The 57,671-nt window shown below is 44.3% G+C and carries 54 protein-coding genes (1 of these 54 running past the window's edge); 29 read left to right on the plus strand and 25 right to left on the minus strand.

From position 1 onward, the window contains the following. Both ACTS60_RS02260 and ACTS60_RS02265 read left to right on the plus strand, forming a co-directional pair. On the plus strand, nt 1-442 hold a 442-nt coding region (locus tag ACTS60_RS02260; RefSeq protein WP_440886968.1), incomplete at its 5' end, for a flagellin. Between the two features lie 113 nt (nt 443-555). After that, on the plus strand, nt 556-1,680 hold the full coding sequence (locus ACTS60_RS02265) for a flagellin (RefSeq protein WP_440886969.1): 1,125 nt from the start codon (nt 556-558) through the stop codon (nt 1,678-1,680). 98 nt (nt 1,681-1,778) lie between these two features. Here ACTS60_RS02265 and crr read toward each other — a convergent pair whose 3' ends face one another. From crr to cysZ, 5 genes are all read right to left on the minus strand, one after another. Beyond that, nucleotides 1,779-2,288 (minus strand): PTS glucose transporter subunit IIA, encoded by a 510-nt coding sequence (gene crr, locus ACTS60_RS02270; protein WP_005425608.1) that lies wholly within the window; start codon nt 2,286-2,288, stop codon nt 1,779-1,781. 105 nt (nt 2,289-2,393) lie between these two features. Beyond that, entirely contained in the window at nt 2,394-4,118 is a 1,725-nt protein-coding gene (gene ptsI, locus ACTS60_RS02275) for a phosphoenolpyruvate-protein phosphotransferase PtsI (RefSeq protein WP_440886970.1), read from the minus strand. Nucleotides 4,119-4,257: 139 nt separating this feature from the next. Beyond that, nucleotides 4,258-4,515, minus strand: a complete 258-nt coding sequence (locus ACTS60_RS02280; RefSeq protein WP_005436894.1) for an HPr family phosphocarrier protein — start codon at nt 4,513-4,515, stop codon at nt 4,258-4,260. 298 nt (nt 4,516-4,813) lie between these two features. Beyond that, a complete protein-coding gene (gene cysK / locus ACTS60_RS02285; RefSeq protein WP_440886971.1) occupies nt 4,814-5,782 on the minus strand; it encodes a cysteine synthase A in 969 nt (322 codons plus the stop codon). 165 nt (nt 5,783-5,947) lie between these two features. Continuing rightward, nucleotides 5,948-6,685: a sulfate transporter CysZ gene (cysZ, locus tag ACTS60_RS02290; protein ID WP_440886972.1), complete on the minus strand. Its 738-nt coding sequence runs from the start codon at nt 6,683-6,685 to the stop codon at nt 5,948-5,950. Nucleotides 6,686-6,975: 290 nt separating this feature from the next. Here cysZ and zipA point away from each other — a divergent pair, with 290 nt between their 5' ends. The 4 genes from zipA to ACTS60_RS02310 all read left to right on the plus strand — a co-directional run bounded on the left by zipA (nt 6,976) and on the right by ACTS60_RS02310 (nt 12,332). After that, nucleotides 6,976-7,932: a cell division protein ZipA gene (zipA, locus tag ACTS60_RS02295; RefSeq protein ID WP_440886973.1), complete on the plus strand. Its 957-nt coding sequence runs from the start codon at nt 6,976-6,978 to the stop codon at nt 7,930-7,932. An 88-nt stretch (nt 7,933-8,020) separates the two neighbouring features. Then, a complete protein-coding gene (gene ligA, locus ACTS60_RS02300; protein WP_440886974.1) occupies nt 8,021-10,033 on the plus strand; it encodes an NAD-dependent DNA ligase LigA in 2,013 nt (670 codons plus the stop codon). 511 nt (nt 10,034-10,544) lie between these two features. Then, the gene (locus ACTS60_RS02305) at nt 10,545-11,897 is read left to right on the plus strand and encodes an OprD family outer membrane porin (RefSeq protein ID WP_282065951.1); all 1,353 of its coding nucleotides are present in this window, start codon (nt 10,545-10,547) and stop codon (nt 11,895-11,897) included. Between the two features lie 69 nt (nt 11,898-11,966). Further along, complete coding sequence (locus ACTS60_RS02310) at nt 11,967-12,332, plus strand: DUF2799 domain-containing protein (protein ID WP_440886975.1); 366 nt, start codon at nt 11,967-11,969, stop codon at nt 12,330-12,332. Nucleotides 12,333-12,891: 559 nt separating this feature from the next. Here the strand turns inward: ACTS60_RS02310 and ACTS60_RS02315 are convergent. From ACTS60_RS02315 to ACTS60_RS02335, 5 genes are all read right to left on the minus strand, one after another. Further along, complete coding sequence (locus tag ACTS60_RS02315) at nt 12,892-13,353, minus strand: NfeD family protein (RefSeq protein ID WP_440886976.1); 462 nt, start codon at nt 13,351-13,353, stop codon at nt 12,892-12,894. A gap of 9 nt (nt 13,354-13,362) precedes the next feature. Next, nucleotides 13,363-14,277: an SPFH domain-containing protein gene (locus tag ACTS60_RS02320; RefSeq protein WP_440886977.1), complete on the minus strand. Its 915-nt coding sequence runs from the start codon at nt 14,275-14,277 to the stop codon at nt 13,363-13,365. A gap of 156 nt (nt 14,278-14,433) precedes the next feature. Then, complete coding sequence (locus ACTS60_RS02325) at nt 14,434-15,288, minus strand: co-chaperone YbbN (protein WP_440886978.1); 855 nt, start codon at nt 15,286-15,288, stop codon at nt 14,434-14,436. 455 nt (nt 15,289-15,743) lie between these two features. Further along, complete coding sequence (locus ACTS60_RS02330) at nt 15,744-16,571, minus strand: SDR family oxidoreductase (RefSeq protein WP_440886979.1); 828 nt, start codon at nt 16,569-16,571, stop codon at nt 15,744-15,746. Between the two features lie 37 nt (nt 16,572-16,608). Further along, nucleotides 16,609-17,526: a TIGR01777 family oxidoreductase gene (locus ACTS60_RS02335; RefSeq protein ID WP_440887013.1), complete on the minus strand. Its 918-nt coding sequence runs from the start codon at nt 17,524-17,526 to the stop codon at nt 16,609-16,611. A gap of 241 nt (nt 17,527-17,767) precedes the next feature. On the opposite strand from ACTS60_RS02335, the gene ACTS60_RS02340 reads away from it, so the two are divergent. The 6 genes from ACTS60_RS02340 (at nt 17,768) to yfcE (ending at nt 20,996) form a co-directional block, all read left to right on the plus strand. Then, a complete protein-coding gene (locus tag ACTS60_RS02340) occupies nt 17,768-18,502 on the plus strand; it encodes a DUF1538 family protein (RefSeq protein WP_440886980.1) in 735 nt (244 codons plus the stop codon). Then, nucleotides 18,499-19,290 carry a DUF1538 domain-containing protein gene (locus tag ACTS60_RS02345; RefSeq protein ID WP_010446768.1) on the plus strand — a complete coding sequence of 264 codons (792 nt, stop codon included), beginning with the start codon at nt 18,499-18,501 and terminating at the stop codon, nt 19,288-19,290. Before ACTS60_RS02340 ends, ACTS60_RS02345 begins: the two co-directional genes overlap by 4 nt. Then, complete coding sequence (locus ACTS60_RS02350) at nt 19,280-19,630, plus strand: P-II family nitrogen regulator (RefSeq protein ID WP_440886981.1); 351 nt, start codon at nt 19,280-19,282, stop codon at nt 19,628-19,630. The genes ACTS60_RS02345 and ACTS60_RS02350 overlap by 11 nt, the downstream gene beginning before the upstream one ends. Then, complete coding sequence (locus tag ACTS60_RS02355) at nt 19,627-20,031, plus strand: CBS domain-containing protein (protein WP_010446771.1); 405 nt, start codon at nt 19,627-19,629, stop codon at nt 20,029-20,031. The genes ACTS60_RS02350 and ACTS60_RS02355 overlap by 4 nt, the downstream gene beginning before the upstream one ends. A 124-nt stretch (nt 20,032-20,155) precedes the next feature. Continuing rightward, entirely contained in the window at nt 20,156-20,365 is a 210-nt protein-coding gene (locus ACTS60_RS02360; protein WP_010446774.1) for a hypothetical protein, read from the plus strand. 85 nt (nt 20,366-20,450) lie between these two features. Further along, nucleotides 20,451-20,996 (plus strand): phosphodiesterase, encoded by a 546-nt coding sequence (gene yfcE / locus ACTS60_RS02365; protein ID WP_440886982.1) that lies wholly within the window; start codon nt 20,451-20,453, stop codon nt 20,994-20,996. Nucleotides 20,997-21,035: 39 nt separating this feature from the next. Here yfcE and ACTS60_RS02370 read toward each other — a convergent pair whose 3' ends face one another. From ACTS60_RS02370 to ACTS60_RS02385, 4 genes are all read right to left on the minus strand, one after another. After that, nucleotides 21,036-21,314: a SelT/SelW/SelH family protein gene (locus ACTS60_RS02370; protein ID WP_440886983.1), complete on the minus strand. Its 279-nt coding sequence runs from the start codon at nt 21,312-21,314 to the stop codon at nt 21,036-21,038. Between the two features lie 288 nt (nt 21,315-21,602). Next, on the minus strand, nt 21,603-22,358 hold the full coding sequence (locus ACTS60_RS02375; protein WP_440886984.1) for a sulfite exporter TauE/SafE family protein: 756 nt from the start codon (nt 22,356-22,358) through the stop codon (nt 21,603-21,605). Between the two features lie 46 nt (nt 22,359-22,404). Beyond that, nucleotides 22,405-22,920 carry a regulatory protein ToxS gene (locus ACTS60_RS02380; RefSeq protein WP_440886985.1) on the minus strand — a complete coding sequence of 172 codons (516 nt, stop codon included), beginning with the start codon at nt 22,918-22,920 and terminating at the stop codon, nt 22,405-22,407. Nucleotides 22,921-22,931: 11 nt separating this feature from the next. Beyond that, nucleotides 22,932-23,810 carry a winged helix-turn-helix domain-containing protein gene (locus tag ACTS60_RS02385; RefSeq protein ID WP_440886986.1) on the minus strand — a complete coding sequence of 293 codons (879 nt, stop codon included), beginning with the start codon at nt 23,808-23,810 and terminating at the stop codon, nt 22,932-22,934. A gap of 269 nt (nt 23,811-24,079) precedes the next feature. Between ACTS60_RS02385 and htpG the strand changes: the two genes are divergently transcribed. From htpG to hemH, 3 genes are all read left to right on the plus strand, one after another. Beyond that, complete coding sequence (gene htpG / locus ACTS60_RS02390; RefSeq protein ID WP_440886987.1) at nt 24,080-25,984, plus strand: molecular chaperone HtpG; 1,905 nt, start codon at nt 24,080-24,082, stop codon at nt 25,982-25,984. Between the two features lie 320 nt (nt 25,985-26,304). Next, nucleotides 26,305-26,949 (plus strand): adenylate kinase, encoded by a 645-nt coding sequence (gene adk / locus ACTS60_RS02395; protein WP_440886988.1) that lies wholly within the window; start codon nt 26,305-26,307, stop codon nt 26,947-26,949. A gap of 140 nt (nt 26,950-27,089) precedes the next feature. Next, nucleotides 27,090-28,055: a ferrochelatase gene (hemH, locus tag ACTS60_RS02400; RefSeq protein WP_440886989.1), complete on the plus strand. Its 966-nt coding sequence runs from the start codon at nt 27,090-27,092 to the stop codon at nt 28,053-28,055. 92 nt (nt 28,056-28,147) lie between these two features. Here the strand turns inward: hemH and ACTS60_RS02405 are convergent, their stop codons facing one another. Further along, nucleotides 28,148-29,536, minus strand: a complete 1,389-nt coding sequence (locus ACTS60_RS02405) for a peptide MFS transporter (protein ID WP_440886990.1) — start codon at nt 29,534-29,536, stop codon at nt 28,148-28,150. A 331-nt stretch (nt 29,537-29,867) separates the two neighbouring features. Between ACTS60_RS02405 and rfaH the strand changes: the two genes are divergently transcribed. Then, nucleotides 29,868-30,362 (plus strand): transcription/translation regulatory transformer protein RfaH, encoded by a 495-nt coding sequence (rfaH, locus tag ACTS60_RS02410; RefSeq protein WP_440886991.1) that lies wholly within the window; start codon nt 29,868-29,870, stop codon nt 30,360-30,362. A 105-nt stretch (nt 30,363-30,467) separates the two neighbouring features. On the opposite strand, the gene asnB is transcribed toward rfaH, so the two are convergent. From asnB to nagA, 4 genes are all read right to left on the minus strand, one after another. Next, nucleotides 30,468-32,132 carry an asparagine synthase B gene (gene asnB, locus ACTS60_RS02415; protein WP_440886992.1) on the minus strand — a complete coding sequence of 555 codons (1,665 nt, stop codon included), beginning with the start codon at nt 32,130-32,132 and terminating at the stop codon, nt 30,468-30,470. A 228-nt stretch (nt 32,133-32,360) separates the two neighbouring features. Then, nucleotides 32,361-33,950 carry a cation:proton antiporter domain-containing protein gene (locus tag ACTS60_RS02420; protein WP_440886993.1) on the minus strand — a complete coding sequence of 530 codons (1,590 nt, stop codon included), beginning with the start codon at nt 33,948-33,950 and terminating at the stop codon, nt 32,361-32,363. Nucleotides 33,951-34,033: 83 nt separating this feature from the next. Next, a complete protein-coding gene (gene nagC / locus ACTS60_RS02425) occupies nt 34,034-35,248 on the minus strand; it encodes a DNA-binding transcriptional regulator NagC (RefSeq protein WP_440886994.1) in 1,215 nt (404 codons plus the stop codon). A gap of 2 nt (nt 35,249-35,250) precedes the next feature. After that, nucleotides 35,251-36,387, minus strand: a complete 1,137-nt coding sequence (gene nagA, locus ACTS60_RS02430; RefSeq protein WP_440886995.1) for an N-acetylglucosamine-6-phosphate deacetylase — start codon at nt 36,385-36,387, stop codon at nt 35,251-35,253. A gap of 490 nt (nt 36,388-36,877) precedes the next feature. Here nagA and nagE point away from each other — a divergent pair, with 490 nt between their 5' ends. Beyond that, entirely contained in the window at nt 36,878-38,452 is a 1,575-nt protein-coding gene (gene nagE, locus ACTS60_RS02435) for an N-acetylglucosamine-specific PTS transporter subunit IIBC (protein ID WP_440886996.1), read from the plus strand. 236 nt (nt 38,453-38,688) lie between these two features. Next, nucleotides 38,689-40,359, plus strand: a complete 1,671-nt coding sequence (glnS, locus tag ACTS60_RS02440; protein WP_440886997.1) for a glutamine--tRNA ligase — start codon at nt 38,689-38,691, stop codon at nt 40,357-40,359. A 130-nt stretch (nt 40,360-40,489) separates the two neighbouring features. On the opposite strand, the gene fcrX is transcribed toward glnS, so the two are convergent. Beyond that, nucleotides 40,490-40,939 carry a ferric iron uptake transcriptional regulator FcrX gene (fcrX, locus tag ACTS60_RS02445; protein WP_010446797.1) on the minus strand — a complete coding sequence of 150 codons (450 nt, stop codon included), beginning with the start codon at nt 40,937-40,939 and terminating at the stop codon, nt 40,490-40,492. Nucleotides 40,940-41,138: 199 nt separating this feature from the next. On the opposite strand from fcrX, the gene ACTS60_RS02450 reads away from it, so the two are divergent. Beyond that, nucleotides 41,139-41,642: a DUF4442 domain-containing protein gene (locus tag ACTS60_RS02450; protein WP_440886998.1), complete on the plus strand. Its 504-nt coding sequence runs from the start codon at nt 41,139-41,141 to the stop codon at nt 41,640-41,642. 57 nt (nt 41,643-41,699) lie between these two features. Here ACTS60_RS02450 and fldA read toward each other — a convergent pair whose 3' ends face one another. The 3 genes from fldA to ACTS60_RS02465 form a co-directional block, all read right to left on the minus strand. Then, the gene (fldA, locus tag ACTS60_RS02455; RefSeq protein WP_005436966.1) at nt 41,700-42,233 is read right to left on the minus strand and encodes a flavodoxin FldA; all 534 of its coding nucleotides are present in this window, start codon (nt 42,231-42,233) and stop codon (nt 41,700-41,702) included. A 48-nt stretch (nt 42,234-42,281) separates the two neighbouring features. Continuing rightward, nucleotides 42,282-42,503: a DUF2788 domain-containing protein gene (locus tag ACTS60_RS02460; protein WP_440886999.1), complete on the minus strand. Its 222-nt coding sequence runs from the start codon at nt 42,501-42,503 to the stop codon at nt 42,282-42,284. A 112-nt stretch (nt 42,504-42,615) separates the two neighbouring features. Then, nucleotides 42,616-43,383: an alpha/beta fold hydrolase gene (locus tag ACTS60_RS02465; RefSeq protein WP_440887000.1), complete on the minus strand. Its 768-nt coding sequence runs from the start codon at nt 43,381-43,383 to the stop codon at nt 42,616-42,618. A gap of 92 nt (nt 43,384-43,475) precedes the next feature. On the opposite strand from ACTS60_RS02465, the gene seqA reads away from it, so the two are divergent. Together seqA and pgm are read left to right on the plus strand one after the other, a co-directional pair. Continuing rightward, the gene (gene seqA / locus ACTS60_RS02470) at nt 43,476-44,018 is read left to right on the plus strand and encodes a replication initiation negative regulator SeqA (RefSeq protein WP_440887001.1); all 543 of its coding nucleotides are present in this window, start codon (nt 43,476-43,478) and stop codon (nt 44,016-44,018) included. A gap of 93 nt (nt 44,019-44,111) precedes the next feature. Further along, complete coding sequence (gene pgm, locus ACTS60_RS02475; RefSeq protein WP_440887002.1) at nt 44,112-45,758, plus strand: phosphoglucomutase (alpha-D-glucose-1,6-bisphosphate-dependent); 1,647 nt, start codon at nt 44,112-44,114, stop codon at nt 45,756-45,758. Between the two features lie 222 nt (nt 45,759-45,980). Here the strand turns inward: pgm and ACTS60_RS02480 are convergent, their stop codons facing one another. Beyond that, nucleotides 45,981-46,733 carry a DUF1853 family protein gene (locus ACTS60_RS02480; protein WP_440887003.1) on the minus strand — a complete coding sequence of 251 codons (753 nt, stop codon included), beginning with the start codon at nt 46,731-46,733 and terminating at the stop codon, nt 45,981-45,983. A 132-nt stretch (nt 46,734-46,865) separates the two neighbouring features. Between ACTS60_RS02480 and ACTS60_RS02485 the strand changes: the two genes are divergently transcribed. Further along, the gene (locus ACTS60_RS02485; RefSeq protein WP_440887004.1) at nt 46,866-47,624 is read left to right on the plus strand and encodes a Nif3-like dinuclear metal center hexameric protein; all 759 of its coding nucleotides are present in this window, start codon (nt 46,866-46,868) and stop codon (nt 47,622-47,624) included. A gap of 159 nt (nt 47,625-47,783) precedes the next feature. On the opposite strand, the gene ACTS60_RS02490 is transcribed toward ACTS60_RS02485, so the two are convergent. Continuing rightward, a complete protein-coding gene (locus ACTS60_RS02490; protein ID WP_440887005.1) occupies nt 47,784-49,073 on the minus strand; it encodes a citrate synthase in 1,290 nt (429 codons plus the stop codon). A 394-nt stretch (nt 49,074-49,467) separates the two neighbouring features. On the opposite strand from ACTS60_RS02490, the gene sdhC reads away from it, so the two are divergent. From sdhC to sucC, 7 genes are all read left to right on the plus strand, one after another. Next, nucleotides 49,468-49,860 (plus strand): succinate dehydrogenase cytochrome b556 subunit, encoded by a 393-nt coding sequence (sdhC, locus tag ACTS60_RS02495; protein ID WP_440887006.1) that lies wholly within the window; start codon nt 49,468-49,470, stop codon nt 49,858-49,860. Beyond that, nucleotides 49,854-50,198 carry a succinate dehydrogenase, hydrophobic membrane anchor protein gene (gene sdhD, locus ACTS60_RS02500; protein WP_440887007.1) on the plus strand — a complete coding sequence of 115 codons (345 nt, stop codon included), beginning with the start codon at nt 49,854-49,856 and terminating at the stop codon, nt 50,196-50,198. The genes sdhC and sdhD overlap by 7 nt, the downstream gene beginning before the upstream one ends. Next, the gene (sdhA, locus tag ACTS60_RS02505) at nt 50,199-51,965 is read left to right on the plus strand and encodes a succinate dehydrogenase flavoprotein subunit (protein WP_010446832.1); all 1,767 of its coding nucleotides are present in this window, start codon (nt 50,199-50,201) and stop codon (nt 51,963-51,965) included. 18 nt (nt 51,966-51,983) lie between these two features. After that, nucleotides 51,984-52,694: a succinate dehydrogenase iron-sulfur subunit gene (locus ACTS60_RS02510; RefSeq protein ID WP_038885285.1), complete on the plus strand. Its 711-nt coding sequence runs from the start codon at nt 51,984-51,986 to the stop codon at nt 52,692-52,694. 92 nt (nt 52,695-52,786) lie between these two features. Further along, a complete protein-coding gene (gene sucA, locus ACTS60_RS02515) occupies nt 52,787-55,612 on the plus strand; it encodes a 2-oxoglutarate dehydrogenase E1 component (RefSeq protein WP_440887008.1) in 2,826 nt (941 codons plus the stop codon). Nucleotides 55,613-55,640: 28 nt separating this feature from the next. After that, entirely contained in the window at nt 55,641-56,849 is a 1,209-nt protein-coding gene (gene odhB, locus ACTS60_RS02520) for a 2-oxoglutarate dehydrogenase complex dihydrolipoyllysine-residue succinyltransferase (RefSeq protein ID WP_440887009.1), read from the plus strand. A 202-nt stretch (nt 56,850-57,051) separates the two neighbouring features. Continuing rightward, nucleotides 57,052-57,671: the 5' portion of an ADP-forming succinate--CoA ligase subunit beta gene (sucC, locus tag ACTS60_RS02525; protein ID WP_005426700.1), read on the plus strand. The gene runs 547 nt beyond the window's last position; the window shows 620 of its 1,167 coding nt (coding positions 1-620); it begins with the start codon at nt 57,052-57,054; its stop codon lies beyond the right edge, outside the window.

Below are 57,671 nucleotides of genomic sequence, written 5' to 3' on the forward strand. Positions count from 1 at the left end.
CCTAGTAAAAGCATCTGTAGGTGAAGACGGTAAGCTACAAGTATTTGCGGGTAACAACAAAGTTGACGGCGAAGTGTCATTCTCTGGTGGTCTAGCTGGTGAGCTAAGCTTAGGTGAAGCTAAAGCAGTAACCGTAGATACTATTGACGTAACATCGGTTGCAGGCGCACAAGAGTCGGTAGCTATTGTTGACGCGGCACTGAAATACGTAGACAGCCACCGTGCAGAGCTAGGTGCTTTCCAAAACCGTTTCAACCATGCAATCAGCAACTTGGATAACATTAACGAGAACGTGAATGCATCGAAGAGCCGTATCAAAGATACAGACTTCGCGAAAGAAACGACTCAAATGACCAAGTCACAAATTCTATCGCAAGCGTCAAGTTCAATTCTTGCGCAAGCAAAACAAGCGCCAAACTCAGCGCTAAGCCTACTAGGTTAATCAACCTAATACGACGCGATACAAAAGCCAGGCTAACCCCTGGCTTTTTGCTTATTCAAATCACGCATTAAGTACACTGTACAGGACGGGAACAAGGAGTTCGTATCGATTAGATGGTCTCTTTAAATACCAATGTCACTGCGATGATGACGCAGCGACACCTCGGTCACGCAGCTGAGCAAAACATAGAATCACAGCGCAATCTTACCTCGGGTTATCGGATTAACTCCGCCAGTGATGACGCTGCTGGTCTACAGATATCCAATACTCTTAATGTTCAAACAAGAGGGCTTGATGTCGCCTTGAGAAATGCGCACGACGCATATTCGGTGGCACAAACCGCTGAGGGGGCTTTGCATGAGAGTAGCGATATATTGCAACGCTTACGCTCTCTGGGGCTGCAAGCAGCAAACGGCAGTAATGATTCAAGTGACCGGCAAAGTATTCAATACGAGGTCGTAGCGCTGCAAGATGAGCTTGATCGTGTCGCGATCACGACGACATTTGCAGATAAAAACCTGTTTGATGGTTCTTACGGCTCGCAAGGCTTCCATATTGGTGCGAATGCCAACTCTATCTCTCTGACACTGCGAAATATGCGCAGTCACATCCCGGAGATGGGAGGGCAGCATTATATCGGTGATGCAGTCGAGAAAGATTGGCAAGTCTCCAAAGGTAATCAAACTCTCAAGTTTGAATACCAAGACAGCGAAGGGCAAACCCAAACAGAATCTATTAGGCTCAAACTAGGAGACCGCATCGAGCAAGTGGCCACTTACATCAATGCGCAGCAATCGATAGTGAGTGCCTCAGTGACTGAAAACAACGAACTGCAATTCTTTTCCTCGACGCTGAATGCGCCAGAAGGTGTGGAACTAAAGGGCAGTTTAGTGGATGAGCTCGATGTTACTGCTGGTGGTTTAGTCACAATGGACGACATCGATATGTCGACTGTCGGCGGAGCACAGCTTTCGGTTGGCGTGATTGATGCGGCAATTAAGTACGTTGACTCGCATCGAAGTGAAATAGGCGGCTTTCAAAACTGGGTTAGTGGCACTATGGACAACCTCAATACCGTCAATCGCAGTGTGACTGAATCAAAAGGGCGGATACGAGATACTGACTTTGCTCGAGAATCGACAGAGATGGTACGTTCACAAGTGCTGCAAGATGCGACTACCGCTCTGTTAGCGCAAGCAAAGCAGAGACCGAGCTCGGCACTTGGTTTACTCAGTTGAACGAGGTTCAGCGATAGAAATCGTTCGGAAGTAAAAGTTTCAGGTAATAAAAAACGCTGCCGTTGGCAGCGTTTTTTTCGTGTTAGGTTAAGTAATAATTACTTAGTTACACGTAGAACTGGAGTTTCACCAACAGTTACAGAACCAGAAAGCTTGTTCAGCTCTTTGATTTCGTCCATGTTAGAGATAACAACTGGAGTTAGCGTTGATTTCGCTTTCTCTTCAAGAAGAGCTAGATCGAATTCAATTACAGTGTCGCCAGCTTTAACAGTTTGACCTTCTTCAGCGATACGCTTGAAGCCTTCGCCTTTAAGTTCAACAGTATCGATACCAAAGTGAACGAATAGCTCAACACCGTCGTCAGACTCGATAGAGAACGCGTGGTTCGTTTCGAAGATCTTACCGATAGTACCGTTTACAGGAGCTACCATTTTGTTACCAGCAGGTTTGATAGCAATACCATCACCAACGATTTTCTCAGCGAAAACAACATCTGGCACATCTTCGATGTTCACGATTTCACCAGAAAGTGGTGCGATGATTTCGATTGCACCTGCGTCAGCGCTGTCGTCAGATACTAGCTTCTTAAGTTTGTCAAACAGACCCATTGTGTCATGCTCCTAACGTTTTATTTAATTCTGTCGAATTATAGTATACCAATCTTACGAGATAGACGACTTTTTTTAACCGTCTATCTCATTGGAATTAGTTGATTATTGAGTTTTCTCAGCAATGAACTTTTCTACAACTGCTTCGATTTCCGCCGCTGTTGGTAGAGAAAGTGCTTCTTCAGCCATTGCTTTCACTTCTGCGAAGTTAGAGTTACGGATAACTTTCTTCACTTTAGGGATAGAGATACCGCTCATTGAGAACTCGTCTAGACCCATACCTAGAAGTAGAAGTGTTGCACGCTCATCACCTGCTAGCTCACCACACATACCAGTCCACTTACCTTCAGCGTGAGAAGCGTCGATAACTTGCTTGATCACGGTAAGTACTGCTGGTGATAGTGGGTTGTATAGGTGAGAAATCATCTCGTTACCACGGTCAACTGCTAGTGTGTACTGAGTTAGGTCATTTGTACCGATAGAGAAGAAAGCAACTTCCTTCGCTAGGTGGTGCGCGATAGCTGCTGCTGCAGGAGTCTCAACCATTACACCGATTTCGATGCTTTCGTCGAATGCATGACCTTCAGCACGTAGTTCTGCTTTGTACTCTTCGATCGCTTTCTTAAGCTCACGGATTTCTTCAACAGAGATGATCATTGGGAACATGATACGCAGTTTACCGTGTGCAGATGCACGTAGGATACCACGCAGCTGGTCACGTAGGATTTCACGACGATCTAAGCTGATACGTACTGCACGCCAGCCTAGGAACGGGTTCATCTCTTTTGGAAGATCCATGTATGGAAGATCTTTGTCGCCGCCGATATCCATAGTACGGATGATCACAGACTCACCGTTCATTGCTTCAGCAACTTCTTTGTAAGCTTGGTATTGCTCTTCTTCAGTTGGAAGTGCATCACGGTCCATGAACAGGAATTCAGTACGGTACAGACCAACGCCTTCACCACCGTTACGGATGATGCCGTCACAGTCTTTAACAGTACCGATGTTACCGCAAACTTCAACGCGGTGACCGTCAGTTGTCTCTGCGTGTAGGTCTTTTAGCTTCGCTAGCTCTTCTTTTTCAGCGATGAATGCAGCTTTAACTGCTTTCGCTTCTTCTAGTTCAGCATCAGATGGGTTGATAACGATCTTGTTGTTCATCGCATCAAGAATCAGCATATCGCCGTTCTTAACTTGTTTAGTGATGTCGTTAGTACCAACGATAGCTGGAAGTTCTAGTGAACGAGCCATGATTGAAGTGTGAGAAGTACGACCACCGATATCACAAGCAAAACCAAGAACGTAGTCTAGGTTGATTTGTGCAGTTTCAGAAGGTGTTAGGTCGTAAGCTACTAGGATAACTTCTTCATTGATGTCGCTTAGCGAAACAATGTTGATGCCTAGAGCGTTCTTAACAAAACGAGAACCGATATCGCGAATATCAGTAGCACGTTCTTTTAGGTATTCGTCGTCTAGAGACTCAAGAGCACATGCTTGCTCTTCGATCACAGAGTGAATAGCGTGATCAGCAGTCATCTTGTCGTTTTTGATAAGTGCTAGGATTTCCTCTTCTAGCTCTTCGTCTTCAAGAAGCATAATGTGACCTTCAAAGATCGCTTCTTTTTCTTCGCCGAAAGTTTCAAGCGCTTTTTGCTTGATAGTTTCTAGCTGAGCAGCAGATTTGTTACGTGCGTCAAAAAAACGTGCAACTTCTGCTTCTACTTGATCGTCAGAAATAGTGTTTGTGTTTAGGACAATTTCATCTTCTTGAAGTAGTAGTGCTTTACCGATTGCAATACCAGGAGATGCTAGGATGCCTGAAATCATAGCCTTACCTTAAGTTGGTCAACTTTATAAAACGGGAGAATAATGGGTGCGCTAACGAATAGTATTAGCTTAGTTTTGAGCCTATTTCCAACGAAGCCATTTTGTTTTCACAAAATGGCTTCTGAAATAGGAGACCGAATTAGTGTAGTTGGTCCATTAGAGCAACTAGGTGGTCAACTGCTTGCTGAGCTTGTGGGCCTTCAGCAGAGATAGTTACTAGAGTACCTTTTACTAGGCCTAGTGTTTGCAGCTTGAATAGGCTCTTAGCGCTAGCGCTTTTACCGTTAGAAGTCACAGTGATGTCCGCGTCGAATGCTTTAGCTTCTTTAACGAACTGTGCAGCTGGACGAGTGTGAAGACCGTTTTCTGCTGTGATTTCTACTTGCTTCTCGTACATGTGATATACCCCAATAAATGTATTTTTTTGTTAGTTTGTGACTGAGCTTTAGCTTAACTGCTTTGCATCTTGTGCGCTAGCACGGGAGAGTTCAAAGCGTGTCAGAACTGATACTAGTCAAAAGTTTGGTCACTACGCAACTGTTTGCTTGCGTAATCACTTAGAAACCTTTTTGGTTTAGATTCTTTATTTTGAACCTAAAAATAAAACACCCTGATATTACCAAAGGTGAGGCAGGGATCAACAAAAAAGCCCCTGAACGGGGCTTTTTTAAACGAAAAATTGATTTGACCACATATTACTGTTGGTTCTCTTTCTCAGTAAAGATGCCTGCAAATAGAGCTGTACTTAGGTAACGTTCACCAGAGCTTGGTAGAACTGTTACAATGGTTTTTCCTTCAAATTCAGGTAGTTCTGCGAGGCGGTTAGCTGCTACTACTGCTGCGCCTGATGAGATGCCCGCCAGGATGCCTTCCTCTTCCATTAGGCGACGAGCCATCTCAATCGCTTCTTCAGAAGTCACTTGTTCAACACGGTCAACAAGTTCCAAATCTAAGTTACCTGGGATGAAACCTGCACCGATACCTTGGATTTTATGTGGCGCTGGTTGGATTTCTTCGCCTGCTAGTGCTTGTGCAATCACTGGTGATTCTGCTGGTTCAACGGCTACAGAAGTGATTGCTTTACCTTTCTCGCCTTTGATGAAACGACTTGTACCAGTGATAGTACCGCCTGTACCTACGCCCGCTACGAATACGTCGATTTCACCATCTGTTGCTTCCCAAATTTCAGGACCTGTTGTCTTCTCGTGAATTTCTGGGTTAGCTGGGTTGTTGAACTGTTGTAGAAGAAGGTATTTGTCTGGATTGCTTGCGACGATCTCTTCTGCTTTCGCAATCGCACCTTTCATGCCTTTCGCAGCTTCTGTTAGTTCTAGGTTTGCCCCCAGTGCTTTAAGAAGCTTACGACGCTCAAGACTCATTGACTCTGGCATAGTTAGCGTTAGCTTGTAACCGCGAGCGGCTGCTACGAATGCAAGCGCAATGCCTGTGTTACCACTGGTCGGTTCTACTAGCTCTACACCCGGCTTAAGCGTGCCAGCTTTTTCCGCTTCCCAAATCATGTTGGCACCAATACGGCACTTAACGCTGAAGCTTGGGTTACGTGCTTCGATTTTCGCTAGAACTTTGCCTTTGCTCACTTTATTAAGGCGAACTAGAGGAGTGTTACCAATAGTAAGAGAGTTGTCTTCGTAGATCTTGCTCATAGTGATGTTCCTTCATTACACGTTTTGTGAATATGGGTAAAAGAATATGCGGTATGAAAAAAAGGGAAAAGGATTAAAAAGTTATATCTTATGAGGTTGGTCGAGAATTGAACAAAATTAAAGGGGAGGCATGTGGAGCCTCCCCTAATGGGATGAAAACGCGCGTTATTGTTGATGCTTAAACTCGGTGACCCACATGGCGGTAGCACCGCAAACAGCTACAGGCATGACAATTAGGTTCAAAATTGGAATGGTTGTAAATACAGAGACCAGCACTCCAAAGCCATACGCTTTACCTTGTTTTTGTTTCAATTTGTAACGCATTTCATTGAAAGGGACTTTGTGGTTATCAAATGGGTAATCACAATATTGAATTGCTAGCATCCATGCGGTGAAAATGAACCATAAGAAAGGACCAATTGTTTGACCTAACGCAGGGATTAATAGCAATAGGAACAAGCCAATTGCTTTCGGCAATACATAAAGGAATTTACGCCATTCACGAGCCATTACTCGAGGCACATCTTTGATAACGGCTGCAACACCATCATCATTGATTTTTTGCCCGGTTAAAGACTCTTCTACTTTTTCAGCAAGCAAACCATTAAAAGGCGCTGCGATAAAATTAGCTAGGGTACTAAAGAAATATGAAAACGTGGCCAGAATGGTTAGTGCTAATAGTGGCCATAAAACATACGTAAGCCAAGACAAGAACTCGGGCAGCTGTCCAATCCAGCTCTCTATCCATAGATTCAAATTAGAAAACAAATATAAAATAGCGCTACCAACCAACAAAATATTTGCCATTAGCGGCAATACTACAAATCTTCTCAGTTGGGGAGAGAGGGCGAGTCTAAGTCCATAGTAAAAATACCCAAATCCACTACGCTGTTTTTTATCCACTGACTAATTGCCTCTTGTAATAACGGTCAAGCCCCCATTGTAACCACCTAGTTGGCAACTGCAATCTCGTTGCTTGCTCAAGCGGCTCTTTGTTTTAAAAGTGATAAACATGGCTGAGGATTAATTTTCGTGGCAAAAATCACAACAAAAAAGGGAACTTCTTGCATTAAGTTGTTCTAAACCAGCATACAGTTTTGGTAAAGTACATCTAACTATAGAATTTTTGGCGCTTAGCGTGACTGCTTCAGGATACTCAAAAGCAGTTTTACTAAGGATATTGAGAGTAAATAATGCAGGAATTGCGATTCGTACTCATCGTTGTTGGTGGTTTAGCCATAGCAGCGTTGTTGTTCCATGGTTTGTGGACAAGTAAAAAAGAAGGTAAAGCCAAATTCGGGGATAAACCATTAGGCAAGCTCGATACAGATCCTGAGGACGAGCTTAGCTTAGCTGATCGTGAGTTTGCTCCAGCGCCTGAAGATGATTTTGAAATTATCCGTAAAGATAGAAAAGAACCGGATTTTGGTAGCAACGATCCTTTTGAAAAAAATATCGAATCGGACCCTTTGATTAATCACGATCCTCTTATTGATGATGTTCCAGATGTGGAGCCTGTGAAAAAACCTTTCGCTAATGTAGAGCAAGAGAATGATTTACCAGCGTTTAGTGCAGTCACTGATGAAGAAGTCCAGATCGAGGCGCCAGTTGTTCAGCATAAAGAGACTCCAAAGGAACCGCTTGAAAGTACCCTCGTAGAAGAGACGGAGGAGTTAGAGCAGCCAGAAGAGATTGCTCCAAATATTGTTGAAGAGCCGAAGCCAGAACCAGAGGTGCAGGTGATTATATTGAATGTGCATTGTGCCGGTGAAGAACCATTTGTCGGTACTAAGCTATTTGACAGCCTTCAGCAAAATGGTTTGATCTACGGTGAAATGAATATCTTCCATCGTCATGTGGACTTGTCTGGTAACGGTAAAGTGCTATTCAGTGTCGCAAACATGATGCACCCGGGCACATTAGAACATGGTGACCCAGCAGAGTTTTCAACGAAGGGCATTTCCTTCTTTATGACGCTACCTTGCTATGGTGAAGCAGACCAGAACTTCAACCTTATGCTGCGTATTGCACAACAAGTTGCGGACGATATGGGCGGCAACGTATTGGATGATCAACGTAACCTAATGACACCAGATCGATTAGCTTCATATCGACGTCAAATAGTTGAGTTTAATGCTGCTAACGCATAATCTTAACACCAAATAATGATAGGGCTCCGTTAGGGGCCCTTTTTCTTAGTTTCCCAACCTCATAAATGAATATACACGAGGCTTTAATATGTCTGAATCAGTACATCAGCGACTAGAAGAGCTAAAAGAGTCGTTGCATTACCACGCGGTTCGTTACTACGTGGAAGATAACCCAGAGATTCCAGATGCAGAATACGACCGTATGATGCGCGAACTTATGGATATTGAAGCCGAGCACCCTGATCTCATTTCAGTTGACTCCCCAAGCCAGCGTGTAGGCGGTAAGCCGCTGTCTGAGTTTAGCCAAGTGACACATGAAGTGCCGATGCTATCACTGGATAACGCTTTCGATGATGGTGAACTTGATGGTTTTCATAAGCGTGCTCAAGATCGAGTACCTGGGAAACTGATCAAACAGTACTGTTGTGAACCAAAGCTCGATGGCTTAGCGGTAAGCTTGCTTTACGAAAACGGTTTACTTGTTCAAGCTGCAACTCGTGGTGACGGTGCGACTGGTGAAAACATCACTGAGAACGTACGTACCATTAGTGCTATTCCGCTGAAGTTACAAGGCAATGATTGGCCGAATCGTCTTGAAGTTCGTGGTGAAGTTTTCATGCCGAAAGCCGGCTTTGACAAACTTAACGAGACCGCTCGTAAAAAAGGCGAGAAAGTGTTTGTTAACCCACGTAATGCGGCTGCAGGTAGTTTACGTCAGTTAGATTCACGCATTACCGCTTCACGACCATTGAGCTTTTATGCGTACAGTGTTGGCGTTGTTGAGGGCGCTACGCTTGCCAACAGCCACTATGAGCGATTCTTGCAAATCAAATCTTGGGGCTTACCAATGTGCCCTGAAACCAAACGTGTAGATAGCTTGGAAGAAGTGAAAGCCTACTATCAAGATATTCTGACTCGTCGTGAAGCATTAGCTTATGAAATCGACGGTGTCGTAATAAAAGTTGATGACATTGCGATTCAAGAGCGATTGGGCTTTGTTGCTCGCGCTCCTCGTTGGGCCATCGCATATAAATTCCCAGCTCAAGAAGAAATTACCACGCTAAATGATGTGGAGTTCCAAGTAGGTCGTACTGGTGCGATTACGCCAGTAGCAAAGCTTGAGCCAGTATTTGTTGGTGGTGTCACAGTAAGTAATGCAACGCTTCATAACGCAGACGAAATTGAACGTTTGCAAGTAATGATCGGTGACCAAGTCGTCATACGTCGTGCTGGTGATGTGATCCCACAAGTTGTCTCTGTTATTAAAGAGCGTCGTCCAGAAATGGCTCGTGAGATCTTGTTCCCGAATGCGTGTCCGGTATGTGGTTCTCATGTTGAACGTATTGAGGGTGAAGCGGTAACGCGTTGTACGGGGGGGTTAGTGTGTCAGGCTCAACGTAAAGAAGCGTTAAAACACTTTGTTTCTCGTAAGGCGCTAGATGTAGACGGACTAGGTGAGAAGGTCATTGAGCAACTGGTTGATCGTGAGATGGTCGAAACACCTGCTGACCTGTTCAAGCTTTCTGCGGGTGTATTGACGGTACTAGAGCGTATGGGACCAAAATCGGCAACCAATGTTGTTAATGCTCTTGAGAAATCAAAACTAACAACATTACCGCGCTTCTTGTACTCGCTAGGTATTCGTGAGGTAGGGGAGGCGACTGCTGCCAACCTAGCGCAACACTTCAAGTCACTGGAATTGATCCAGGCAGCAACAGAAGAACAGTTAATTGAAGTTCAAGATATTGGCGTTATTGTTGCCAAACACATCACGACCTTCTTTGGTGAAGAGAAAAACCAGGTTGTAGTACAGGATTTGTTGAATCAAGGCATTAATTGGCCTGAGATTGCCGCTCCGCAAGAAGGTGTTGAGTTACCGTTAGAAGGAAAAATTGTTGTATTGACGGGCACGCTTTCTCAGTTGGGACGTTCTGAAGCGAAAGAAGCGCTGCAGAATTTAGGTGCGAAAGTTACCGGTAGTGTCTCGAAGAAAACAGACATTCTGTTCGCCGGTGAGAATGCTGGCTCTAAGCTAGCGAAAGCTCAGGAGTTGGGTGTTGAGGTTAAAACCGAGCAAGACTTGCTCAATCTGATGAAATAACCCAACTAAAAAAACATAAATTCACTTCTAAAAGCCCGAAACTGTGTAAGTTTTGGGCTTTTTGTTTGCGCGTAATAAGTCATTCATTAGTACTGGTTTACCCCCCATTTTTTATTCAGTGATCAATGTCTCTCCTTTAAATATTGAACAAATGTCCCACGCTGGCATGCGACGCACTTCAAATTAAAAAACAAGTCGTAACGACAAGCTATTGTTATTTATAAGATTATTGTTATTTACTTCCTTGAGCTGCAAAAATAAGATCTAGATCAACAACTTAGATGGAACTTTGGCGTGGCTCATATTTTTTTAGAAAAAAAATAAGTTCTGTTTGGATGTTTTTAGGTGCGAAGTTAGTCTTATAGCCATGGATACACGGTGTGTATGCAGGAACTAAAAAAAACCAAATTAGAAATGATTAGGTTTACTCAGGAAATTGACTTCTTGCCTTCGGCGGCCAACTAAAGGTGAGAAAACAAATACAGCTATATCCATTTTTAGGAGTTTTTCCATGGACAAATTTTTTAAGGTATCTGCGATCACAGCTGCAATGGTTGGTGCGATGGCAGCAACGCCAGCAATGGCTAACCAGGATAATGTAGGCCCAGGTTACACTGGTGCAGTGTCAGAGTTCTTTGCTGAATCTACAATCAGCGGTAACTTTAACATGTGGATGCGTGCTCGTGACCGTGCAGGCACTGATGCAAATGGTAACGACACAGATAAAGAGACTAACCTAAACCACGGTAGTATGTTCATCAACCTTGGTTTTAACTCTGGTTATGTTGCAGATGTTGTGGGTGCTGACTTTGTAATCTACAGCACATGGGATATGTGGAATGATTCAGTAGGTGCTGGTCATGAAATGAACTTCCTAGACTGTGATGGCCCACGTGACACTGGTTGTTGGTCTAACCTTGAGAAAGGTGGCGTGTCTTTCGCAACGGCTGCAGCTAAATTTAAGTTTGGTGAAAGCGGTACTGCTAAACTAGGTTACTTCCAACCTTCTGTACCTAGTGCGCTAGGTGTTAACTGGTCATTTGCTCCTGGTACATACCGTGGTGGTGAGATCGGTGGCAAGATTGCTGGTATCGATCTTGGTCTTGTAATCGCTGACGAATACAAAGCTCCATGGTACAAAGAAACTGATGCTTTCTTAGGTGTTGATGGCGGCGATGAAGTTCTTTACTCATTCGGTGCGCGTTACACGCTAGACAACGGCATTAGCCTAGATGGTGCTTACGGTAAACTGGACGAGCGTGCAATGGCTCACCTAAAAGTTAAAGGCACAACAGATGGCGGTATCTACTGGTCTCCTCAACTTTACTACATCAATGATGACAACCAATATGTAGACGGTGATACTGGTTTCCAATTCGCGTTCTTGTCTAGCTACGCTTCAGGTCCATACTCTTTCCGTGCAGAAGCAACGTACACTATGGCTGAAGAAGATGGCAACTGGTTTGCTTACCGTCCAACAGCTGGCTACGGCGGCTCAAACGGTGCATACGAAATCTGGTGGAACAACCGTTCAGACTTTAACCACCATGAAGAGCTAGCGTTCTTCGGTTCTGTATCTCGTGACTTCTCTGATATCGGTGGTACAGGTTTCAGTGCTGGTATTAGTGGTGCATACGGCTTTGGTTCTTCGGTAGAAGGCTACGATGACCTATCAGAATACGCATACAGCCTATTCGCGAACTACGCAATCCAAAATGGTGCTCTAAAAGATGCAGCAGTTAGCTTCCACTACACTAACTACTACAACGACACTAACGCACCTAGCTGGAACGGTTACGCTAACTTGTTCCAAGACGAGACAGACTTCAAGTTGATTGTTGCTATTCCATTCAACGTGAAATAATTGAATTGTCTTAAGTAATCGCTGTCTAAAAGCTGGGCCTTGCCCAGCTTTTTTATTTTGGGAGGTATGATGAGAAACACTGTTTTAGCGTTGATGTCCGCCGTGCTTTTATCTGCATGTGCAACCCAGCCAAAGACGGCTGAAGAGTTTTGGTTTGGTCAAGGTGAGCGATTTGGCTCAAATGGTTACCAACTTGAAAATAGCCATTTAGATAAAATTAAAGAGAAAGTGCCTTTTGAACAACAAGCCTATATTGATGGCTATAAAAAAGGAAAATTAAACTATTGTGACCCAAACCATGCCTTTGAAAAAGGAATTCAAGGTAAGCGCTACGAAGGTCAATGTGACGACTACCCAGATCCAGTAAGAGTGAGAGCGGAATGGCAAAGAGGCTGGGATGCTTTTATTGGTATGGATTTTTACCAACACAGATAAATAGAAAGGTTAGGTGTATGGCCACCTAACCTTTAATATTTTATTATGATGTATATTTACCACCAAACATTGAACACATATGGCGTGGAATATATTCAACGTTGCCGCTCTTATATGTGCACTTAACTGCATTACCAAACGCTTTCCCCGCATTACCGTTGGCTCCACTTGCACTCGCAGTGATCGGTGCGATCGATAACATTGCAATAAATAAAACTGTCAAAATTCTCATAGTACATCCTCTTACTTACCAAAAATATAAGCATCAAAGTGAAATGCTCATGCGTTAAGTATGTATAGAGACCAAGAAAGATCAAAAATTAATTCAACAGCGTTTTATTTTTTAAAATAAATTTAGATTACGAAAAAGGAAATATATTTTCCTATGTATCTGAATTATTAAACTCGAATGATTGAATGTTAAATAGAATGGATAGAATGCTAATAATAGCTCTATTACTTAATTTCTATTGATAATTTAAATAAGTCAATGAAATAAAAGAAGTAGTTGAAAGGAATATAAAATAGGGTGCTTTACACCCTATTATTTTGGCACAAATCAGCGAGAAACTGGTTTTATCTTAAGAATAATACCTTCGATAGCCACAATTTCGACGCGTGTCCCTGCTGGTAAATCGTGCTCACATTCTGCTGACCACGTGGTATCTGCAACTCTTAGGCGGTTTATGCCGACAGTGAAGTCTTCCTCTAGTGTGACAATGTTGCCGATTAATTGTTTGTGCTTTTGATTGAGATCTCGGGATTGATCGCCTTTGCGATCTTTTGACCACTGTTTTCTCCACCATAGCCACGTTGTCACTAAGCTAAAAGTAGCAAATGCGATCCATTGCATCTGCCAGCTGATAGGTAAGAAAGACATGATGACTCCAACTATTAGTGCGGAAATACCTAGCCAAAGAAAGTAGCCAGCTGTTCCTAATAGCTCCACAGCAAGTAATAGCAAGCCAATTGCAATCCAGTGCCAAAAGGTCACATTATCCAGGATAGTAAACAGATCCATAAGCAGACCTTACTCTTTACTTTGTTTGAACATTTCTGCGATACCCGCTACTGAGCCCATTAGCCCTGTAGCTTCAAGTGGCAGCATAATGATCTTACCATTCTCTGCTTGGCCAATACTCTTCAAGGCTTCAGTATAACCTTGGGCAATAAAGTAATTAACAGCTTGAACGTCGCCTTTCGCAATGGCTTCCGATACCATATAGGTTGCTTTGGCTTCTGCTTGAGCTGCACGTTCGCGAGCCTCTGCATGTAAAATAGCAGACTGTTTTTCACCTTCCGCTTTTAGGATTTCTGATTGCTTCTGGCCTTCTGCTCGTAAGATTTCTGCCTGACGTACACCTTCCGCTTCCAATATCTCGGCACGTTTATTACGCTCCGCTTTCATTTGAGCATTCATAGCAGCGGTTAGATCGGCTGGTGGCTGAACGTCTTTAATTTCGATACGAGTAACTTTTACGCCCCAAGGGTTTGTGGCTTGGTCAACAATAGATAGAAGCTTAGTGTTGATCATGTCACGTTGACTAAGCATCTCATCAAGTTCCATGGAGCCAAGCACGGTACGAATGTTAGTAAGCGTTAGATTACGGATCGCGTGTTCTAGATCGTTGACTTCATACGCTGCCTTTGCGGCATCGATGACCTGAACAAACCCAACAGCATCTATGACGACATTGGCATTGTCTTTGGAAATGACTTCTTGAGCGGGAATGTCTAAAACACGCTCCATCATATTGATCTTCTGCCCAATTCTATCAATGAATGGAATGATCAAATTTAGACCAGGTTTCAGCGTATGGGTGTAGCGTCCAAAGCGTTCAACCGTCCAGTTATTGCCTTGCGGAACGGTTTTGATTGCCGATGCGAGGATGATGACCGCTAGAGCAACGAAAATACCGATGGTGATCAATGAATCAATTGGCATGTGTTATTCCCTTAAGTGCATAATATTTAATCCATTCTTACCTATTTAGCTTTATTAAACAATCGTAGAATTGAGAAGTTTAATAAATTTTAGGCAAAACAAAGGCCGGATTAACCCGACCTTTTTATATGCTAATTCATCATGTTCGTACTTTTATCAGTATAGAACCGAGTAAAGTTGACGGCGGTATTTGCTTGCTAATGCGTTGCCTTGGCCAAGTGCGCTCAAGATATCCATAAAGACTTTCTTCACTTCACCGTCTTGTGCACCAAGGTTGGCTTTGAGAATGTTCCACAGCAGCTCAAGTGCTTCTTCATCACGGCCGACTTGGTTGTATTGAACCGCAAGCTCGCACGCAAGTTCTAAATTGTCAGGGTTTGCAGCTAGCTCTTGTTCAAGGCGTTGAAGCTCTGGGCTATCTGCAGCTTGAAGGTGCAGGTCTAGTTTAGCAATCAAGCCCTTGTAGTAGTTGTCTTGGTATTCCAATGGAATCGCACTCAACAGCGTTTGTGCCAATTCAAACTGTTTGGTTTCCAGCAAACAATCTGCCATTGCCAGCTTCACGTCGCCGCGGTTTTGAAGCTCTTCCGATAGAGTTTGTAGGATCGTTAACGCCTGAGCATGCTCACCTTGCTGGAGAAGTTCACTGGCTTGCTTCAACTGCATTTCATCTTGGCTTGGTAAGTGCTTTTGCAGCATTGCCGTAATCGCGTCAATTGGCTGAGGACCACCCATCCCATCGACTGCTTGACCATTGATAAACAATGCGATGGTAGGTAGCACTTGCACGCCGAATTGCGAAGCAAGTGCAGGCTGCTGTTCACAGTTCAATAGAGCAAGGGTGAAAGCACCGTTGTATTGCTGAGCCAGCATTTGTAATTCAGGAATCACTTGTGCACTTTCTGGTTGAGCACTCGCCCAAAAGTGAATCAACACAGGCGTGTTCATTGATCCTTCAAGCGTTTCACGGAAGTTTTGTTCTGTTAACTCAACGATAAATGGGGATTGCATCAGAGTATCCTTGCTTTTTGTTTCTTGTCGTTGATTGTAGATATGGAGTTGATATTTGGGAAATTCAAGCGATAGAAAGGAAAAACGCTGCCGAAGCAGCGTATTCCTGATAGCAAGCGAAAGTGCTATTAAATTTGGCAAGTCCAGCACAGGTTAGAGGGTCTTGTTAGACGTTATAGTCGTGTGCTGGGTGTGGTATCAAAATAGGATGAATATGGTCAACACTACACCCACACTAAGCCAGTTAAGCTGATTTAATGTCATTATTGTCTCGCGAAAATACAAAACAGAAAGGGTGGCGATACCAAATCTAAAGTGAGTATCCACATCGCGTTCAGGCTCGATGGATGAAGATACTAACCTAGAAATTGATTCGAACATTGAGGTTTTCTTAACCTACATGCTCATAATGACATCACATTGTTACGGTAAAATTACATTGTGATAAAAAGTTTTTATGCTGCTTGTCGCAAAATTTTATCAAGAAGATGAGTTGGTAATAGGCGCTTTAAAACGGCAAAGACTTTGGTTGGTGTGGTGATTCGGTAGCGAATCTTTGGTTTATCACTGTTGAGTGCGTGAAGAACTGGCTCAATACAAGATTCAGCAGGAAGCACAAACTTGTTGTTGGATTTGTCGTTATCCAAACGTTGCTTTTGGCCTTCATAAGCTACTTTATGCGCGCTGCTTTCCACATCAATCCATTGTTCAAACGCTTTTAAGGCATTCTGTCTAAACTGAGTCTCAATCGGCCCTGGTTCGATCAATGCAACTTTGATGTTGGTGTCCATCAATTCCAAACGTAGGGTATCTGTCCAGCCTTCGAGTGCAAACTTAGAGGCGTTATAGGCGCCACGATACTTCATCGCCGCAAAGCCGAGTACGGAGCTGTTTTGGATGATGCGCCCTTCACCTTGCCGGCGCATATTTGGCAACACTTCTCTGACGAGTTGGTGCCAGCCGAAGAAGTTGGTTTGAAATTGTGCTTGAAGGGCCTCTGTTGGCAAATCTTCCAAAGCCCCCGGTTGGCCGTAAGCGCCATTGTTGAAGACGGCATAAAGTTTACCCTCAGATAGCTCGAGGGCTTGCGTGACGCCGGACGAAATACTCTCAGGATCATTCAGGTCCAGCTTAATACACGTTAAGCCTTCATCGGTTAAGCGTTTGATGTCTTGGTCTTGTCGACAGGAGGCAATGACGTGGAAGCCCTCTTTTTGCAAAGCATGGGCACATACATAACCAATGCCGGTGGAGCATCCGGTGATAAGAACTGACTTTTTCATAGTAAGGGGCTCACTGAGAGGTAGTGAGCCTTATGATTCAACAACTTCTGTCTTGAAGCAAGTTCTTGAGGGCTGGGGCAACTCTAGAGTAGCTAAACTTAAAGCCGAGTTCAGTTAACTTTTTGGGCTTGGCCCTCACGCTATCAAAAAGTAGGCAAGCAGATTCTCCCATGGCGAGTTCCATCGCCCACTTAGGAGAGCGCATGAAATGTGGGCGTTTTAAGGTCTTTGCTAATGTTTTACTAAAAATACTGTTAGTCACCGGATGCGGAGCACAGAGATTAAAGAGTCCATGAGCATGAGGTGTTTCCAATAAATACATTATCGCTCTAACCATGTCGAGTAAGTGTATCCATGGCATATACTGGTTGCCACTACCCAGTGGTCCGCCAACTCCAAAATTGTAGGGGGGGAGCATTTTTGCCAGTGCCCCACCATTTGTACCAAGTACGATACCGGTACGAAGAATACAAACTCTCGTCTGCTCAGATTCAGCATGTTTGGCGATTTGTTCCCATTTATCACAAACTTGATGGGTAAAACAGTTGCTATTTACATGCAAACCTTCATCAAAAGGATGATCCTGCTGATCGCCATAGTAACCGACTGCAGAGCCACTGATAAAGACAGAGGGAGGCTCGGTGCTGGCGTGAATCAGCTCAACAATGCGTTCAGTGATTTTCCACCTACTATTGCAGATCAGTTCTTTCTGCTGTTTGGTCCAGCGTTTCTCCGCAATGGGTTCTCCTGCTAGGTTAATGACAGCGTCAATATCATTGAGGTCTTCAATAGAGTTAAGAGAGTCTAGGTATTGAATATTTCCTACATCAGCATGGTGAAGACGCTGTTTTGCCTGTGCGGGGTTGCGAGTTAACAAAAGCACCTGATGAGTTGTAAGTAACTTCATCAATTCAGAACCAATAAAGCCAGTGCCGCCAGTAAGCAGTATCTTCATGGTATCCCTTTGAGTTAAAGACATATTTACTCATTATAGTCTTTTTTGATTGAGATGTTCGCTGAAGTGTACAATTGATGTTGATACACTGGCACATTCCCAATTTAAGTCTTTGCCTATTCACTTAGTTCACATTTTTAACATATGTAACGAAATGTTATGTGTGCCGTAATGTTGCTCACACTCGTTGGTACAAAACTATGTCATTCTAAAACTAGAGCACAATAAAGAAGGGAATTGAATGGCAGCATTGTTGGCGCTATTTCGCGCTTGTCTGAGCAGCGCAAGGGACTTGCTACCCATCGTTGTGGTGATTGCTTTTTTCCAGCTGGTTGTTCTTCAGGAGCCACTACCGAACGTCGTTCCAATTCTTTTTGGTTTATTGCTGGTGGTTCTCGGTCTGACGTTTTTTATTTTTGGATTGGAAATGGGGTTATTTCCGATCGGAGAAAGTATGGCGCAGGCTTTTGCTAGAAAAGGCAGTGTATTTTGGTTGCTTATTTTTGCTTTTTGCTTGGGCTTTGGAACTACCATTGCAGAGCCAGCTCTGACTGCTGTTGCTGATGAAGCTTCAGAAGTGGCAGCTGAGGGCGGGATGATACTCAATACCGAAGAAGCGATGGAAGAATACGCGGATGGCTTACGTCTCACAGTTGCATTGTCGGTAGGGATTGCAATCGTGCTCGGTGTTCTACGCATTCTTAAAGGTTGGCCAATTCAGTATATGATTATTGGTGGGTATATCGGTGTTGTTATTCTAACCGGGTTTGCTCCAGAGAATATTATTGGTATTGCTTATGATTCTGGCGGCGTTACAACCTCTACTATTACCGTACCTTTGGTAACCGCTTTGGGAGTAGGGCTTGCTTCTGCGATCAAAGGTCGTAATCCGATGATTGATGGTTTTGGGCTGATTGCTTTTGCCTCTCTTCTACCGATGATGTTTGTGATGGTTTATGGGATGGTGGTGGCATGATCTCATTTGCTCAGTTTTCGGATACTTTTCTTTCCACCGTCCGTGATGTAGTGCCTATCGCGACCATTATTTTTGGTTTCCAACTTGCGGTATTGAGACGTCCTGTTACCAACCTCTCTAAAGTCATACTTGGCTTCTTCTACGTTATTTTAGGATTATCTCTTTTTTTAATCGGGCTCGAAATGGCGTTGTTTCCATTAGGTGAAACAATGGCGATGCAGCTAACAGCTCCTGACTTTTTGATCGAATTTAAAGTCTCACTGGGTAAAGCTCTGAGTTGGGTTGACTATTATTGGGTGTACCTATTCGCGTTTTGTATTGGCTTTAGTACTACGATAGCTGAACCTTCGCTTATCGCTGTTGCCATCAAGGCAAATCAAGTGTCTGGGGGAAGTATTAGTGTTAACGGACTCAGAATTGCGGTTGCGTTAGGGGTGGCCATTGGTATTGCTTTAGGTAGCTATCGAATTGTAGTGGGGGATCCTATTCATTATTACATCATAGCGGGTTATATAGTGGTGGTTATTCAAACACTATATGCACCAAAGTTAATCATTCCCTTGGCATATGACTCGGGAGGGGTGACGACATCGACGGTCACTGTCCCATTGGTTACGGCTTTGGGATTAGGGCTTGCGTCTACTGTACCTGGACGAAACCCGATGATTGATGGTTTTGGCTTAATCGCTTTTGCCAGTCTATTTCCTATGATTTCTGTGATGGGCTATGCCCAAATAACCCAGTGGTTGAATAAAGATACCGCGGAGGAGAAAGAAAATGCGCTTTAAATTAATTCTGGCCTTTGTGGAAGATAGCAAAACAGACAAGGTGTTGGATGCTGCTCGTGAAGCTGGAGCAACAGGAGCTACGGTGATTAATAATGCCCGAGGGCAAGGTTTAAATCAAAAACGTACCTTCTTTGGTCTCACTCTTGAAGTACAGAAAGACGTGTTGCTATTTGTAGTAGAAGAGCATCTATCACGTCATATTTTGGAAACCATCAGTGAGGTAGGAGAGTTTGATCAAGAATCCGGTCAGGGCATAGCAGTTCAAATCGATGTGGAAGACGCCGTAGGTGTTGCACATCAAGTCGAGACATTAGCAAAGGTTGTGGAGGATGAGCTATGAGTAATCAAGAAATCATTCGTATTAGGGATGTGATGGCATCTACCTACGTTATCGTTGATGGACTTATGACGGTGCATGAAGGTATTGGTCTGGCTCGTAAGCATCAGGTCAAAGCATTAGTTGTCCAGAAACGCAATCAAGATGATGAGTTTGGCATTGTGCTGATGAACGATATCGCTAAAAAAGTCCTTGCCGTTGACCGCTCTCCCCAAAGAACGAATATCTATGAAATCATGACTAAGCCTGCACTGACAGTCGATCCAAACATGAACGTTAAATATTGTGCTCGGCTATTTGAGCGTTTTGGTATTAGCCGTGCACCCGTAATTGAAAATGGGCAAGTGATTGGCATGGTTAGCTACAATAATATTGTTATGAATGGGATGGCGAAAGGAGAATAGCCGATCACCAATCTCATTCAAGCGACATAAAGTGAACGGCGTTATTTCAACTATAAATCCCATTGCATAACCTACGTATGCATTTTATCCTTTTGCAAAGAGTAGAATTTTAAGGAAGTCTTGAATGCCTTTAGTCGCCTGTCCTGTCTGTGAGAGACAGATTTCAAAACGAGCACACAGTTGCCCTGGATGTGGAGAGCCAGATCCGCTAAATCATTTGGCTAAATCTAAGTTTCTGTCGATGACACTATGGCTAGCGGCATTGATTGGTTTTGGGTATGCGTTTTGGTTTTACCTTTTGCCGATGATGATTGAATTTGCTCGTCAACAGTAGTTGAATCCGTATTGAAGCTGAATCGCGGTTGAGGTTATATAGGAAAGCCGTAGAATGGCATCATTCTTTTTGAGGAGACGATGTCGTGAAACTATTTTTTGCCTCAGATTTGCACGGTTCTTTGCCAGCAACAGAAGAAACCATCAAATTGTATTTAGCCTCTGGTGCAGAGCACTTGATCTTACTTGGCGATACGCTCAATCACGGGCCGAGAAACCCAGTGCCGGAAGGCTACAACCCTCCGCAAGTGGCAGAGCTTCTAAACCAATACAGTGAACAGATCATTGCGGTTCGTGGTAACTGTGACAGTGAAGTTGACCAGATGCTATTGAACTTTCCAATGATGACGGATTATGCGTGGATCCTTTTAGAATCTGGCAAGCGTATATTCTTAACTCATGGTCACTTGTATCATAGTGATAAACGCCCGCCATGGCGTGAAGGGGATATTATTGCGCACGGTCATACTCATATACCAGTGGCAGAGGAACAAGACGGGGCTGTTATTTTTAACCCTGGCTCAATGACATTTCCTAGAAACGGTTTCTCGCGCAGCTATGGTTTGATGGAAGGTAACACGCTAACGGTGCAAACGCCGGAAGGTGAAGTGTTAGCTCAGACGTCAATTTAATCGTTGAGTGCAATGAAAACAGAGGGAGCTATTGGCTCCCTATTTTGTATCTGAATGACCCAAATCGCGCTCTGGATCAATAATGTCTCTGACCCTTTGTTTCAGTACCTTAGCCTCTGGAAACCCACCGTCTTTTTTGCGCTCCCAAATCTGTATACCATTGCAAAAAATCTCAAAACGGCCACCTGTATCAGGGTGTAAACTCACCGTTTCTATCTCTTCACTGAAAGTATGCAGTAACTCTTGTGATAACCACGTTGAGCGCAACATCCAATTACATTGGCGACAGTAGTAAATATCTATGATGGCTTTATCCATGTCTAATTCCTTTCTCTAAACACGAGGGTTTGTTGAACTTTCGTGGTTAAATTTTGTTCGAGATAAAATCGTTTTAGGTGAGGCGAGGAGTGTGTCGCCTAGTCATTCTAAGCAAATACTCCTTAACAAAGCATAAAACGATTTTAGCCGAACCCTTTGGGCAGCGTTTGTTGGTCATTTCTACTGCGTTATCGACTTCTCATGTAGGCTAGCTACACAACAAAGTCTCTGCCTTGTATAAATACCCAACAATTCGCTGCAAAAATCAGCTCGAAAGGTCAACAGACCCTAAAGCAGCAGTTTGATGCCGACTGCAAAGGTGAGGATCTCAAACGCAATCTTGATAACGCGATTGCTGTATCGAGTTGCTGCCCACGCACCTAAACTGCCACCTAAAAATGAACTCAATAACAGCACGGGTAGCCATGCCCAATGAATCGGAGCGCCTGCTTGTACGACGGCAACACCACCAATACCATTCCAAAACAGACCGACACAGATCATGGTGTAAGCCACTGCTTGCTTGTAGTCGTAACCAAACCAACGTACGAGGAACAGGGTGACTAATAAGCCCGAACCCGCTGTCAGGGAACCATTTACTAGACCAATTAGCATCAAAACTAATCCACCAACTACCCAACCTAATGTGTCGCGATGGGTAGTAAGTTCAGTTTGGCCAAGCTCTTTTTTAAAACGAGAATAGATGCCGAGAGCTAAGATCATCGAACCAAGCATTTTCTCTGCGATGACATCGGGTATTTTTACTATTAAGTTTGCGCCGATGATTACGCCGACACTACCGACTAATATAAGGTAAAGGGCAACTTTTAACTTAATGGTGCCTGCTTTCAAGTGTGTACTCGCCGCACCCAAACCAAGAGCGACTGAAGCCACTTTGTGTGTACCAAGTGCGACAGAAAAGGGTAAGCCTAGAAAGATCAATAGCGGAAATTGCAATAAACCAGCACCGCCACCAGAGAGAGAAGCGAGTGTATTTGCAACAAGGGAACCGAAGAAGAGTGTGAGAGTATCTAGCCAATCCATGCGTAAAATAAAGGGGCCATCTTGGCCCCTTATTATTGAATCAAAATCAGTTTCTAAACAGTACCGTAGAACCGTGGTTCAAGCTAGTCAGTAGTAACGTTTTTTCGTTAACAACATCAATGCGACGGCTCTGTTCGGCATCTAGTCGGAAAATCTGAGTAATTAAGCGTAGCTGTTCTTCAGTAAAATCTTTTGACTGAGATGAAGAGATATCTTTGAACTCAGATGGGCTAACTAAGAGATAATTGTCACTTACTTCCCAGCGTCCTCTTTCTGAGATGTTAATAGAGGATTCAGCGGATGAACCATGAGCAAATAACTTAATATTTGCTACACGAATGTAATCACCGTTAGGTAGGTATTTGACATTCGATTCAACGTTGACGCGGCGTAATGGACCTACAGTGTCATCCGGTAAGTTATCCGTAATAACAGTAACCATGGTGGATTGCCACTCATTAGAAGTCAGAACTTGTTCTACTTTTAGGTCACTGCCCCAATAAAGCCAGCTACTAAACAATACAGACACGGCTAACACCGCAATAGCGAGTTTAATTTTCATCATGTCTCCGATTATTTGCAGATGTCAGTTGGGTCGTTTTGACCAGCAAAGATACGTAACGTCACATTTTCAAATGAGTGGTCCGTATCATGAATATAGTTCAATACAAGCTTGTTACTTTGACCGCCAGTGGCGATAACTTTCACGGGCATTACGTCATTTTTATGATTTTCTACGTATCGAGCAACACACTGTTCAATAGAAGGCATCCACTGCATTAATTGAGGGTGGTTTGCCGGTGTCATAACGGGTACACCGCTAAACTCTGCAATCTGACGAAAATGAGATTCAGCTGGCTTAGTCAGGGTAAAGATGACGATCGGCAGCAGTACAGCAACAAACAAAATGGCACGTGTGATCCAGTTGTTGTTTGAACTGATTTTGGCAGTCGAAAGTGGTGTCGTGTTATCTGTTTTTGAGCTTGGTTCATTTGATACAGGCTCTTCAACCTGAGGTTGCGCTTGAATCTCTTCGGCAACACTCGCAAAAGTGCTTTCTTCAATATCGCTGTCTTCAAGCTCGATATTTGGCTCTGAGGTAGGAGTGCTCATTCTTTCAACACTACAAATCAACTGATAGCCACGTTTTGGTACTGTTTTTACAAACTCAGGGGATTTTGTTGAGTCCTTCAACATTTTTCGCAATGTGGAAATCGCTTGAGTTAGGCTTGAGTCATCCACCTCAAAGCCTTGATCTCGCCAAACAAACTCGTGGAGTTCATGGCGGGTTAATACTTCATTTGGTCTCTCTGAAAGCATAAGCAGAATTCGACTTTCATTGCTTCCTAAGCGAACAACTTCATTGCCACTTTGTTGGTCAGCGAGAGAATTGCTATTTGGGTCAAAGATAAACCTTTGAGCAAGTAGGAATTTGGTGCCGATGTTAGTCATTTAGTTCTTCTTAGATGGATGATTTTGTAATAGTGGTGATTCGCATCGCATTTATTCTGCAATAACAAGATCAAAATAGTGAATTTTAGAAGGTTTTATGCATCAAGGATAAACAAATTTTTCTAAAAAAACACCGTTTTTACCAATATTGACCTTGAATTTACATTTGTCAGCCACATGTTAAATAGCATCTCACGTTGGCATTGAATGATTAAATGCCTCTCAGGCTAATCCAATTATGGCCGTTAATTTAGATATATGGAGCAAACATGAGCGATACCGTATCTCAAAACAAAGAAACTCGTGGCTTTCAATCTGAAGTAAAACAGCTACTTCACCTTATGATTCATTCTCTTTACTCGAATAAAGAGATTTTCTTGCGCGAACTGATCTCAAACGCGTCTGACGCATCAGATAAACTGCGTTTCCAAGCCTTATCCAACCCAGATTTGTATGAGGGTAACGCAGATCTTGGTGTTAAGCTTGCGTTTGATGAGGCAGCGAATACTCTCACCATTTCTGATAACGGCATCGGAATGAGCCGTAATGATGTGATTGAGCACTTAGGCACCATCGCAAAATCAGGAACGGCAGAGTTTTTCTCAAAATTGTCTAATGAGCAGAGTAAAGACTCTCAGCTTATTGGTCAATTTGGTGTTGGCTTTTACTCAGCATTCATCGTTGCCGATGCGGTAACGGTTCGTACTCGTGCTGCAGGTCTAGCGGCCGATGAAGCTGTTCAGTGGCATTCTGCCGGTGAAGGTGATTACACCATCGAGACAATCACCAAAGATACTCGTGGTACGGATATCGTGCTTCACATGCGTGAAGAAGGTAAAGAGTTCTTAAACGAATGGCGCCTGCGCGATGTGATTAGCAAATATTCTGACCACATCGGCATCCCTGTTTCTATCCAAACTGCAGTTCGTGATGACGAAGGCAAAGAAACGGGTGAGAAGAAATGGGAGCAAATAAACAAGGCTCAAGCGCTATGGACTCGCAACAAATCAGATATCTCAGAAGAAGAGTACCAAGAATTCTACAAGCATGTTTCTCACGACTTTGCTGACCCATTGACGTGGAGCCATAACCGTGTAGAAGGTAAAAACGACTACACCAGCCTGCTTTATATCCCAGCTAAAGCACCTTGGGACATGATGAATCGCGACCATAAATCGGGTCTAAAGCTGTACGTGCAGCGCGTATTTATCATGGATGACGCAGAACAGTTCATGCCATCTTACTTGCGCTTTATTCGTGGTTTGATTGATTCAAATGATCTGCCTCTGAATGTCTCTCGTGAAATTCTGCAAGATAACAAGGTCACTCAGTCATTGCGTAATGCTTGTACCAAACGCGTGCTAACCATGCTTGAGCGTATGGCGAAGAATGATGATGAAAAGTACCAGTCATTCTGGAAAGAGTTTGGCCTGGTAATGAAAGAAGGCGTTGCAGAAGACATGGCAAACAAAGAGAAAGTTGCCAGTCTATTGCGTTTCGCATCTACTGAACTGGAATCTGCAGAGCAAACCGTCGCTCTTGTCTCTTATGTTGAACGCATGAAAGAAGGCCAAGATAAGATCTACTTCCTAACGGCAGACAGCTACGCAGCAGCGAAAAACAGCCCGCACCTTGAGCAGTTCAAGGCGAAAGGTATCGAAGTTATCTTGATGTATGACCGTATCGATGAGTGGTTGATGAACTACCTGACAGAGTTTGATGGTAAGCAGTTCCAGTCGATCACCAAAGCAGGCTTAGATCTAAGTCAGTTTGAAGACGAAGCGGAAAAAGAAAAGCAGAAAGAGACAGAAGAAGAGTTTAAGTCTGTTGTTGAGCGCACTCAGTCTTACTTGGGTGACCGTGTTAAAGAGGTTCGCACAACGTTCAAACTAGCTACTACGCCAGCAGTGGTTGTTACTGATGATTTTGAAATGGGAACGCAAATGGCCAAGCTTTTAGAAGCAGCAGGCCAAGCAGTACCAGAAGTGAAGTACATTTTCGAAATTAACCCAGAACATGAACTAGTGAAGCGTATGGCTGATGAAGCCGATGAAGAAGCATTTGGTCGCTGGGTGGAAGTGTTGCTAGGTCAAGCAATGCTTGCTGAACGTGGTTCAATGGAAGACCCAACGCAATTTGTAGGTGCCATCAACAAGCTTTTGACTAAGGTTTAATAGTCAGATATCCACAAAAAGCTCGCAAAATGCGGGCTTTTTGTTTGCAACCGCATAGATTCACACTTTAAGTGTTGAGTTAGTAATCAATAAGACAAGAAAGCAGGCATTGCTAACATTCTTTAGTCTTAAACTGCTCATTGCATAATGAAGCTGTGTTAGAATCTCAATACTTGAATGTGAGTAGTAAGGCGTGTATTTTGGCTCGCCTAAACGTTATACCGAAACTTATCGTTGCGAGGACTTTGTTGGGCTAATGTCCAAGAGATTCAGTTATTGTGAGCTTCGGTATAAATCTTAAATATTAAAGAGGATAAATCATGCGCATCATTCTTCTAGGTGCTCCAGGTGCAGGTAAAGGCACACAAGCAAACTTCATCATGGATAAATACGGTATTCCACAAATCTCTACTGGTGATATGCTTCGTGCTGCTATCAAAGCAGGTACAGAGCTTGGTAAACAAGCTAAAGCTGTTATCGACGCTGGTCAGCTAGTTTCTGATGAAATCATCCTTGGTCTAATCAAAGAGCGTATTGCTCAAGACGATTGCGAAAAAGGTTTCCTACTAGATGGTTTCCCACGCACTATCCCTCAAGCTGACGGCCTAAAAGAAATGGGCGTTGATGTAGATTACGTTATTGAATTTGACGTAGCGGATGACGTGATTGTTGAACGTATGGCTGGTCGTCGTGCTCACCTTCCTTCAGGTCGTACTTACCACGTTGTTTACAACCCACCAAAAGTGGAAGGTAAAGATGACGTAACTGGTGAAGATCTTGTTGTTCGTGATGACGACAAAGAAGAAACAGTACGCGCACGTCTAGGTGTTTACCACGATCAAACTGCACCACTTATCAACTACTACGGTAAAGAAGCAGAAGCTGGTAACACTAAGTACCTTAAATTCGATGGTACTAAGCAAGTTGCAGAAGTGAGCGCAGATATTGAGAAAGCACTAGCATAATTTGCTAACGGCAAAATTTAATATTTTGATATATTTAAAAGCGACCTTTAGGTCGCTTTTTTTATTCTGCCTGTTAGTACGATGAACTTTTCTCTTCGATATGCCGTACAAACCAAGCCGTTTACCATGAATAGGATGTTATGAAAAACAACAATAAGAAGCAGGGTGTGTTATTGGTTAACCTTGGGACGCCAGATGAGCCAACTCCGCCAGCTGTTAAACGCTTTCTAAGTCAGTTCCTTCATGATCACCGTGTTGTTGATATGACACGTTGGCTGTGGTGCCCAATTTTGCATGGTATCATTCTGCCAATTCGTTCTCCAAAAGTAGCCAAGCTATATGAATCGGTATGGATGGAAGACGGATCACCTCTCATGGTGTATTCAAAACGCCAAGCAGAAAAGCTAGCGGTGGCATTAGATCTGCCCGTAGAGTTAGGCATGACTTATGGCAATCCAAGTTTGCAATCAGGTTTTGAAGCTCTACAAGCACAAGGTGTTGAAGATGTGATTGTGTTGCCTCTATACCCACAGTATTCAGGGACGACAACAGCAGCCGTCTCTGATGGCATGACAAAGGCATTTCAAAAGATGCCAGTAATGCCAGAGTTTAGCTTTATTCGTGATTACCACAATCATCCCCAATACATCGCCGCATTAGCTCAATCGGTGCGCGACCACTGGGCTGAGCATGGCCAAGGTGATTACTTGCTGTGTTCTTACCATGGTATTCCTAAGCGCTATGCAGACAATGGTGATATCTATCCTATACATTGTACAGAGACAACACGATTATTGGCTGAGGCTCTTAGTTTAAGTGAAGATCAAATAGGTATGACGTACCAGTCTCGCTTCGGTCGTGAAGAGTGGCTGCAGCCATACACAGATAAGACGCTGGAAGTACTCCCAAGCCAAGGTAAGAAAAGGCTTAATGTGATTACGCCAGCGTTCTCGGCAGACTGTTTAGAAACGCTTGAAGAGATCTCGGAAGAGTGCCGTGAGATTTACCTAGAAGCTGGTGGCGAGAGCTTCAGCTACATTCCTTGTTTGAATGACAATGATGAACACATCGAGATGATGGCCGAGCTTGTTCGTTCCAAGCTATAAAGCTTAACCCAAACCTATCTCCAGCCATGCTTGAGTGTCAGAAAACAAAAAGGGTCGCAATTGCGACCCTTTGTTTTTATTTGCACTTTATATTAAGCAACTTGAGTTTGTTGCTCTTCAATTTGTTCTACTGCGCTGTGTGTATTCTCTGCACCATGCATCCAACGTACAAGCGTGTTAGAGAACAACAGTAAAATCACACCAGAGATAGTCGCTGTTACTGCGATACCGCTGAAGATAGCTAGCGCACCAAGTTCGCCCACGTGAGAGCCCACGTAACCGGCAACGTAGTTTGCAATTGCGTTACAACCAAACCATGCACCCATCATAAGTGAAGCAAGACGTAGCGGAGCTAGTTTCGTTACTAGAGATAGACCGATAGGTGATAGACATAGCTCACCAAGGGTATGGAAGAAGAATGCACCAACTAGCCATAGCATAGATGTTTTCACTGCTGTGTCTCCACCTTGCTCCATAACAGCACCAACCATACATAGGAAGCCTAGTGCTAGGAAGAACATCGCGAAGGCAAACTTCATTGGTGAATTCGGTTCACGTTTACCCAGTTTCACCCATAGAACGGCTAGTACAGGTGCAAGAGTAATAATGAAGAATGGGTTTAGCGATTGGAACCACGCTGCAGGAACTTCGAAGCCACCGATCATACGATCTGTGTATTGCTGCGTGTAGATGTTCATTAGACCGCCGGCTTGCTCAAAGCCAGCCCAAAAGACGATCGTGAACAAGCTCATTACTAGAATAACTTTGATGCGGTCAACTTCTTCTTTCGTTAGAGGCTCTTTTTTCGCTGAGTTCTTGTTTGCTAGATCGCGTTTTGCCGCTGGTTCACGGCCAATATCACCAAGCCAAGACTGAGCGAATGACATTTGCATTACAAGGCTGATCAGCATACCAGCACCTGCAGCAACAAAGCCTGCTTTCCAACCAAACTCATTGGTTACCGAGCCAGACACGACACCCGCAAGTAGTGCACCGATGTTGATACCCATGTAGAAGATAGTGAACGCGCCGTCACGACGGTTATCGCCATCTTTGTATAGGTCACCTACCATAGTAGAGATGTTTGGCTTGAATAGACCGTTACCAGCAATAAGAAGTCCAAGACCTAGGTAGAAAGTGTGGAGAGAGCCAAGACCTAGAGCATCTGCTGGCATCGCTAGTGTAAATTGGCCAACAGCCATTAACGCGCCACCAATTAGGATCGAACGACGCTGACCCAAGTAGTTATCCGCAAGGTAGCCACCGATAAGTGGAGTGATGTAGACAAGTCCAGTATAGATGCCGTAAAGATCTAGAGCATCTTTAGTCGACCAGCCAAGACCACCGTTCATGGTTGTGTCAGTCAGATAAAGTACTAGAATGGCGCGCATTGCGTAGTAAGAAAAGCGTTCCCATAGTTCAGTTCCGAACAATAAGAACAAGCCACGTGGGTGACCAAAGTATTGATGTTGGTTTGACATAAGCTCTTCTAATAGTAGTTATTACATTTTTTAACGAAATCTACGTATACATTGCAATTCATGTGATGACAAATAATAAAATTTCATGTTTCGATAGTAATGCTTTGTTAAGTTGCTGTTTTTGAGTATTAATCTAGAGTTTTTGTCGGTGCAATACTTGTACTACAAACTTAATTTCCAATTTTGAGTGTGGACATTTGGTTTGTTTCTTTAATGTAAGTCATTGATTTCGTGGATGTGATTCTGGGTTACGTATATGATTTTAATCATGAATGACTCATTTTCATGATAATGCTACGATAATTAAAAAAGTAGTAGGCGAACATAAAGAATGAAACGTTGGTATTTGATTTATTGTAAGCGTGGCGAGCAGGCTAGAGCGAAGCTGCACTTAGAAAACCAAGCGGTAGAGTGTTTCTACCCGACGGTAGAAGTAGAAAAGATTTTACGAGGAAAAAGGCAAATCGTTAATGAGCCTCTTTTTCCTTCCTATGTTTTTGCAAAGTTTGACTATGAACAAGGGCCAACATTCACCTCAGTTCGATCAACTCGTGGTGTGATTGATTTTGTTCGCTTTGGTTCACAGCCAAAAGAAGTAGATGGGGCCTTAATCTCAGAATTGAGGAACTCAGAGCATCAGCTTGATCAAACGACGACCATCTCTTTACCAAAGCAAGGAGATATGGTTCGTATTAAGAGTGGACAGTTTGCGGGCATAGAGGCCATCTTCCAAGAAAAGGATGGAGAGAAGCGTTCTATGATGCTAGTGAAAATGATTACACAAAGCGTACCTATCAGTATTGAGAATAAAGATCTCGACTTGTGATGCTAGTAAATAGAAAAAGAGGTGCGAAAAGCACCTCTTTTTGATCGTGTTTGTCTTACTTGTGTTCAAGGCTGGGGGATCCAGCCTATTAAAAGCTCAATAAGATTAGTATGCGTCGTTGTGAACGGTCTGTACTGCACGACCCGATGGGTCAACACAGTTTTGGAATGATTCATCCCACTCGATCGCTTTAGCCGAAGAACACGCGACTGACGGACCACCAGGAACACACTCTGCTGCAGATGGCAGAGGGAACAGCTCTTCAAAGATCTCGCGGTATACATAACCTTCTTTCGTCGTTGGTGTATTGTAAGGGAAGCGGAATTGAGCCGTCTCCATTTGCTGATCCGTAACTTTCTGCTCTGCTACTTCTTTTAGCGTATCAATCCAACTATAACCCACGCCATCAGAGAACTGCTCTTTCTGACGCCATGCGATCGATTCTGGTAGGTAGTGCTCGAAACACTCACGTAGAATGTGTTTCTCCATCTTACCGTTGCCACACATCTTGTCTGCTGGGTTCAAGCGCATTGCTACATCAATAAACTCTTTGTCTAGGAAAGGTACACGGCCTTCCACGCCCCATGCAGCTAGTGATTTGTTAGCACGCGCACAGTCGAACATGTTCAGAGCAAGCAGCTTACGTACCGTCTCTTCGTGGAACTCTTTCGCGTTTGGTGCCTTGTGGAAGTATAAGTAACCACCGAAGATTTCATCAGCGCCTTCACCAGACAGTACCATCTTGATACCCATCGCTTTGATCTTACGACCCATTAGAAACATTGGTGTTGAAGCGCGAATTGTTGTTACGTCGTAGGTTTCAATGTGATAAATCACGTCACGAATCGCGTCTAAACCTTCTTGGATGGTGTAAGTCATCTCGTGGTGAACCGTACCAATTTGGTCAGCCACTTCGCGAGCCGCTTTCAAATCTGGCGCACCTTCTAGGCCCACAGCAAAAGAGTGCAGTTGTGGCCACCATGCTTCAGATTTTTCATCGTCTTCGATGCGCATCGCTGCAAAGCGTTTTGCAACAGCCGAAGTGATTGAGGAATCCAGACCCCCAGAAAGAAGTACACCGTAAGGAACATCGGTCATTAGTTGGCGTTTTACTGCTGCTTCTAGTGCTTCTGTTAGTTCTTCTTTGCTTGTACTGTTGCCTTGTACCGCTGCGTATTCGTTCCAGTCTCGGATGTAGTAACGTTGAGGCTCCGCATCAGCGCTGCTGTAGTGACAACCTGGAGGGAATTCACTCACGGTTTTACATACTGGTACCAGTGCTTTCATTTCTGAAGCGACATAGTAGTTACCGTGCTCGTCGTAACCTTGGTAAAGCGGAATAATACCGATGTGGTCACGACCCACTAGATATTCGTCTTTTTCTTCATCATAAAGTACGAATGCAAAAATACCGTTTAGCTCTTCAAGAAGGTCAGCGCCCATTTCTTGGTATAGCGCCAGAATAACTTCACAATCTGAATCGGTTTGGAACTCGTATTTGCCTTCGTAACGCGCACGAATTTCCTTGTGGTTGTAGATTTCGCCGTTAACAGCAAGGATGAGTTTTTTATCAGGGCTGTATAGTGGCTGAGCACCACTATTTAGACCAACGATCGCCAGACGTTCATGCGCTAGGATTGCACGCTCTGATGAGTAAATACCAGACCAGTCTGGACCACGGTGACGAAGCTTTTTCGACATCTCAAGTGCGATAGGGCGCAATGCCGCTGCATCGCTCTTAATGTCTAAAATGCCAAATACTGAACACATACAACATCCTTTTTAAACTAAACAATTTTTAATCTGTATGGATTCAATTTGCCATTCTGAGTAAAAAAAGCAACGTTTTGTGATTAAAAAATTGATAAAAAGGCTTGTTGGTTAGATTTTATTTAAACAAAGTGCGAAATTGGTGAATGAAATTAAGGTTTGGTGTAAAAAACGTACAAAAAAGCCCTCCAATTAATAGAGGGCTCAATAAAAATATTGTGTTGGAACTTATTTCATTGGCGTAAATTGAGGTTGCAACTGATCGCACACATGTCGTGCAAAACCGCTACCAGCCTCACTATAGATATTAAACGCAGCATCGACACCAGTCTCTAGTAGACCCTCTAATTGGTCGGGATACTCGGCGATTGCCGCAATCTGACCTTTATAGTTTCGGCTTTGTAACTGCTCAAGCGCCGTTTGGTTACCTTGGTGATGCGGCATTGCTAACAGCACCATTTTTACATTTGCTGTATCTAAGATGCGCTCCCAAAAGTCGGGGTCAGTTGCGTCGCCCGCAATGACATTGCGGCCTTCAGAGCGGTGTTTGTGTGCTGCGTCTTCACGAACTTCGACGCCGAGCGAAATCTTCCCGTAGCGAGCTCGTAATTCATCGTAAGCACCTGTGCCAATTCGCCCCATACCTAGAATTAATACTTGAGCATGGCCGGGGTTGATAAGTTGATCTCGTTGGTTCAACTTTTCTGCCGCTGTCTCTTGTAGCCATTTACCTGAATGTTGGTAAATCTGGTGACCGAGCCGGTTTAACGGTGCCGAGATGATAAATGAGATAGAAACAGCAACAGCAATGGCAGCCAACATATCACTTGGCATCCATCCCATCTTGTATGCTAAACCACCAACAATCAGACCAAACTCACTGTAGTTGAAAAGCGAGAGGGACGTCAGTAACGAAGTCCGTACGCGGAACTTAAAGTGATTGATGGTTAGGAAATAAAGCAGTCCTTTAATAGGCAGCAGTAAGATAAACAAAAGAGCAAGACCAACACCAGTAAAGCTCAATGAAGCCGACAAACCAATATTTAAGAAGAAGCAAACAAGGAACAACTCTTTCATATTGAAGAGGGATTTAGATAGCTCTGACGCCTTGCGGTGCCCTGCTAGCAACATACCAAGTATCAATGCTCCTAGGTCAGGCTTCATGCCGACTAGCTCAAACAAGCCTGCACCGACAACAAGTGCAAAGAAGATACCAAAGAGAACCAGCATCTCTCCGTGTCCTACTTTATCCAGTAACTTATAGAACATCGGGCGAAGAAGGGGCAGTGCAAACAATCCAATTGCGTACCACTCTGGGATTTTACCAGTTGAAGCGGTGAGGAAAACAACCGCAAAGATATCCTGCATAACCAGAATACCAATTGCCAACGTACCGTACGTGGCATTCATCTCACCTTTTTCTTGCAGTGTTTTAACGGCAAATACGGTACTTGAGAAGGATAGAGCAAAGGCGAGTAGTAGGATCTGACTATGTTCCATGCTCGCTAGGGAAGATAGACCTAGCAATTTAAGTCCGATGAGAACCAGCGCGAAGAAAAGGGTGGATAGAATGTTGTGCGCGGTTGCACCTCCCCAAATCTCTTTGGAAAGAAGTGTTTTTACATCTAGCTTTAAACCAATGGTAAAGAGCAGCAAGGTAACACCAAGATCAGCTAACGTGATAATAGTTTCACTGCTTTGGTAGCCAAACGCATGCAAGCCAAAACCGGCTAGTAGAAAGCCAACTAGAGGAGGGAGGTTGCATTTTAGTGCAATAAAACCAGCTATAAAAGCTGTTGTAATTAGAATGATTTCCATACTGTTGAGCGATATCCCTGACATACAAAAACGGGCTGTGAATTCACAGCCCGAGATTGTAACTCAATTAGTTGAATAAAAGCTTAGTCTTCAAGCAATTTTTGTAACAAAACGCCATTTAGCATTGCACGTTTAATCATTGCAAACGCACCCATTGTCGGTTGTTTGTCAATAAGAGAAGCGACAATAGGCAGTTCGTTGTGGAAAGTTTTTAGTGACTGGTTTTCAACATTACGTTGAATCGCAGGGAATACGATCTCTTCAGCCTCAGTAATATCACCGGCAATAACGATTTTCTGTGGGTTAAACAAGTTAACAGTAATCGCAATCGCTTTACCTAACTGGTTGCCTACGCGGACTAAGCTTTGTTTAGCTAGTTCGTCACCATTTATTGCATGTGTGCATACATCTTCAATGGTGATGTGCTCAAGCTGGGTAAGGCTAGATTCGTAACCTTGTGCAATCAGCTTTTTCACTCGTTGAACGATAGCTGGGTTTGCCGCTACGGTTTCTAAACAGCCAAAGTTACCACATTGACATTGCTCACCAAGTGGATCGATCTGAATGTGACCAATTTCGCCCACGTTACGGTTAAAGCCTAGGAATACTTGGCCATTAACAATGATACCTGCACCAGTACCTCGGTGAACGCTAACAAGAATAGAGTCTTGGCAATCTTGGCTTGCCCCAAAGTAGTGTTCAGCCAGGGCCATACCACGCACGTCGTTACCAACAAAACATGCAGTATTGAACTTCTCTCTAATGATCTCGCCCAACGCTAGGTTGTCAATATCGGTGTTCGGCATGTACTCAACAACGCCGGTGGTAGGGTTCACCAAACCAGGAAGTGTAATGCCGATAGCGATCAATTGATCAATCTTATCGTGGCAGCGGTCGACAAACTCTTTTAACAAATCAACTAAACCTGCGATGAGGTCTGCTTGATTGGTGTAGTGGAGTTCGTGCTGGTCTTCTGCTAATGCCGCACCACCTAGGTCATAAAGACAAAACTGAACATAGTCTCGTCCTAATCGAACGGCGATGGAGTGGAAAGGTTTTACTTCAGTGGTCAGCGAGATAGCTCGTCGACCGCCGGTAGAAGCTTGTTGCGCGACTTCTTTGATTAAGCCGCGCTCTAAAAGTTGGCGGGTTATTTTGGTAACACTCGCTGGGGCGAGCTGACTAACATCCGCGACCTGAATACGGGAGATTGGACCTTGTTGGTCAATCAGCCTGTATACCGCAGCGCTGTTAAGCTGTTTTACTAAATCTACATTACCAATCTGTCCGCCATTCATGCTTAATTTTGCTCGTATTGTCCGTTAACAACCGTCGCTTTTACATTGAAGTCACGATCGAAAACGGTCAGGTTAGCTACCATACCTTTTCGAATACGACCAAGGCTGTCTTCAACACCGATTGCGGTTGCTGGATACAGCGTAGCCATTCGTAGAGCTTCGTCTAAAGCGATGCCTGCGTGCTCAACTGTATTCTGAACTGCTTCAATCATAGTCAGAGCTGAGCCGCCTAGTGTGCCATTTTCATCAACACACTTACCATCTCGGTAATATACTTTCTTACCGACAAAAATAAAGTGATCAATGTTAGCACCTGCTGGAGCTGTGGCATCCGTCACCAAAACAAGCTTTTCACCTTTGATTTTATGAGCAATTCGAATGTTTGCGTAATCAACGTGGAAGCCGTCAGCGATGATGCCGGCATAAACTTCAGGAGTATCGTAAATCGCACCAACCACACCTGGTTCACGACCAACCATTGGCGTCATCGCATTGAATAGGTGAGTGGCAAATGTGATACCTGCTTCGAAGCCTTGACGAGCTTCAGCGTAAGTTGCGTTGGTATGACCAATAGAAACCACAATACCAGCTGCTTTCAAACGAGAGATGTGCTCAGGATCATTTTGTTCTGGTGCTAGCGTTACTTTTGCGATGATATCTGCGTTTGCACAGATTAGGTCAATCATTCCGTCGTCAGAAGGGCGGATGAAGTCAACACTGTGAATACCTTTTTTCGCTACGTTTAGGTACGGACCTTCAAGGTGCAAACCTAGCGATTGGTTTTGGTATTTGTTGTGGTACTCGCGAGCAGCAGCAATAGAAGCACGCATGTCTTCGTCTGAAGAAGTGATAAGAGTAGGTAGGAAGCTTGTACAACCAGACTTAAGGTTAGCTTCATGCATAATCTGCATTGTTTCTGGAGTGATTTCATCATTCAACATCACACCACCGCAGCCGTTTAGCTGAAGGTCAATAAAACCCGGGCTTAGGTTTGCACCTTCCAGATTTTTGATTTCCATACCTTCTGGCAGTTCAGTAACTGGCACTACTGATTGAATCTTGTCGTTGTCGATGATGACCGCATGATCGGTAAGAACATCACTACCGGTATAGATTTTACAGTTACTTAGCGCATACATAGTCAGCTAATCCTTATACGTGAGAATTTAAATTCTTCCTCGTTATCTAATAGCGATGAATACGAACCTAATCGGTAACTTACTTTGTGTTACTGAATTAGATAACGAGTTAAATACAGCAAGTCGCGTTTTATCGATGTCATTATCAGAGTAACCAACTGAAAAACATAAAAGTAATTGTTTTTTATGATTGTTTTTCAGAGCGAAGTTACTATGAATCATCTATTGAGATACCAAAATAACACTGATTCTGTCTTGCATAAAGTGCGAGAATCTTATCTTTAAAACGCCATTTTTTCGTATAATAAAATAAGTTTTATGATCTCGCTAGCAAAAACCTTTTGGAATGGCAAAAACTGGTGATTATGATCACAAACAATGAGCTTTTAATTTGCGGAGCAAAATTAATGTCATAAACTGAGAACGACTAAATTGAACGACTGAAATAAGTCTTTCGACAAAACATAAAATCCTATAGGGGGAACTTAAGGTGAATATTCTTGGATATGCGCAAAAGTTAGGTAAAGCTCTTATGCTTCCTATCGCAACGCTTCCAGTTGCGGCGCTTTTACTACGCTTAGGTCAAGGTGACCTATTAGACATTCCATTTATGGCTCAAGCTGGTGGCGCGATCTTCGGTCAGCTTCCACTTCTATTCGGTCTAGGTATTGCGATTGGTCTTTCTAAAGACGGTCAAGGTGCTGCTGGCCTAGCTGGTGCAGTTGCTTACTTCGTAATTACAGCAACAGCGACAACAATCAACGCTGACGTTAACATGTCATTCTTTGGTGGTATCATCGCTGGTATCATCGCTGGTCACTCTTACAACGCTTTCCATGCTACACGTCTTCCTGAGTGGTTGGCATTCTTCTCTGGCAAACGCTTAGTACCAATCATGGCGGGTCTGTTCTCGCTAGTAGCAGGTGCTGTTGCTGGTGTTGTATGGCCAACAATCCAAGGCGGTCTTGACACGCTAGCTCACGCAGTTTCTACTTCTGGTGCTATCGGTCAGTTCGTATACGGTACTCTTAACCGTGCACTTATCCCTGTAGGTCTACACCACGTACTAAACTCGTACTTCTGGTTCGGTATGGGTACGTGTCAAGAAGTTCTAGTTTCTGGCGCAACAGCTGCTGGTCAAGCACTTCCTGCTCTACAACAGCTTTGTGTTGACCCAGCTCTAGCTAAGACTCTTGTTGCTGGTCAAACTCACACATTTGAATTTGCTAACTCTGTAACTCCAGAAATCACAGCAACAGTTAAAGAAGTAACTGAAACTGTTAAATCTGGTGACCTACACCGCTTCTTCGGCGGCGATAAGAGCGCTGGTGTATTCATGAACGGCTTCTTCCCAGTAATGATGTTCGGTCTACCTGGTGCTGCTCTAGCTATGTACCTAGCAGCTCCTGCTGAAAAACGTAGCCAAGTTGGTGGCGCACTATTCTCGGTAGCATTCTGTTCATTCCTAACTGGTATTACAGAGCCTCTAGAGTTCATGTTCGTGTTCCTAGCTCCAGCTCTATACGCAATGCACGCAGTATTCACTGGTCTATCTCTAGTAGTTGCTAACATGTTTGGCACGCTGCACGGCTTCGGCTTCTCTGCTGGTCTTATCGACTTCGTATTGAACTACGGCCTAGCAACTAAACCTCTACTATTGTTCGCAATCGGTCTAGGCTTCGGTGCTCTATACTTCTTCACATTTAGCTTCGCAATCCGCGCATTCAACCTGAAATCGCCAGGTCGTGAAGATGATGACGAAGAGACATCTGCTGCGCCAGCTGGTGATGCGAAGAAAGGTGACCTAGCTCGTCAATACCTAAAAGCTCTAGGTGGTCATGACAACCTAACTTCAATCGACGCATGTATCACTCGTCTACGTCTTACTCTAAAAGACCGCTCTGTTGCTGACGAAGCAGTACTTAAGAAACTAGGCGCGAAAGGTGTAGTTAAGCTTGGCGAAAACAACCTTCAAGTTATCCTTGGTCCTCTTGCAGAAATCGTTGCTGGTGAAATGAAAGCAATCGGTGCAGGTGAAGACCTATCAGATGTAAAACTTCCTTAATTACATCAAACTGACTCTCTATGATTGGGCCTCCTTCGGGAGGCCTTTTTTCGTTTTTAAGGCGATGAACTGCTGAGCAATCAAGCTAACACGATAAATAATGGCTATTTAAAGCGAGATCTTGTTGTCTAATTACTAATAATTGTGGATCATTAGGAGCAATGCACTCTGTAAAACCACAGCGGTTAGCAGAGTCTCGTTTTCTCTGACAATACTATTATTTTGAGGTGCTATAGATGAGTGAAGCTGATGCTCGTCCATCAAACTTTATTCGCCAGATCATTGATAAAGATCTAGCGGATGGTAAACACACTAGCGTGCATACTCGATTCCCGCCGGAACCAAATGGTTACCTGCATATCGGTCATGCTAAGTCTATCTGTTTGAACTTCGGTATTGCTCAGGACTACCAGGGTCAATGTAACCTGCGTTTCGACGATACAAACCCTGAAAAAGAAGACATCGAATACGTTGAGTCTATCAAGAAAGATGTAAACTGGTTGGGCTTCGAGTGGGATGGTGAAGTATGTTACTCATCAAACTACTTCGACAAGCTTTACGAATATGCAATTGAATTGATTAATAAAGGCCTAGCGTACGTTGATGAGCTAAGTCCTGAGCAGATTCGTGAATACCGCGGCACGCTAACGGCTCCGGGTAAACCAAGCCCATACCGTGATCGTCCAATCGAAGAAAACCTAGCGCTGTTCGAAAAAATGCGCGCAGGCGAGTTCGAAGAAGGTAAAGCGTGTCTTCGTGCGAAGATCGATATGGGTTCTTCATTCATGGTAATGCGTGACCCTGTGATCTACCGTGTACGTTTCGCTACTCACCACCAAACAGGTGACAAGTGGTGCATTTACCCAATGTACGACTTCACACACTGTATCTCAGATGCGCTAGAAGGCATTACGCACTCTATCTGTACTCTGGAGTTTATGGATAACCGTCGCTTGTACGACTGGGTACTAGACAACATCACAATCGAATGTCGTCCTCACCAGTACGAGTTCAGCCGTTTAAACCTTGAATACACAGTGATGTCTAAGCGTAAACTAAACCAACTAGTGACTGAGAAATTAGTTGATGGTTGGGATGACCCACGCATGCCTACTGTATCGGGCTTACGTCGTCGTGGTTTTACTCCATCGTCTATCCGTGAGTTCTGTAAGCGTATCGGTGTAACGAAGCAAGAGAACATGATTGAGTTCGGTTCACTAGAATCTTGTATTCGTGATGATCTAAACGAAAACGCACCACGTGCGATGGCGGTTCTTGATCCAGTTAAGATCGTTATCGAGAACTTCGAAGAAGGCGCGGTTGAAACTCTAACTGTTGCAAACCACCCAAATAAACCTGAAATGGGTGAGCGTGAAGTTCCGTTTACTCGTGAAGTTTGGATCGAGCGTGAAGACTTCCGTGAAGAAGCGAACAAGAAGTACAAGCGTCTGGTTCTAGGTAAAGAAGTACGTCTACGTGGCGCATATGTGATCAAAGCTGAACGCATCGAGAAAGATGCAGAAGGCAATATTACAACAATCTTCTGTACTTACGATGCTGACACGCTTGGTAAGAACCCTGCGGACGGTCGCAAGGTGAAAGGCGTTATTCACTGGGTATCCGCTGATAAAGCTCTGCCGGCAGAAATTCGTTTGTACGACCGTCTGTTTACTGTTGCTAACCCAGCAGCAGCAAATGACTTCGCTGCAACAATCAACCCAGAATCACTAGTGGTTCTAAACGGTTTTGTTGAGCCAAGCTTAGCGAAAGCAGAAGCTGAACAAGGCTTCCAGTTTGAACGTATGGGCTACTTCTGCGCAGATTCGAAAGACTCTTCTGTAGATAAGCTAGTATTCAACCGAACGGTTGGCCTGCGTGATACTTGGGCGAAGATCGAGAACCAATAATCTCAATTTGTCGCTAAAAAAATGCCAGCAATTGCTGGCATTTTTTTTGAGTCCAATCTGATTTTATAGGCAATAAAAAACGCCAGCTGAGGCTGGCGTTTTACGTTATTGGTGCATAAGACTCGGGGTCTTATTTTGATGGTTTATGTGCGTCTGGGTTGTCTTTGCAAGAGCCATCACTGCACTTACCGTAAAGGTATAAGCTGTGGTTAGTCAGCTGTACGTTGTATTGAGCTGCAATCTCTTTCTGGCGTTGTTCGATAATGTCATCTGAGAATTCAATAACTTCACCGCAATCAAGACAAACTAGGTGGTCGTGATGGTGTTGAGTTGAAAGTTCAAATACTGATTTGCCGCCTTCAAAATGGTGGCGAGTAACGATACCCGCATCATCAAACTGGTTTAGAACTCGATAAACAGTTGCAAGACCAATTTCTTCACCTAAATCGATAAGCTTCTTGTACAAATCTTCAGCGCTGATGTGTTGGCAGTCTGGCTGTTGTAGTACTTCTAAAATTTTTAGCCTTGGAAGCGTTACTTTAAGACCCGCATCCTTTAGCGCCTGATTGTTGTCTGACATATACTTTCCCGTTGGATCATCTGCAGCGATTTAACAGAATTCAATATTCCTACCATTATAGGTTAAGCTGCGTCAACAATAAACCACGAACTTCAAAGGGTTAATAGATTATTTTTGTAAATTGGAAACGGGTCGATTATATTACAGATCAGACCAGTTACAATTGCGTAACATGGAAATGTTAGGGGCATGGAAAGCAATGAATAAGCGACTCGCCAAAATATACAAGCCAGGAATAGTGAAGTTTGCGCTCAATATTTGGCCGCCTTTTTGGGGCGCTGGAATTAAAATCTTACATATTTCCGAGGATTTTCGAACGGTTAATGTCCGATTAAAGCTTCGTTGGTGGAATAAAAACGCAAATCGAACCCAATATGGTGGCAGTATCTTCTCTCTGACCGATCCTGTTTATTCTCTGATGCTGATGGGTATTCTGCGAGAGGAATACTATGTATGGGATAAAGAGGCCAGCATTAACTTTATCAAGCCTGGTCAAAGTGATCTGTATGCAGATTTTGAAGTAACCGACGGGATGTTAGATGAGATCTATCAGATGACGCGAAATGGAGAAAAGTGTTTTCCTGAATTCATCACTTATGTGAAAGACAAAGATGGAAACGTGGTGTCTGAAGTTAAACGTAAGCTATATGTGCGTAAAAAGCCTCAGTATCGAGAAGAAGAGATTGCCACAGAAGCTTCATGAACAATCAATAGAAACAAAAAGACCTCCAAATTGGAGGTCTTTTTCATGAATGCTGTCTTAGCCTTCAAGCTCAGCTAGGCACATCTCTTCGTAGATTTGCTTAACCCAGTTTTCAACACGCTCGTCAGTTAATTCTGGTTGACGATCTTCATCGATACATAGGCCTACAAATTGACTGTCATCACCTTCAACAAGTGCTTTAGACGCTTCAAACTCATAACCTTCAGTTGAAGTGTGGCCTAGGATGGTACCGCCTTTTGCTTCAACGATATCACGTACTGTACCCATTGCGTCACAGAAGTACTCTGCATAATCTTCTTGGTCACCACAACCAAAGATAGCCACAAGCTTAGTTGAGAAGTCTACTTGCTCAAGTTCTGGGAAGAAGTCATCCCAATCACATTGTGCTTCACCGTAGTACCAAGTTGGGATACCTAGAAGTAGAAGATCAAAGTTATCAATGTCTTCTTTGCTGCTTTTTGCGATGTCTTGAACGTGAACTAGCTGTTTGCCTAGTTGCTTTTGAATCATCTTTGCAACGGCTTCAGTATTACCTGTGTCGCTACCGAAGAAGATACCTACACTTGCCATAGAGTCTATACCTTTACATTGTATGTTACTGGCGATGGGGAGTGGATCTTAACCTAATCCAGTGCCTTCCCAGCTAAGCTGAATAATGCCTTTTGCGATAAAACCAGCGCAGCCTAGGAAAAGAACTAACCATACGATACGACGACCAAAAATAGGTACATTGCCCTGCTTTAGTACATCTTTTATTGCCATCCCGATGAAAAAGAAGATAGCAGCAAAAAGCAGATCGAGCCCAATCGACTCGAGCATGTCCATATAGTCGTATAGCATCGTCGTCCTTCATGCCAAAAAATCTTGGCCGCACTATACCACTGTTAATCGGTAAAGTTAATGCACTATAAGAAGGCTTATTTCAATAATTAGGCGTAGTTATTCGAATTTGTTAACTCGAAATATATTTCCTGATCACACGCATCACTTCGGCTGGTTTTTCTGCATGTAACCAGTGGCCAGTATTTGCAATGATGTGTGCTTTCGCATTGCTAAATTGACGTTGAACTGCAGGCTGATGCTCTGGCATCAGGTAGTCTGAATCCCCACCTTTGACGAATAGGGTGGGTATATTGGTCACGGGGATTTCTTGCCAGTCAATAATGTCTGCATAGTTACTCAGTAGACTTGCGACATTGAAACGCCAATCCATTTTATCTCCATTTCTGTATAGCGATTTGGATAGAAATTGTCTTACACCATCCATCTCGATGTGATGGGCAAGAATGTCCATGGCTTGCTGGCGACTCGTCGGATGTTCATTTATTACGGCTTGTAAACCACCAAATACGTTGTCGTGTCGATTAGTGTTGTAAGCGACAGGAGCCATATCCAAGACGATCAGTTGTTTGACGACCTGAGGTGCAATCTCAGCCAATTTCATCGCTACTTTGCCCCCCATAGAGTGGCCAATTACCAATGCTGGTTCAATATCTAAGTGATGCAGTAAGTCGGCAACATCCTGGGCCATCGTCGGATAATTGTGTTCATTTGAGTGGAATGAAAGGCCGTGATTTCTAAGATCGATGCTGATCACCGAGTGATCCTGAACGAGATCGCGAGCCAGTAAGCCAAGATTACTGAAACTGCCAAACAATCCATGAATCAAAACAACCGGTTGGCCGTGGCCTTCTTGCTTATAGTTGAGTAATGCTGACATTTTATCTTATTCGTGATGGGTTTAACGTGGAGTATCCGTAAGGATCTCGTTATAATCCCCCAGAGTTTAAACATTGAGAATGTGAAAAGCGAATGAAAACAATTGAGGTTGATGAGGATCTATACCGTTACATTGCGGGTCAAACCAAGCATATCGGTGAAAGTGCCTCGGATATTTTACGACGCCTTTTGAACCTTGATGGTCAGTTGCAGGAAGCAGTCGTTGCACCTGTAGTAGAGCAGCCACAAGGGATTGTAGTAAGTAAAGATGCTGGTAAAACAGAGTCAGTTGATACAGTAAAAGAGATGCGATCTCTGCTGATTTCTGATGAGTTTGCTGGTCTTAAAAAAGCAATTGATCGTTTTATGTTGGTATTGTCAACCCTGCATAACCTGAACCCGGAAGGGTTTGCGCAAGCAACAAAGGTCAAAGGTCGCAAACGTGTATATTTTGCCGACAATGAAGAGACATTGTTAGCAAATGGCAATACAACCAAGCCTAAAGCTATTCCGGATACACCGTTTTGGGTGATTACCAATAACAACACCAGTCGTAAAAGGCAGATGGTTGAGCAGGTAATGACACACATGGAGTTCCAACCTGACTTGATAGAAAAAGTAACAGGTTCAATCTAAAGAAACCTGATAGAAGCCTCATAATGTGTAGCGTTTAGCGGATATTATGAGGCTTTTTTAATTTTATTTGTATTTATAGAAAGGATGTCAAACATGGCTATGCACCCTCGTGCTGGGCAAAAAGCGCAGCAGGAAGATCTTCACAATATCCCAGCACTCGTTGCTAACTACTTCTTACTTCAGCCAGATGCAGCGAATGCAGAACACAAGGTTCAATTTGGTACTTCTGGCCACCGTGGTACTGCGGACAAGCACACCTTTAATGAAAACCACATTTTAGCTATCGCTCAAGCGGTCGCAGAAGTTCGTGCTGAGCAAGGTACAACAGGTCCATTGTTTGTTGGTAAAGACACGCACGCCCTGTCTGAGCCAGCATTTTCGAGTGTGATAGAAGTATTGATTGCGAACGGTGTAAAAGTGATTGTGCAGCAGGATAATGGTTACACGCCAACGCCGGGCATTTCACACGCGATTCTGACTTACAACATCAAGCATGATGACAAAGCAGACGGTATCGTGATCACACCATCTCACAACCCACCACAAGACGGCGGTATCAAATACAACCCGACTCACGGTGGCCCTGCAGAAGCGGAACTGACTCAAGCAATCGAAGATCGTGCAAACGCGCTGATTGCTGAAGGTCTACAAGGTGTGAAACGCCTACCGCTAGCTGAAGCAAAAGCATCGGATCTTTTTGTCGAGATCGATTTGGTGAAACCATACATTGATGACCTAGTGAACGTTATCGATATGGAAGCAATCCAAAAAGCAAATCTGAAGATTGGTGTTGATCCATTGGGTGGCAGCGGCATCGATTACTGGCGTCAAATTGGTCAGGCATACAACCTAGACCTAACGCTAGTAAGCGAAGCAATTGACCCGTCTTTCCAATTCATGTCGCTAGATAAAGATGGCGTTGTACGTATGGACTGTTCTTCTCCTTACGCAATGGCTGGTCTATTAGCACTGAAAGATGAATACGACTTAGCATTTGGTAATGACCCAGATTACGACCGTCACGGCATCGTAACGCCAAAAGGTTTGATGAACCCGAACCACTTCCTAGCGGTGTGTATCGACTACCTGTACCGCCATCGTGATGCATGGGGTAAGGATGTCGCTGTTGGTAAGACACTAGTATCAAGCGCGCTTATTGACCGTGTTGTTGCAGATCTAGGTCGCGAGCTTTGTGAAGTGCCAGTAGGCTTCAAGTGGTTTGTGGATGGCCTATACACTGGTAAGTTCGGCTTCGGCGGTGAAGAAAGTGCTGGTGCGTCTTTCCTTCGTAAAGATGGTACGCCTTGGTCAACAGACAAAGACGGTATCTTGTTATGTCTTCTAGCGGCAGAGATCACTGCAGTTACGGGCAAGAACCCTCAAGATTACTATGAAGAGCTTGCAGCTAAACACGGTGAATCTAAGTATAACCGTATTCAAGCTGTAGCGAATGGTCCACAAAAAGACGTACTGAAGAAACTGTCACCAGAAATGGTAGCAGCTGAGACACTAGCGGGTGATGCAATTACCGCTCGTCTAACGCATGCTCCTGGTAACGGTGCAGCAATCGGTGGCTTAAAAGTGACAACAGCTAACGGCTGGTTCGCTGCTCGTCCATCGGGTACAGAAGACATCTACAAGATTTACTGTGAAAGCTTCAAAGGTGAAGAGCACCTAAAACAAATCGAAGCAGAAGCACAAGAGATCGTTAATCAAGTATTTGCAGCCGCTGGTTTGTAATACAAGCGATTAAGGTTTTGAAAAGGGTCGACATTATGTCGGCCCTTTTTGTTATATAGAGAATGCTACGCTCCGAGTATCGGGAGCGCTTCGCTCTAGGAATCGAGAGGTGCTCGTTGAGAGTATAGTGAAAAGGTAATTTGATTAAGGAGGTCTGATGTAACTTGTTCCTAGAAAGACAAAATAAAGCCGTTTGCCGTTTCCCGTTTCCCGTTTTCCGTATTAGTTCGGCCATTCATCCTGTACGACAAACCAAAACTGACCGCTTTTTGTTTGAGCGTGAACGAATCTGTTTGATGGTTTATCGATTGGCTCTAAGAACTCTTCATTGCCTATTGCCCACAATGGTTTAGAAAGGGGGTACAGGGGCTCTTCAATTCGCTCCCATTGACTGTGATAGCACCAGTAACCGCATATTTGATTTTGGTCTAGCTCGTAGCCTAAACAGCTTGTCGGTATTCTCTCTGACGTAAAAGGGTTAACGTAAAGGCGTCCCTGCATCAGTAGGTGTTCACTAGGGATATGGTCTAAAGGCAGTTGCTGATGGAATTCTTCTCTCTGGCTCATTTTTAGCTGATGGGTGAGCATGCGATCGAGCTTTTTGTGCAGTTGGTCGTGAGCATTTGGTCCATACCAAATACCTTCATGCAGTAAGTAAAACTTGATGGCGACTTCCCAATGCTCGTGCTGCTTGGTCTCCTGATTTTCGAGGATCAAATCAACGGCGCCAATTGTGCGCCCGGTAGCATCATTGAGTTGAATCTCTTCGGCAACCAACTCATATCGAGAGGAGCAAGTCAGCAGCTTGGTACAAAGATGTTGGTATAGAAAGCCGAGACGTGGATTTCCATCGTAATTTTCATTGTCTGGTAACGGCAATGCCGGAATATCTTCAACAGTGACAAAGGGTGCTTGAAGTTTAAAAAGTGATGGGGTGTTAGCAATCCATTGATAGAAACGTTGTAGAGAATTCATCCATTATCCTTGTTGTCACGGGCAAAGCCTCTCTATTGTATCTAAATTTATTTGAGTTGGGGATGCCACAACTGGCATCTCGATTGCGGTTCGATATACACTTTGCTCAAGCCACAAGTATTGGAAGTAATAATGAATAATTTACAGCTGGAAAAGATCCTTAACGAGAAATTGTCGCCGCAACTTATTAAAGACTACGCACCGAATGGTATGCAAGTAGAAGGCAAATCAGAAATCAAACGTATTGTAACTGGCGTGACGGCTTCACAAGCGTTGATTGACAAGGCAATAGAACTAGAGGCCGATGCGCTGCTTGTCCATCATGGTTACTTTTGGAAAGGTGAAGCAGAGCCGATTCGTGGCATGAAAGGCAAACGCATCCGCAGCTTGATCAAAAGCGATATCAACCTGTATGGCTATCACTTACCGTTAGATATTCATCCTGAACTTGGTAACAACGCAGAACTTGCACGCTTGCTAGACATTGAAGTGGAAGGCGGCTTAGAAGGACACCCCCAATCGGTAGCGATGTTTGGTCGTTTGAAACAGGCAATGACTAGTGCTGACTTTGCGCATAAAATCAATCAAGTACTAAACCGCGAACCTCTGCATATCGCCCCTGAAAATGCAGAAAAGATGATTGAGACGGTTGGTTGGTGTACTGGTGGTGGTCAGGATTATATTGAGCTTGCTGCTCAGCATGGATTAGATGCATTCATTTCAGGCGAGATCTCAGAACGCACCACTTACACGGCTCGTGAGTTAGACATTCATTATTTCTCAGCAGGTCACCATGCAACGGAACGTTACGGTATTAAAGCGCTGGGCGAATGGTTGGCGCACGAGCACGGGTTAGACGTCATGTTTATTGATATTGATAACCCAGTATAAAAGACCCGGGCTTTGTCCTTTGAGATGCGGAAGTGTTAAGCAATCACCTTTCGCATCCCGAAGCGAAGTGTTCCATAGAGCGCAGCTCGTTCTCGTCTCTTCAAAAAAGAAAGGGTTGACGCTTTCACGCCAACCCTCATATTTACTCGATTCTAACGCTTACTCACGCTCGTGCAGTGGAGAAAACTCACGTTGAGTTTCACCAGTGTATAGCTGACGAGGACGACCGATTCGGTTTAGTGGGTCGCTGTGCATTTCGTTCCAGTGAGCGATCCAACCGATAGTACGAGAAATCGCGAAAATTACCGTAAACATCGATACAGGAATACCGATCGCTTTTAGGATGATACCTGAGTAGAAGTCGACATTCGGGTATAGCTTCTTAGACACGAAGTATTCGTCAGAAAGTGCAATACGCTCAAGTTCCATTGCTACGTCTAGTAGTGGATCTTTGATGTTCAGCTCTTTTAGAACTTCGTGACACGTTTCGCGCATTACTGTTGCACGTGGGTCGTAGTTCTTGTAAACACGGTGACCGAAGCCCATTAGACGGAATGGGTCATCTTTGTCTTTTGCACGCTCTACGTACTCAGGAATGTTGTCTACGCTGCCAATCTCTTCCAGCATCTTCAGACAAGCTTCATTTGCGCCACCATGTGCAGGTCCCCATAGAGAAGCAATACCTGCGGCAATACATGCGAACGGGTTTGCGCCAGAAGAACCAGCCAAACGAACTGTCGACGTTGATGCGTTTTGCTCGTGATCGGCATGAAGGGTAAAGATTTTGTCCATCGCGCGCGCAACAACAGGATTTACTTCGTACTCTTCACACGGGTTCGCAAACATCATGTGTAGGTAGTTTTCCGCATAGCTCAAATCGTTGCGAGGGTAGATAAATGGCTGGCCGATTGAGTACTTGTAACACATCGCCGCCAGTGTTGGCATTTTGGATATTAGACGGTAAGCCGCGATCTCACGGTGTTCGTCGTTATTAATATCAAGTGAATCGTGGTAGAAGGCCGCTAATGCACCAACCACACCACACATTACTGCCATAGGGTGAGCGTCGCGACGGAAGCCATGGAAGAAGCTCGCGATCTGCTCATGCACCATAGTATGGCGAGTAACGATAGTCTTGAATTGCTCGTATTGCTCACGGGTAGGGGCTTCGCCATAAAGCAGGATGTAACATACTTCCAAATAATCTGCGTTATTGGCTAATTGGTCAATTGGGTAACCGCGGTGCAAAAGAATACCTTTGCCGCCGTCGATGTACGTAATTGACGATTCACAAGATGCAGTGGCAAGAAAACCTGGGTCAAAAGTAAAATAACCATTGGCTCCCAGTTTACGAACATCAATTACAGGTGTACCTAACGTACCGTCCATAATTGGCAGTTCGATCGGCGCATGGCCTTCAACATGAAGGGTAGCTTTCTTATCCGCCATAACAATCTCCTTTGTTTATTATTTAATCCGTCCAGGATGTTTATGTGCCATTTTTGTACTGTTGTTAAAGCTTAAAGTCAATTTTTCTCCATTTTTGTGTGCACTTGTTATGATTTTTCTCATGAAAATCGTTAAAAATCTGTTCTATGTAGCATAATTTGTTACATCAATTGTATTAGAATGTTGCTAGCCGTATATTGGCACAGAAAATTTTAGTTAAATCCTTATAAATTCGGGGCTGGAAACAAAAGTGAGGTTTGTTTACGGACTCCGGTGTTAACAAAGTGTTTACAATTATCTCTAGGTTTATTGCGAGTATTTGTTAATCAAATGTTAACTTTTGCACATTTGGAAGCTGAAATTAGTTATAACAATAAATGCTCAATGGAGCTGAGTGAGCAAGCCCGTGAAAGAAAGAAAGTCAAGACCTGTTAATTTAGATTTACAGACCATTCGCTTTCCCATCACAGCAATCGCATCCATCCTACACCGAGTGTCGGGAGTGATTACGTTTGTTGCGGTGGGCATATTGCTTTGGTTACTGTCCATTTCTCTGTCATCCCCGATGGGTTTTATGGAAGCCGCTGACATCGTCGATAGCTTCTTCGTGAAATTCATTCTATGGGGAATTCTAACTGCACTTGCCTACCACATTGCTGGTGGTATTCGTCACCTACTAATGGATCTGGGTCATTTTGAAGAGCTAGAGTCCGGAGCGATGAGCGCGAAAGTTGCGTTTGGTGCGACAGCAGTATTATCACTATTGGCGGGGATCTTGGTATGGTAAAACACGTATCTTCATTCGGTCGTAATGGTGTACACGATTTCCTACTGATCCGTGCAACAGCCATCATTATGACGCTTTACACAATTTATCTGGTGGCATTTTGTGCTTTTACAGATATCTCTTACGCATCTTGGACCCAGTTCTTTGGTGGCACATTCACGAAAGTTTTCACCATGTTGGCACTTATGTCAGTGCTTATCCACGCGTGGATTGGTTTATGGCAAGTGTTAACCGATTACATTAAGTGCGCGAAACTTCGTGGTGCTCTTCAACTTGGTGTTATTGCCGTGCTATTCGGCTATGTCTTCTCTGGTCTATTTATTCTGTGGGGTGCGTAAGTGTCTATTCCAGTTCGTGAGTTTGATGCCGTAGTAATCGGCGCTGGTGGTGCAGGTATGCGCGCTGCACTACAAATTTCAGAGCAAGGCCTGTCTTGTGCTTTGCTATCTAAAGTATTCCCAACACGTTCACACACTGTTTCTGCTCAAGGTGGTATTACGGTTGCGCTAGGTAACGCGCACGAAGATCATTGGGAACAGCACATGTACGATACGGTGAAAGGTTCTGACTATATCGGTGACCAAGACGCAATCGAGTACATGTGTAAGAACGGTCCTGAATCTGTTATCGAGCTAGAGAAAATGGGTCTTCCTTTCTCTCGTTTTGATAACGGTACTATTTATCAACGCCCGTTTGGCGGCCAGTCAAAGAACTTTGGCGGCGAGCAAGCAGCGCGTACAGCGGCAGCGGCAGACCGTACTGGTCACGCACTTCTGCACACGCTTTACCAACAAAACATCAAGCACAAAACAACGGTATTCTCTGAGTGGTATGCTCTTGATATCGTTAAGAATGAAGATGGTGTTGTTCTAGGCTGTACTGCGCTATGCATGGAAACGGGTGAAGTGTGCTACTTCAAATCGAAAGCAACTATCCTAGCAACGGGTGGTGCTGGTCGTATCTACGCATCGACAACTAACGCTCACATCAACACTGGTGATGGTGTTGGTATGGCACTTCGTGCCGGTGTCCCTATGCAAGACATGGAAATGTGGCAGTTCCACCCAACGGGTATCGCTGGCGCAGGTGTTCTTGTAACAGAGGGCTGTCGTGGCGAAGGTGGTTACCTTCTAAACAAAGACGGTGAGCGATTCATGGAACGTTACGCACCAAACGCGAAAGATCTTGCTGGTCGTGATGTAGTAGCGCGTTCGATGATGATTGAAATTCGTGAAGGTCGTGGTTGTGATGGCCCTTGGGGTCCACATATTAAATTGAAACTGGATCACTTAGGGAAAGAGACACTAGAGTCTCGTTTGCCAGGCGTTTGTGAATTGTCTCGTACATTTGCGCACGTTGATCCGGTCAAAGAGCCAATCCCTGTAATTCCTACGTGCCACTATATGATGGGTGGTATTCCTACTCAAGTATCAGGTCAGGCGATTCGCCAGGACGAGAATGGCGGTGATGTTGAAGTTCAAGGTCTATTTGCTTGTGGTGAGATTGCTTCTGTATCGGTACACGGTGCAAACCGTCTAGGTGGTAACTCGCTGCTTGACCTTGTGGTATTTGGTCGTGCGACGGGCCTTCACTTGGGTGAAACTCTGCTTAAGCAAGCTGACGCGAAACCTGCAACAGAAGCTGATATTGAACGTTCACTAGAGCGTTACAACCGTTGGGAAAATAGCACTGACGGTGAAGATCCAGCGCAAATTCGCAAAGACCTACAACAGTGTATGCAAAACAACTTCTCGGTATTCCGCGAAGGTGATGCAATGGCAAAAGGTCTAGTAGAGCTGAAAGCTATCCGTGAACGTTTGAAAAACGCTCACCTTGCTGATAAGTCGACTGAGTTCAACACACAACGTATTGAGTGTCTTGAACTAGAAAACTTGATGGAAACTGCTTATGCGACGGCGGTGGCGGCTAACTACCGCACAGAAAGCCGTGGTGCGCATGCTCGTTTTGACTTCCCAGACCGTGATGATGAGCAGTGGCTATGCCACTCTATCTACAACCCAGAAACGGAAGCAATGACGAAACGTGGTGTAAACATGGAGCCAATCCATCGTGAAGCGTTTCCACCAAAAGCACGTACGTACTAAGGAAAGGAGGGTAATATTATGAAACTGAATTTCTCTTTGTACCGCTACAACCCTGATGTCGACCAAAAGCCGTACATGAAGGACTACACGCTTGAAGTGGAAGAAGGATCAGACATGATGCTTCTGGATGCCTTGATTCTATTAAAAGAGCAAGATCCTAGCATTGCGTTTCGTCGTTCATGCCGTGAAGGTGTATGTGGCTCTGATGGCCTAAACATGAACGGTAAGAATGGCCTTGCGTGTATTACGCCACTTTCAGCGCTTCAAGGCGACCAGATTGTCATCCGTCCATTACCTGGTCTACCAGTCGTACGCGATCTTATCGTTGACATGACACAGTTCTACGATAACTATGCGAAAGTTAAGCCTTTCTTGATTGATGATGGTGCTCTACCACCATCTCGTGAAAACTTACAGTCGCCAGATGAGCGTGCCCATTTAGATGGATTGTACGAATGTATTATGTGTGCATGTTGTACAACGTCTTGTCCATCATTCTGGTGGAACCCAGATAAATTTATCGGCCCTGCTGGTCTATTAGCGGCTTATCGCTGGCTAATTGATAGCCGAGATACAGCAACTGATGAACGTTTGTCCGATCTTGATGATGCATTTAGCGTTTTTCGTTGCCATGGCATCATGAATTGTGTAAGTGTTTGTCCTAAGGGGCTAAATCCAACGAAAGCCATCGGTCACATCAAGTCGATGCTAGTGAATCGTTCGATTTAATTAACAACAAAAATTGCCGCTCCACTTGGAGCGGCTCTTAATAGCTCGGCGCAGACCGAAGCAAACGTGAAAACTACTGGTTAAGGGAAAATATGCACAACGGCGTGATGAAGGCATGGCTCGAGTCTTCACACTTGGCTGGCGCCAATGCAACGTATGTAGAAGACCTCTACGAACTGTATCTAAGTGACCCCGATCTGGTAAGTGAGGAATGGAAACGTGTATTCGATGAGTTGCCTAAGAACTCAGAAGAAGTGGCTGATCAGCCGCACTCGCGTGTCCGTGACTACTTCCGACGACTCGCTCAAGAAACAAAGCATTACAGTGTCCAAGTTAGTGATCCAGATGTCGACGCTAAGCAAGTAAAAGTTCTACAGCTTATCAACGCATACCGCTTCCGCGGTCATGAAGCTGCTGAACTCGATCCTCTCGGTCTATGGCAACGTCCACCTGTGGCGGAGCTAGACCCTGCATTCCACAATCTCACCGAAGATGACTTCGCAGAAACTTTCAACGTAGGTTCTTTTGCTATTGGCCAAGAGACGATGCAGTTGAAAGACATCTACTCAGCACTGAAGAAAACCTACTGTGGTTCTATCGGTGCAGAATACATGCACATGACAGACACAGAGCAAAAGCGTTGGATCCAACAACGTTTGGAGTCTGTGGTTGGTCAGCCATCTTTCGATAAAGACGAAAAACGTACATTTCTTGAGGAGCTGACGGCTGCTGAAGGTCTTGAGCGTTACTTGGGAGCGAAATTCCCAGGTGCGAAGCGTTTCTCGCTAGAAGGTGGTGATGCACTGATTCCGATGACAAAAGAGCTTATCCGTCATGCTGGTACAAGCGGCATGCGTGAAGTGGTTATCGGTATGGCTCACCGTGGACGTTTGAACATGCTCGTTAACGTTCTTGGTAAGAAGCCTCAAGATTTGTTCGATGAGTTTGCGGGTAAGCACGATGAAACATGGGGTACGGGCGATGTTAAGTACCACCAAGGTTTCTCTGCAGACTTTGCAACGCCGGGTGGTGATGTTCACCTCGCGCTAGCCTTCAACCCATCTCACCTTGAGATTGTAAACCCAGTAGTTATTGGTTCGGTTCGTGCTCGTCAAGATCGCCTAGGGGACTTTGATGGTAGCCGCGTACTGCCTATTACTATCCACGGTGACTCTGCAATCGCAGGTCAGGGTGTGGTTGCAGAGACGTTCAACATGTCCCTCGCACGTGGTTTCTGCGTTGGCGGTACAGTTCGTATTGTTGTGAACAACCAAGTTGGTTTCACGACTTCGAACCCTCGTGATACACGTTCGACTATGTACTGTACTGATATCGCGAAAATGGTTCAGGCACCAATTTTCCACGTTAACGCTGACGATCCAGAAGCGGTTGCATTCGTAACACGCATTGCACTGGATTACCGTAATGAGTTCAAACGTGATGTTGTGATTGATTTGGTTTGTTACCGTCGTCATGGTCACAACGAAGCGGACGAGCCAAATGCGACTCAGCCGTTGATGTACCAAAAAATCAAAAAACATCCAACGCCTCGTAAGCTGTACGCTGATGTTCTGATCGACAAAAACGAATCAGATATCGAGGTGGCAACCCAGTTAGTTAATGAGTACCGTGACGCGCTTGATAAAGGTGAAGTTGTGGTGAAAGAGTGGCGTCCAATGGCACTTCACTCCGTTGACTGGTCACCATACCTTGGCCACGACTGGGATGTAGAGTGGGACAATAAATTTGATGCGACTCGCTTGAAAGAGCTTGGTCAACGTCTGATTCAATACCCAGATAGCCATAAGCTGCAAAGCCGAGTAAACAAGCTTTACAATGATCGTTCTGCAATGATCAGCGGTGAAAAGGCAATTGACTGGGGTATGGCTGAAACATTGGCATACGCGACGCTGGTTGATGATGGCAAGCGTATTCGTATCTCAGGCCAGGACTCTGGACGTGGTACTTTCTTTCACCGTCACTCTGTTCTTCATAACCAAAATGATGCGAGCACTTACATTCCGCTAGCAAACATTCATGACAAACAAGGTCCATTCCAAGTATTTGATTCTGTATTGTCAGAAGAAGCGGTATTGGCATTTGAATACGGTTACGCAACAGCAGAACCAAGTGGCTTGACCATTTGGGAAGCCCAGTTCGGTGACTTTGCAAATGGTGCACAAGTTGTTATTGACCAATTTATCTCGTCAGGTGAGCAAAAATGGGCTCGTTTGTGTGGTCTAACAATGTTGCTACCGCATGGCTATGAAGGCCAAGGCCCTGAGCACTCATCAGCGCGTCTTGAGCGTTACCTACAATTGTGTGCTGAACAGAATATGCAAGTTGTAGTGCCATCTACACCGGCACAGGTTTACCACATGATCCGTCGTCAGGTGGTGCGTCCAATGCGTCGCCCACTGATTGTTATGTCACCTAAGTCGCTACTGCGTCATCCACTTTGTACTTCAACGTTGGAAGAGTTGTCTGATGGCACGTTCCAACCAGCAATTCCAGAAACTGATAATCTGGATCCAAGCAAAGTGAAACGTGTTGTGTTCTGTTCGGGTAAGGTTTACTTCGACCTTCTAGAACAGCGTCGCAATAACGAACAAGATGATGTGGCTATTGTGCGTATCGAGCAGCTTTACCCATTCCCGATGGATGAAGTGCAAGCTGCTATCGCACAATACACGAATGTTGAAGATTTCGTTTGGTGTCAGGAAGAGCCTCAAAACCAGGGTGCTTGGTACTGTAGCCAACACAACTTCCGTGCTGCTATTCCAGCAGGCGCAGATCTTAAGTACGCAGGTCGCCCAGCTTCTGCTTCGCCAGCAGTAGGCTACATGTCGGTGCACTTGAAACAACAAAAAGCGTTGGTTGAAGACGCTCTGAACGTGAACTCAACAACTTCGAATTAAGAACTAGAAGTTAAAGGAAGAAACAGATATGACAATTGAAATTCTGGTTCCAGATCTACCTGAATCAGTTGCTGACGCAACCGTAGCGACTTGGCATAAACAACCTGGCGACGCAGTAGAGCGTGATGAAGTTCTGGTTGATATCGAAACCGATAAAGTAGTGCTTGAAGTACCAGCTCCGGAAGCCGGTGTTTTAGAAGCCATTATTGAAGAAGAAGGTGCTACAGTACTTTCGAAACAGTTAATCGCCAAGCTTAAGCCAGGTGCAGTAGCGGGCGAACCAACGACGGATTCAACAGAAGACAAAGAAGCATCTCCTGATAAGCGTCATAAAGCGACGCTAACAGAAGAAAGCAACGACGCGCTAAGCCCAGCAGTTCGTCGTCTTCTTGCTGAACACGGTCTAGAAGCTAGTCAAGTGAAAGGCTCTGGTGTTGGCGGTCGTATTACTCGTGAAGACATTGACGCTCACCTTGCAAACGCAAAAGCTGCGCCAAAAGCAGAAGCTCCAGCTGCAGTTGAAGCACCAGCCGCGGCTCGCAGCCAAAAACGTGTTCCAATGACGCGTTTACGTAAGACAGTGGCAAACCGTCTTCTAGAAGCGAAGAACAACACGGCAATGCTAACCACGTTTAACGAAGTGAACATGAAGCCAATCATGGATCTTCGTAAGCAATACAAAGACCAGTTCGAAGAGCGTCATGGTACTCGTCTTGGCTTCATGTCTTTCTATGTGAAAGCAGTAACAGAAGCACTGAAACGTTACCCAGAAGTGAACGCATCTATCGATGGTGATGACATCGTGTACCACAACTACTTCGACATCAGCATGGCGGTTTCTACGCCACGTGGTCTAGTGACTCCAGTTCTAAAAGACTGTGACACACTAGGTTTTGCTGACATCGAGAAAGGCATCAAAGAGCTAGCAATCAAAGGCCGTGACGGCAAGCTAACGGTTGATGAGTTGATGGGCGGTAACTTCACTATCACGAACGGCGGTGTGTTTGGCTCATTGATGTCTACACCAATCATCAACCCACCACAATCGGCAATTTTGGGTATGCACAAAATCCAAGAGCGTCCAATGGCGGTTGACGGCAAAGTAGAAATCTTGCCAATGATGTACTTAGCACTATCTTACGATCACCGTTTGATTGATGGTCGTGAATCAGTGGGCTTCCTAGTAACGATTAAAGAGCTACTAGAAGATCCAGCACGTCTGTTATTAGACGTTTAATATCGCTAAAACGTCGAGTTGTCCTTGATAGCTCGACGTCCACGATATCCAAGGCTAGACTGGCTCAGCGTCTGGCCTTCACTTGAACTGCGCCCGATAAATACATAAGCAGTTGATTTGAGAAGACCCTACAGACGCACCGCATGAAGTGGTGTTATGGAAATAATAAATCCCTTGAGGGATAAACAAACGGAATATCAAAATGAATTTGCATGAATACCAAGCCAAACAGCTGTTTGCAGAATTCGGTTTGCCTGTACCGGAAGGCTACGCATGTGATACGCCACAAGAAGCTTTCGAAGCAGCGGGTCGCATCACTACTGAAAAGAAAGTTGTAAAATGTCAGGTTCACGCTGGTGGCCGCGGTAAAGCGGGCGGTGTTGAGCTACACGATACAAAAGATGGCGTAAAAGAATTCGCACAAAAATGGCTAGGTAAGAACTTGGTGACTTACCAAACAGACGCAAATGGTCAGCCTGTTACTAAAATCCTTGTAGAAGAAGCGTCTAACATTGCCAACGAACTTTACCTTGGTGCGGTTGTTGACCGTGCAACTCGTAAGATCGTTTTCATGGCTTCGACTGAAGGTGGTGTGGAAATCGAAAAAGTTGCGGAAGAAACGCCGGAGCTAATCCACAAAGCAGCTATCGATCCACTAGTAGGCCCGCAAGCTTACCAAGGTCGTGAGCTTGCTTTCAAACTTGGTCTTGAAGGTGACCAAATCAAACAATTCGTTAAGATCTTTATGGGTCTTGGCACTATGTTCTCTCAGTACGACCTAGCGCTACTAGAGATCAACCCACTAGTTATTACTGGCGAAGG

The sequence above is a fragment of the Vibrio sp. WZ-1 genome, from assembly GCF_052037695.1.
Classification (GTDB): Bacteria; Pseudomonadota; Gammaproteobacteria; order Enterobacterales; family Vibrionaceae; genus Vibrio.

Excerpts from the sequence above, each read along its gene's own strand:
- ACTS60_RS02460 (WP_440886999.1), bottom strand. The coding sequence starts at position 42,503 with ATGCTATACGACTATATGGACATGCTCGAGTCGATTGGGCTCGATCTG.
- fcrX (WP_010446797.1), bottom strand. The coding sequence starts at position 40,939 with ATGTCAGACAACAATCAGGCGCTAAAGGATGCGGGTCTTAAAGTAACG.
- ptsI (WP_440886970.1), bottom strand. The coding sequence starts at position 4,118 with ATGATTTCAGGCATCCTAGCATCTCCTGGTATTGCAATCGGTAAAGCA.
- zipA (WP_440886973.1), top strand. The coding sequence starts at position 6,976 with ATGCAGGAATTGCGATTCGTACTCATCGTTGTTGGTGGTTTAGCCATA.
- ACTS60_RS02330 (WP_440886979.1), bottom strand. The coding sequence starts at position 16,571 with ATGAAAAAGTCAGTTCTTATCACCGGATGCTCCACCGGCATTGGTTAT.
- cysK (WP_440886971.1), bottom strand. The coding sequence starts at position 5,782 with ATGAGCAAGATCTACGAAGACAACTCTCTTACTATTGGTAACACTCCT.
- ACTS60_RS02320 (WP_440886977.1), bottom strand. The coding sequence starts at position 14,277 with ATGCCAATTGATTCATTGATCACCATCGGTATTTTCGTTGCTCTAGCG.
- ACTS60_RS02335 (WP_440887013.1), bottom strand. The coding sequence starts at position 17,526 with ATGAAGATACTGCTTACTGGCGGCACTGGCTTTATTGGTTCTGAATTG.
- ACTS60_RS02305 (WP_282065951.1), top strand. The coding sequence starts at position 10,545 with ATGGACAAATTTTTTAAGGTATCTGCGATCACAGCTGCAATGGTTGGT.
- ACTS60_RS02485 (WP_440887004.1), top strand. The coding sequence starts at position 46,866 with ATGAATAATTTACAGCTGGAAAAGATCCTTAACGAGAAATTGTCGCCG.
- odhB (WP_440887009.1), top strand. The coding sequence starts at position 55,641 with ATGACAATTGAAATTCTGGTTCCAGATCTACCTGAATCAGTTGCTGAC.
- seqA (WP_440887001.1), top strand. The coding sequence starts at position 43,476 with ATGAAAACAATTGAGGTTGATGAGGATCTATACCGTTACATTGCGGGT.
- adk (WP_440886988.1), top strand. The coding sequence starts at position 26,305 with ATGCGCATCATTCTTCTAGGTGCTCCAGGTGCAGGTAAAGGCACACAA.
- htpG (WP_440886987.1), top strand. The coding sequence starts at position 24,080 with ATGAGCGATACCGTATCTCAAAACAAAGAAACTCGTGGCTTTCAATCT.
- crr (WP_005425608.1), bottom strand. The coding sequence starts at position 2,288 with ATGGGTCTGTTTGACAAACTTAAGAAGCTAGTATCTGACGACAGCGCT.
- glnS (WP_440886997.1), top strand. The coding sequence starts at position 38,689 with ATGAGTGAAGCTGATGCTCGTCCATCAAACTTTATTCGCCAGATCATT.
- ACTS60_RS02340 (WP_440886980.1), top strand. The coding sequence starts at position 17,768 with ATGGCAGCATTGTTGGCGCTATTTCGCGCTTGTCTGAGCAGCGCAAGG.
- ACTS60_RS02310 (WP_440886975.1), top strand. The coding sequence starts at position 11,967 with ATGAGAAACACTGTTTTAGCGTTGATGTCCGCCGTGCTTTTATCTGCA.
- ACTS60_RS02490 (WP_440887005.1), bottom strand. The coding sequence starts at position 49,073 with ATGGCGGATAAGAAAGCTACCCTTCATGTTGAAGGCCATGCGCCGATC.
- ACTS60_RS02480 (WP_440887003.1), bottom strand. The coding sequence starts at position 46,733 with ATGAATTCTCTACAACGTTTCTATCAATGGATTGCTAACACCCCATCA.
- ACTS60_RS02510 (WP_038885285.1), top strand. The coding sequence starts at position 51,984 with ATGAAACTGAATTTCTCTTTGTACCGCTACAACCCTGATGTCGACCAA.
- ACTS60_RS02355 (WP_010446771.1), top strand. The coding sequence starts at position 19,627 with ATGAGTAATCAAGAAATCATTCGTATTAGGGATGTGATGGCATCTACC.
- ACTS60_RS02350 (WP_440886981.1), top strand. The coding sequence starts at position 19,280 with ATGCGCTTTAAATTAATTCTGGCCTTTGTGGAAGATAGCAAAACAGAC.
- sucA (WP_440887008.1), top strand. The coding sequence starts at position 52,787 with ATGCACAACGGCGTGATGAAGGCATGGCTCGAGTCTTCACACTTGGCT.
- ACTS60_RS02360 (WP_010446774.1), top strand. The coding sequence starts at position 20,156 with ATGCCTTTAGTCGCCTGTCCTGTCTGTGAGAGACAGATTTCAAAACGA.
- sdhD (WP_440887007.1), top strand. The coding sequence starts at position 49,854 with ATGGTAAAACACGTATCTTCATTCGGTCGTAATGGTGTACACGATTTC.
- fldA (WP_005436966.1), bottom strand. The coding sequence starts at position 42,233 with ATGGCAAGTGTAGGTATCTTCTTCGGTAGCGACACAGGTAATACTGAA.
- ACTS60_RS02265 (WP_440886969.1), top strand. The coding sequence starts at position 556 with ATGGTCTCTTTAAATACCAATGTCACTGCGATGATGACGCAGCGACAC.
- ACTS60_RS02375 (WP_440886984.1), bottom strand. The coding sequence starts at position 22,358 with ATGGATTGGCTAGATACTCTCACACTCTTCTTCGGTTCCCTTGTTGCA.
- ACTS60_RS02325 (WP_440886978.1), bottom strand. The coding sequence starts at position 15,288 with ATGCAATCCCCATTTATCGTTGAGTTAACAGAACAAAACTTCCGTGAA.
- ACTS60_RS02465 (WP_440887000.1), bottom strand. The coding sequence starts at position 43,383 with ATGTCAGCATTACTCAACTATAAGCAAGAAGGCCACGGCCAACCGGTT.
- ACTS60_RS02345 (WP_010446768.1), top strand. The coding sequence starts at position 18,499 with ATGATCTCATTTGCTCAGTTTTCGGATACTTTTCTTTCCACCGTCCGT.
- ligA (WP_440886974.1), top strand. The coding sequence starts at position 8,021 with ATGTCTGAATCAGTACATCAGCGACTAGAAGAGCTAAAAGAGTCGTTG.
- ACTS60_RS02315 (WP_440886976.1), bottom strand. The coding sequence starts at position 13,353 with ATGGATCTGTTTACTATCCTGGATAATGTGACCTTTTGGCACTGGATT.
- rfaH (WP_440886991.1), top strand. The coding sequence starts at position 29,868 with ATGAAACGTTGGTATTTGATTTATTGTAAGCGTGGCGAGCAGGCTAGA.
- ACTS60_RS02450 (WP_440886998.1), top strand. The coding sequence starts at position 41,139 with ATGAATAAGCGACTCGCCAAAATATACAAGCCAGGAATAGTGAAGTTT.
- asnB (WP_440886992.1), bottom strand. The coding sequence starts at position 32,132 with ATGTGTTCAGTATTTGGCATTTTAGACATTAAGAGCGATGCAGCGGCA.
- ACTS60_RS02420 (WP_440886993.1), bottom strand. The coding sequence starts at position 33,950 with ATGGAAATCATTCTAATTACAACAGCTTTTATAGCTGGTTTTATTGCA.
- ACTS60_RS02385 (WP_440886986.1), bottom strand. The coding sequence starts at position 23,810 with ATGACTAACATCGGCACCAAATTCCTACTTGCTCAAAGGTTTATCTTT.
- ACTS60_RS02380 (WP_440886985.1), bottom strand. The coding sequence starts at position 22,920 with ATGAAAATTAAACTCGCTATTGCGGTGTTAGCCGTGTCTGTATTGTTT.
- pgm (WP_440887002.1), top strand. The coding sequence starts at position 44,112 with ATGGCTATGCACCCTCGTGCTGGGCAAAAAGCGCAGCAGGAAGATCTT.
- ACTS60_RS02405 (WP_440886990.1), bottom strand. The coding sequence starts at position 29,536 with ATGTCAAACCAACATCAATACTTTGGTCACCCACGTGGCTTGTTCTTA.
- nagC (WP_440886994.1), bottom strand. The coding sequence starts at position 35,248 with ATGAATGGCGGACAGATTGGTAATGTAGATTTAGTAAAACAGCTTAAC.
- nagA (WP_440886995.1), bottom strand. The coding sequence starts at position 36,387 with ATGTATGCGCTAAGTAACTGTAAAATCTATACCGGTAGTGATGTTCTT.
- hemH (WP_440886989.1), top strand. The coding sequence starts at position 27,090 with ATGAAAAACAACAATAAGAAGCAGGGTGTGTTATTGGTTAACCTTGGG.
- ACTS60_RS02280 (WP_005436894.1), bottom strand. The coding sequence starts at position 4,515 with ATGTACGAGAAGCAAGTAGAAATCACAGCAGAAAACGGTCTTCACACT.
- ACTS60_RS02370 (WP_440886983.1), bottom strand. The coding sequence starts at position 21,314 with ATGGATAAAGCCATCATAGATATTTACTACTGTCGCCAATGTAATTGG.